56 protein-coding genes and 1 pseudogene (2 of these 57 running past the window's edge) are annotated in these 57,671 nt (G+C 52.5%); 33 read left to right on the top strand and 24 right to left on the bottom strand.

Annotated elements, in window-relative coordinates:
- From K6K13_RS15885 to K6K13_RS15840, 10 genes are all read left to right on the top strand, one after another.
- Window positions 1-1,061 carry the 3' portion of a CpaE/TadZ family protein gene (locus tag K6K13_RS15885; RefSeq protein ID WP_222157859.1) on the top strand. The gene continues 88 nt to the left of window position 1, outside the view, so 1,061 of the gene's 1,149 nt are visible here — the last part of the coding sequence; its start codon lies off the left edge, out of view; the stop codon is at window positions 1,059-1,061.
- A 60-nt stretch (window positions 1,062-1,121) separates the two neighbouring features.
- Window positions 1,122-2,417: a TadA family conjugal transfer-associated ATPase gene (locus K6K13_RS15880; RefSeq protein ID WP_252120319.1), complete on the top strand. Its 1,296-nt coding sequence runs from the start codon at window positions 1,122-1,124 to the stop codon at window positions 2,415-2,417.
- On the top strand, window positions 2,414-3,316 hold the full coding sequence (locus tag K6K13_RS15875) for a type II secretion system F family protein (RefSeq protein ID WP_222157858.1): 903 nt from the start codon (window positions 2,414-2,416) through the stop codon (window positions 3,314-3,316). The genes K6K13_RS15880 and K6K13_RS15875 overlap by 4 nt, the downstream gene beginning before the upstream one ends.
- A gap of 7 nt (window positions 3,317-3,323) precedes the next feature.
- On the top strand, window positions 3,324-4,172 hold the full coding sequence (locus K6K13_RS15870; RefSeq protein WP_222157857.1) for a type II secretion system F family protein: 849 nt from the start codon (window positions 3,324-3,326) through the stop codon (window positions 4,170-4,172).
- Window positions 4,160-5,335: a tetratricopeptide repeat protein gene (locus tag K6K13_RS15865; RefSeq protein WP_222157856.1), complete on the top strand. Its 1,176-nt coding sequence runs from the start codon at window positions 4,160-4,162 to the stop codon at window positions 5,333-5,335. Before K6K13_RS15870 ends, K6K13_RS15865 begins: the two co-directional genes overlap by 13 nt.
- Window positions 5,336-5,479: 144 nt before the next feature.
- Window positions 5,480-5,905 (top strand): A24 family peptidase, encoded by a 426-nt coding sequence (locus tag K6K13_RS15860; RefSeq protein WP_222157855.1) that lies wholly within the window; start codon window positions 5,480-5,482, stop codon window positions 5,903-5,905.
- Window positions 5,906-5,922: 17 nt separating this feature from the next.
- A complete protein-coding gene (locus K6K13_RS15855; RefSeq protein WP_222157854.1) occupies window positions 5,923-6,405 on the top strand; it encodes a TadE/TadG family type IV pilus assembly protein in 483 nt (160 codons plus the stop codon).
- Between the two features lies 1 nt (window position 6,406).
- Complete coding sequence (gene tadF, locus K6K13_RS15850) at window positions 6,407-7,033, top strand: tight adherence pilus pseudopilin TadF (protein ID WP_222157853.1); 627 nt, start codon at window positions 6,407-6,409, stop codon at window positions 7,031-7,033.
- A gap of 35 nt (window positions 7,034-7,068) precedes the next feature.
- Entirely contained in the window at window positions 7,069-8,859 is a 1,791-nt protein-coding gene (locus K6K13_RS15845) for a VWA domain-containing protein (RefSeq protein WP_222157852.1), read from the top strand.
- A gap of 31 nt (window positions 8,860-8,890) precedes the next feature.
- Window positions 8,891-9,580, top strand: coding sequence for a hypothetical protein (locus tag K6K13_RS15840; protein WP_222157851.1), 690 nt, complete (start codon window positions 8,891-8,893; stop codon window positions 9,578-9,580).
- Window positions 9,581-9,646: 66 nt separating this feature from the next.
- Here the strand turns inward: K6K13_RS15840 and nrdF are convergent, their stop codons facing one another.
- The 7 genes from nrdF to K6K13_RS15805 all read right to left on the bottom strand — a co-directional run bounded on the left by nrdF (window position 9,647) and on the right by K6K13_RS15805 (window position 15,845).
- Window positions 9,647-10,609: a class 1b ribonucleoside-diphosphate reductase subunit beta gene (gene nrdF, locus K6K13_RS15835; protein WP_222157850.1), complete on the bottom strand. Its 963-nt coding sequence runs from the start codon at window positions 10,607-10,609 to the stop codon at window positions 9,647-9,649.
- 24 nt (window positions 10,610-10,633) lie between these two features.
- Window positions 10,634-12,763, bottom strand: a complete 2,130-nt coding sequence (gene nrdE / locus K6K13_RS15830) for a class 1b ribonucleoside-diphosphate reductase subunit alpha (protein ID WP_222161131.1) — start codon at window positions 12,761-12,763, stop codon at window positions 10,634-10,636.
- Window positions 12,764-12,774: 11 nt separating this feature from the next.
- Window positions 12,775-13,179 (bottom strand): class Ib ribonucleoside-diphosphate reductase assembly flavoprotein NrdI, encoded by a 405-nt coding sequence (nrdI, locus tag K6K13_RS15825; protein ID WP_222157849.1) that lies wholly within the window; start codon window positions 13,177-13,179, stop codon window positions 12,775-12,777.
- A gap of 9 nt (window positions 13,180-13,188) precedes the next feature.
- Complete coding sequence (nrdH, locus tag K6K13_RS15820) at window positions 13,189-13,425, bottom strand: glutaredoxin-like protein NrdH (RefSeq protein ID WP_196905655.1); 237 nt, start codon at window positions 13,423-13,425, stop codon at window positions 13,189-13,191.
- A 281-nt stretch (window positions 13,426-13,706) separates the two neighbouring features.
- Window positions 13,707-14,501 (bottom strand): adenosylmethionine decarboxylase, encoded by a 795-nt coding sequence (gene speD / locus K6K13_RS15815; protein ID WP_222157848.1) that lies wholly within the window; start codon window positions 14,499-14,501, stop codon window positions 13,707-13,709.
- 29 nt (window positions 14,502-14,530) lie between these two features.
- On the bottom strand, window positions 14,531-15,385 hold the full coding sequence (speE, locus tag K6K13_RS15810) for a polyamine aminopropyltransferase (RefSeq protein ID WP_222157847.1): 855 nt from the start codon (window positions 15,383-15,385) through the stop codon (window positions 14,531-14,533).
- 112 nt (window positions 15,386-15,497) lie between these two features.
- The gene (locus K6K13_RS15805; RefSeq protein WP_222157846.1) at window positions 15,498-15,845 is read right to left on the bottom strand and encodes a YacC family pilotin-like protein; all 348 of its coding nucleotides are present in this window, start codon (window positions 15,843-15,845) and stop codon (window positions 15,498-15,500) included.
- A 236-nt stretch (window positions 15,846-16,081) separates the two neighbouring features.
- On the opposite strand from K6K13_RS15805, the gene K6K13_RS15800 reads away from it, so the two are divergent.
- Genes K6K13_RS15800 through K6K13_RS15790 form a run of 3 tightly spaced genes read left to right on the top strand, consistent with a single transcriptional unit; the run spans window position 16,082 to window position 19,685 of the window.
- Window positions 16,082-17,692 carry an ABC transporter permease gene (locus tag K6K13_RS15800; RefSeq protein ID WP_252120534.1) on the top strand — a complete coding sequence of 537 codons (1,611 nt, stop codon included), beginning with the start codon at window positions 16,082-16,084 and terminating at the stop codon, window positions 17,690-17,692.
- Entirely contained in the window at window positions 17,689-18,756 is a 1,068-nt protein-coding gene (locus K6K13_RS15795) for an ABC transporter ATP-binding protein (RefSeq protein WP_222157844.1), read from the top strand. Before K6K13_RS15800 ends, K6K13_RS15795 begins: the two co-directional genes overlap by 4 nt.
- A gap of 26 nt (window positions 18,757-18,782) precedes the next feature.
- Window positions 18,783-19,685 (top strand): DMT family transporter, encoded by a 903-nt coding sequence (locus tag K6K13_RS15790; RefSeq protein ID WP_222157843.1) that lies wholly within the window; start codon window positions 18,783-18,785, stop codon window positions 19,683-19,685.
- Between the two features lie 55 nt (window positions 19,686-19,740).
- Here the strand turns inward: K6K13_RS15790 and K6K13_RS15785 are convergent, their stop codons facing one another.
- Window positions 19,741-19,935, bottom strand: coding sequence for a hypothetical protein (locus tag K6K13_RS15785; RefSeq protein ID WP_222157842.1), 195 nt, complete (start codon window positions 19,933-19,935; stop codon window positions 19,741-19,743).
- A gap of 393 nt (window positions 19,936-20,328) precedes the next feature.
- On the opposite strand from K6K13_RS15785, the gene hpt reads away from it, so the two are divergent.
- Window positions 20,329-20,865, top strand: coding sequence for a hypoxanthine phosphoribosyltransferase (hpt, locus tag K6K13_RS15780; protein ID WP_222157841.1), 537 nt, complete (start codon window positions 20,329-20,331; stop codon window positions 20,863-20,865).
- Between the two features lie 190 nt (window positions 20,866-21,055).
- Here hpt and can read toward each other — a convergent pair whose 3' ends face one another.
- Window positions 21,056-21,697, bottom strand: coding sequence for a carbonate dehydratase (can, locus tag K6K13_RS15775; protein WP_195315906.1), 642 nt, complete (start codon window positions 21,695-21,697; stop codon window positions 21,056-21,058).
- Window positions 21,698-21,811: 114 nt separating this feature from the next.
- On the opposite strand from can, the gene K6K13_RS15770 reads away from it, so the two are divergent.
- Window positions 21,812-22,765 carry an ABC transporter ATP-binding protein gene (locus tag K6K13_RS15770; protein WP_222157840.1) on the top strand — a complete coding sequence of 318 codons (954 nt, stop codon included), beginning with the start codon at window positions 21,812-21,814 and terminating at the stop codon, window positions 22,763-22,765.
- Window positions 22,762-23,532 (top strand): ABC transporter permease, encoded by a 771-nt coding sequence (locus K6K13_RS15765; protein WP_222157839.1) that lies wholly within the window; start codon window positions 22,762-22,764, stop codon window positions 23,530-23,532. Before K6K13_RS15770 ends, K6K13_RS15765 begins: the two co-directional genes overlap by 4 nt.
- A 32-nt stretch (window positions 23,533-23,564) precedes the next feature.
- Here K6K13_RS15765 and panD read toward each other — a convergent pair whose 3' ends face one another.
- The 9 genes from panD to thpR all read right to left on the bottom strand — a co-directional run bounded on the left by panD (window position 23,565) and on the right by thpR (window position 31,103).
- Entirely contained in the window at window positions 23,565-23,945 is a 381-nt protein-coding gene (gene panD, locus K6K13_RS15760) for an aspartate 1-decarboxylase (RefSeq protein WP_222157838.1), read from the bottom strand.
- 34 nt (window positions 23,946-23,979) lie between these two features.
- Entirely contained in the window at window positions 23,980-24,834 is an 855-nt protein-coding gene (gene panC, locus K6K13_RS15755) for a pantoate--beta-alanine ligase (protein WP_222157837.1), read from the bottom strand.
- Between the two features lie 328 nt (window positions 24,835-25,162).
- A complete protein-coding gene (panB, locus tag K6K13_RS15750; RefSeq protein WP_222157836.1) occupies window positions 25,163-25,957 on the bottom strand; it encodes a 3-methyl-2-oxobutanoate hydroxymethyltransferase in 795 nt (264 codons plus the stop codon).
- A gap of 98 nt (window positions 25,958-26,055) precedes the next feature.
- Complete coding sequence (gene folK, locus K6K13_RS15745) at window positions 26,056-26,547, bottom strand: 2-amino-4-hydroxy-6-hydroxymethyldihydropteridine diphosphokinase (protein ID WP_222157835.1); 492 nt, start codon at window positions 26,545-26,547, stop codon at window positions 26,056-26,058.
- Window positions 26,544-27,947 (bottom strand): polynucleotide adenylyltransferase PcnB, encoded by a 1,404-nt coding sequence (gene pcnB / locus K6K13_RS15740; protein ID WP_222161130.1) that lies wholly within the window; start codon window positions 27,945-27,947, stop codon window positions 26,544-26,546. Before pcnB ends, folK begins: the two co-directional genes overlap by 4 nt.
- Window positions 27,948-28,229: 282 nt before the next feature.
- Complete coding sequence (gene gluQRS, locus K6K13_RS15735) at window positions 28,230-29,087, bottom strand: tRNA glutamyl-Q(34) synthetase GluQRS (protein ID WP_222161129.1); 858 nt, start codon at window positions 29,085-29,087, stop codon at window positions 28,230-28,232.
- A gap of 101 nt (window positions 29,088-29,188) precedes the next feature.
- Window positions 29,189-29,644: an RNA polymerase-binding protein DksA gene (gene dksA, locus K6K13_RS15730; protein WP_196905643.1), complete on the bottom strand. Its 456-nt coding sequence runs from the start codon at window positions 29,642-29,644 to the stop codon at window positions 29,189-29,191.
- A 180-nt stretch (window positions 29,645-29,824) separates the two neighbouring features.
- The gene (gene sfsA / locus K6K13_RS15725) at window positions 29,825-30,556 is read right to left on the bottom strand and encodes a DNA/RNA nuclease SfsA (protein WP_222157834.1); all 732 of its coding nucleotides are present in this window, start codon (window positions 30,554-30,556) and stop codon (window positions 29,825-29,827) included.
- A gap of 4 nt (window positions 30,557-30,560) precedes the next feature.
- The gene (gene thpR, locus K6K13_RS15720; RefSeq protein WP_222157833.1) at window positions 30,561-31,103 is read right to left on the bottom strand and encodes an RNA 2',3'-cyclic phosphodiesterase; all 543 of its coding nucleotides are present in this window, start codon (window positions 31,101-31,103) and stop codon (window positions 30,561-30,563) included.
- Window positions 31,104-31,281: 178 nt separating this feature from the next.
- Here thpR and hrpB point away from each other — a divergent pair, with 178 nt between their 5' ends.
- From hrpB to K6K13_RS23615, 7 genes are all read left to right on the top strand, one after another.
- Window positions 31,282-33,744, top strand: coding sequence for an ATP-dependent helicase HrpB (hrpB, locus tag K6K13_RS15715; protein ID WP_222157832.1), 2,463 nt, complete (start codon window positions 31,282-31,284; stop codon window positions 33,742-33,744).
- 122 nt (window positions 33,745-33,866) lie between these two features.
- A complete protein-coding gene (mrcB, locus tag K6K13_RS15710) occupies window positions 33,867-36,353 on the top strand; it encodes a bifunctional glycosyl transferase/transpeptidase (protein ID WP_222157831.1) in 2,487 nt (828 codons plus the stop codon).
- A 214-nt stretch (window positions 36,354-36,567) separates the two neighbouring features.
- Window positions 36,568-37,395, top strand: coding sequence for a Fe3+-hydroxamate ABC transporter ATP-binding protein FhuC (gene fhuC / locus K6K13_RS15705; RefSeq protein WP_222157830.1), 828 nt, complete (start codon window positions 36,568-36,570; stop codon window positions 37,393-37,395).
- A gap of 2 nt (window positions 37,396-37,397) precedes the next feature.
- A complete protein-coding gene (gene fhuD / locus K6K13_RS15700) occupies window positions 37,398-38,312 on the top strand; it encodes a Fe(3+)-hydroxamate ABC transporter substrate-binding protein FhuD (RefSeq protein ID WP_222157829.1) in 915 nt (304 codons plus the stop codon).
- Complete coding sequence (fhuB, locus tag K6K13_RS15695; RefSeq protein WP_222157828.1) at window positions 38,296-40,284, top strand: Fe(3+)-hydroxamate ABC transporter permease FhuB; 1,989 nt, start codon at window positions 38,296-38,298, stop codon at window positions 40,282-40,284. Before fhuD ends, fhuB begins: the two co-directional genes overlap by 17 nt.
- 210 nt (window positions 40,285-40,494) lie before the next feature.
- On the top strand, window positions 40,495-42,570 hold the full coding sequence (gene fhuE, locus K6K13_RS15690; RefSeq protein ID WP_350338137.1) for a ferric-rhodotorulic acid/ferric-coprogen receptor FhuE: 2,076 nt from the start codon (window positions 40,495-40,497) through the stop codon (window positions 42,568-42,570).
- On the top strand, window positions 42,458-42,754 hold the full coding sequence (locus K6K13_RS23615; RefSeq protein ID WP_350338136.1) for a TonB-dependent receptor domain-containing protein: 297 nt from the start codon (window positions 42,458-42,460) through the stop codon (window positions 42,752-42,754). The genes fhuE and K6K13_RS23615 overlap by 113 nt, the downstream gene beginning before the upstream one ends.
- A 48-nt stretch (window positions 42,755-42,802) precedes the next feature.
- Here K6K13_RS23615 and hemL read toward each other — a convergent pair whose 3' ends face one another.
- The gene (gene hemL, locus K6K13_RS15685; RefSeq protein ID WP_222157827.1) at window positions 42,803-44,083 is read right to left on the bottom strand and encodes a glutamate-1-semialdehyde 2,1-aminomutase; all 1,281 of its coding nucleotides are present in this window, start codon (window positions 44,081-44,083) and stop codon (window positions 42,803-42,805) included.
- Between the two features lie 160 nt (window positions 44,084-44,243).
- On the opposite strand from hemL, the gene clcA reads away from it, so the two are divergent.
- A complete protein-coding gene (gene clcA / locus K6K13_RS15680; protein WP_222161128.1) occupies window positions 44,244-45,638 on the top strand; it encodes a H(+)/Cl(-) exchange transporter ClcA in 1,395 nt (464 codons plus the stop codon).
- Between the two features lie 92 nt (window positions 45,639-45,730).
- Complete coding sequence (erpA, locus tag K6K13_RS15675; protein WP_222157826.1) at window positions 45,731-46,078, top strand: iron-sulfur cluster insertion protein ErpA; 348 nt, start codon at window positions 45,731-45,733, stop codon at window positions 46,076-46,078.
- 85 nt (window positions 46,079-46,163) lie between these two features.
- Here the strand turns inward: erpA and K6K13_RS15670 are convergent, their stop codons facing one another.
- The 5 genes from K6K13_RS15670 to mtnN form a co-directional block, all read right to left on the bottom strand.
- Window positions 46,164-46,421: a hypothetical protein gene (locus tag K6K13_RS15670; RefSeq protein ID WP_222157825.1), complete on the bottom strand. Its 258-nt coding sequence runs from the start codon at window positions 46,419-46,421 to the stop codon at window positions 46,164-46,166.
- Window positions 46,422-46,743: 322 nt separating this feature from the next.
- Window positions 46,744-47,028, bottom strand: a complete 285-nt coding sequence (locus K6K13_RS15665; protein WP_222157824.1) for a type II toxin-antitoxin system RelE family toxin — start codon at window positions 47,026-47,028, stop codon at window positions 46,744-46,746.
- Window positions 47,018-47,266, bottom strand: a complete 249-nt coding sequence (locus tag K6K13_RS15660) for a type II toxin-antitoxin system Phd/YefM family antitoxin (RefSeq protein WP_222157823.1) — start codon at window positions 47,264-47,266, stop codon at window positions 47,018-47,020. Before K6K13_RS15660 ends, K6K13_RS15665 begins: the two co-directional genes overlap by 11 nt.
- Window positions 47,267-47,475: 209 nt before the next feature.
- Window positions 47,476-48,297 (bottom strand): vitamin B12 ABC transporter substrate-binding protein BtuF, encoded by an 822-nt coding sequence (gene btuF, locus K6K13_RS15655; RefSeq protein ID WP_222157822.1) that lies wholly within the window; start codon window positions 48,295-48,297, stop codon window positions 47,476-47,478.
- The gene (gene mtnN, locus K6K13_RS15650) at window positions 48,297-48,998 is read right to left on the bottom strand and encodes a 5'-methylthioadenosine/S-adenosylhomocysteine nucleosidase (protein ID WP_222157821.1); all 702 of its coding nucleotides are present in this window, start codon (window positions 48,996-48,998) and stop codon (window positions 48,297-48,299) included. The genes btuF and mtnN overlap by 1 nt, the downstream gene beginning before the upstream one ends.
- A gap of 129 nt (window positions 48,999-49,127) precedes the next feature.
- Between mtnN and dgt the strand changes: the two genes are divergently transcribed.
- From dgt to K6K13_RS23765, 8 genes and pseudogenes are all read left to right on the top strand, one after another.
- Window positions 49,128-50,639: a dGTPase gene (gene dgt / locus K6K13_RS15645; RefSeq protein ID WP_222157820.1), complete on the top strand. Its 1,512-nt coding sequence runs from the start codon at window positions 49,128-49,130 to the stop codon at window positions 50,637-50,639.
- A gap of 202 nt (window positions 50,640-50,841) precedes the next feature.
- The gene (gene degP, locus K6K13_RS15640) at window positions 50,842-52,275 is read left to right on the top strand and encodes a serine endoprotease DegP (protein WP_222157819.1); all 1,434 of its coding nucleotides are present in this window, start codon (window positions 50,842-50,844) and stop codon (window positions 52,273-52,275) included.
- A gap of 205 nt (window positions 52,276-52,480) precedes the next feature.
- Window positions 52,481-53,638 carry a CdaR family transcriptional regulator gene (locus tag K6K13_RS15635; RefSeq protein ID WP_222157818.1) on the top strand — a complete coding sequence of 386 codons (1,158 nt, stop codon included), beginning with the start codon at window positions 52,481-52,483 and terminating at the stop codon, window positions 53,636-53,638.
- A 244-nt stretch (window positions 53,639-53,882) separates the two neighbouring features.
- A complete protein-coding gene (locus K6K13_RS15630) occupies window positions 53,883-54,893 on the top strand; it encodes a sulfate ABC transporter substrate-binding protein (protein ID WP_222161127.1) in 1,011 nt (336 codons plus the stop codon).
- A 96-nt stretch (window positions 54,894-54,989) separates the two neighbouring features.
- Window positions 54,990-55,802, top strand: a complete 813-nt coding sequence (gene cysT / locus K6K13_RS15625; protein ID WP_222157817.1) for a sulfate ABC transporter permease subunit CysT — start codon at window positions 54,990-54,992, stop codon at window positions 55,800-55,802.
- Between the two features lie 10 nt (window positions 55,803-55,812).
- Complete coding sequence (cysW, locus tag K6K13_RS15620) at window positions 55,813-56,697, top strand: sulfate ABC transporter permease subunit CysW (protein ID WP_222157816.1); 885 nt, start codon at window positions 55,813-55,815, stop codon at window positions 56,695-56,697.
- Window positions 56,687-57,562, top strand: a pseudogene (locus K6K13_RS15615) (sulfate/molybdate ABC transporter ATP-binding protein); the annotation flags it as partial. The gene cysW and the pseudogene K6K13_RS15615, both read left to right, overlap by 11 nt.
- A protein-coding gene (locus K6K13_RS23765; RefSeq protein WP_434064617.1) for a hypothetical protein crosses the window boundary here: on the top strand, window positions 57,542-57,671 show its 5' portion. It continues 8 nt past the right edge of the window; only the first 130 of its 138 coding nucleotides appear in the window; the start codon lies at window positions 57,542-57,544; its stop codon lies beyond the right edge, outside the window. The pseudogene K6K13_RS15615 and the gene K6K13_RS23765, both read left to right, overlap by 21 nt.

The raw sequence follows: 57,671 nt of genomic DNA, 5'->3' as shown, positions 1-57,671 counted from the left end.
TTTCACCACGACCTGATGTGATGTCTGAAATCGTCAGTCAGTTGTTAATGCATCATTTAGCTGATGTCATACCGCATGAAGCGAATTTTTTTACTATGAATGATAATCCCGCTGCCAGCGATGCCATCGCAGTGATTGTCGATATTGGCGACGTGGATAATGTTGAACTTATTATGCAGATGGTTGCGCTACTCATTCCGGTTTCGGCAAAACCGATTTTGGTGGGCAATAATGACTCAATCCGCTTTGCACATGCATTGATGATGTCAGGAACCAGCTATCTGCATATTGGATCACAGTTAGCGCAATTGCCCGATCTGATTCGTGACCCTATTCCGACTGCGCATAACCGAGTGACAATGAAAATCAGCGTTCTGGGATGCAAGGGAGGGGCAGGGGCATCCACCGTGGCGCATCAGCTTTTTAAAGCCGCGGGAATGCTGACCTCAATACCCATGCTATTGGTGCAGGGGTGCAGCGGCAGTCGGGATTTGGATTTATTGTTAGCTAAAGCGTTACCCAACGACGGCAGCATTGCCGATCTTACCGCTCATCAGTCGGTAAAGATGGAAACGTGCGATGCAGCATGGCTGTACGAGGATACCGCGTTTAATCGCTATAATCTGGCTTTCTTTGATCATGGCATTCATACACACCTCGAACAGCAACTGGAACAGGCATTTATACAATCCCATGTCATTGTGTTGGTAATTTCACGGGCGTTAGCCTCATTGCGTGTGGCGAAAAATATACTGGAAGAGCATAAACGTTTCTTGCTGGCAAACCCGCTGAAAGAAACGCGTATTTTTCTGTGTTTAAACGAGAGTCATCCCAAAAATACGGATGAGCTTGTTAATGCTGATATTGAAGAATATCTCGGGCTCGCTATTTTTAGCGTAAATGCCTACAACGTTCATCATAATCAACTCTCCTCAGAGAGTTCACTTTATCGACTTGCTGCTCACCTGTTAGGCAAGTCGTTGGGCCCTAAGCCTGCTCGTAAAGTTCTGTTTTCCCTGCCGACTTTTCGTCGTACTGCGCGTCAAAATGCGGTCGTGTGATTTTTGGTCTTTTTGATAGCTGAGCGTGGGACACGGAACAAGTGAAAGAGGGAAAAGGTGATGAATATTGAAACTGAAATGACCAGCACACTGCTCTATTTCCGCGAGCAGGTGCTTAAAAATATCGATTTAGAGCGCATTGATGAGTTGAAAAATCAGCGCGAATCGTTGTTGCGAGAAGTTAACGACGCCATTCAACGCGTGATGAATAACACAGGACAATATCTTTCAAGCCGGGTTTGTAACTGCTTAAGTGAGCTTATTGCCGATGAGATTACGGGGTATGGACCGCTGCGTGAGCTGATGGAAGATGAAAGTATCAGTGACATTCTGGTTAATGGGCCTGATCGTATTTTTGTTGAGCGAGCGGGGAAATTGGAATTAGTTGATAAGCGTTTTATTAGCAACGAGCAGTTGATTGATATTGCCCGTCGACTGGTTGCGCGGGTGGGGCGCCGCGTTGATGACTCGCAACCGTTGGTCGATGCGCGCATGCCTGACGGTAGTCGCCTGAACGTGGTCATCGCGCCTGTTGCACTGGATGGTGCCTCGATCTCAATTCGTAAGTTTGGCTCCGGGCAGAGAACGCTGGCCAATCTGATTGAGTACGGCAGCATGAATGAGATGATGGCGAATTTTCTGGTTATCGCGAGTCGCTGTCGCGTCAACATTATTGTCTCTGGCGGGACCGGATCTGGGAAAACAACCCTGCTAAATGCCATGTCCCACTATATCGATGAAGGCGAGCGGGTACTGACGCTGGAAGATGCCGCTGAGTTGCGTTTACAGCAACCGCATGTTGTCAGGTTGGAAACCCGCATGGCCGGTGCCGAGAACCAAGGCCAGGTTACTATGCGCCATCTTGTCGTCAATGCACTGCGTATGAGGCCCGATCGCATCATTATCGGGGAGTGCCGAGGAGAAGAAGCGTTCGAAATGTTGCAGGCAATGAACACCGGCCATGATGGATCCATGTCAACCTTGCATGCCAACTCACCGCGTGATGCTTTAGCGCGTCTGGAAAGTATGGTCATGATGTCAAGCGCGGCACTTCCCCTTGCAGCAATCCGCCGTAATATCGTATCGGCAATCCATATCGTTGTTCAGGTATCGCGCTTGCCTGATGGCTCACGTAAAGTCATTAATATTACAGAAGTAATGGGCATGGAAGGCGATAATATTATCTTGCAAGATATCTTCAGCTATTCCGCGCAGGCCGAACGCTCTGAAACAGGTGCCATTCAGGGAAGTTTTACCTCTTACGGTCTATTACAGCGATCAACCGTATACCAACAGGCAATAGTCCATGACATGCAAGAGCCTTTGAAACAACTGTTCGGAAATAAATTACCATGATCTTCATCTTCATAAGCATGCTCCTGCTTGGCTTGCTCCAACTTGTGCTCGAGCATCGGAAGAAAAAAAATATTCAACGCTTACGCCACGTTGCTACTGTACCGAGAACAAACAAGTTAACCTACCAACTTAAGCAGCATGCATTATGGCAACGTTTGGTGGCACTTTTCAGTGATATTTCTCGGTATTTACTCGGTAAAAAGTATGATCTGGCGTTAAAAAATGGTTTGGTTGTCTTCGCAGTTCAAGGGGTAAGCATTTATAGTAGCCTGGAGTATTTACATATTGATTTACTTATTGTATCGCCGCTTATGGTGTTGTTGACATTGTATATACTTTTCCAACGGAGTAAAAAAGCGGCGCGAGTAGCATTCGAAACCACATTTTCGGAGGCGTTGAATATTATTAACAGCGTTATTAGTGCTGGGAATTCAGTGATGCTCGGCATTGAACAGTGTGGTGAGAAGATTGCAGGTGTTGTTGGAGAAGAGTTTAGAAAAATATCTCAGCGCCTTGAAATTGGTGAGGATATTGAAAGTGTTTTAATGGAGTCGTATCGACGTTTACCCTATAGAGAGTATTATTTTTTTATTGTCACTGTTTTGGTGAACATGAAAGGGGGAGGGCAAATCAAAGATGTCATGACGCGGTTAGCAACCATGATCTCTAATGGAAGAATTATTGATAGAAAAAAATTGGCCATGACATCTGAAATCCGAATGTCTGTGAAAATATTAACAGGAATTCCGATTTTTTTCTTCTTTTTCATAAAGTTCACCTCTCCAAACAGTTTTGCCATATTGCTTTATGATCCAATAGGTAAGTACATACTTTATTATGCGGTAGGTAGCATTTTCTCGGGGATTTTTATCCTTTGGTTAATGATGAATAAGTTATAGGTGAGTTATGTTTTATCTATTTTCACTGCTTATAATGACTCTGGGTCTGGGTGGCATTCTTATCCATTTTCTAAAAGGCAAGAATAAAAACAAATCATTAATGTTGTTGGATGTATATAAAAATTCACGGAATGACACTGAAGCCCAGGATAATGCATCGCATGTTGAAAAGATTTTGATAAAATCAAGCCGTTTAATTTCGATTGCATCATTGTTAGATAAAAATGTAATACTAAAAATGCTAACCGTCGTTACGCTGGGTGGAGTGTTATTTTTTCTGAACATAAGTGGCATCCTCCAAGTGTCAATGAATGTTTTACTCATTTGCTTTTTAATCCTGAGTGTATCAGTCATTGTTTTACCTGATGTGGTCAAAAAGCGTATTATTGTAAAACGGTTAAAAAGCATATCAAATGATTTACCTTTTATTATTGATATGATGGCGGTTTGTATTCAGTCTGGAATGACGGTTGAAAAATCCATGCGATATATTAGTGATAATACCAAGCATGTTAATAAAGATATTGCCAAAATTCTGGAACGTGTCATGTTAAAAACAGAGGTTAGTGGAATCAATGCCGCGTTGGAACAACTTTATCAAGAGATAGCCAGTAATGAAGTGAGGATGTTTTGTACGACATTACAGCAGAGTATAAATTTTGGCTCATCCATTTATAAAATGTTGATCGCTTTAGGTAAAGAAATGAGAGATATACAGTTACTCGATATGGAAGAAAAAGTGGCAAGCTTGTCGGCCAAAATGACCATGCCGATGATTGGCTTTATCATGTTTCCATTGTTGGCAATAATTGTCGGACCAGGTTTGATAGGGATGATGGCATTATGGGGAAATTAGTTCATGTATTACTATTACTTTCAGTTTTTTCTCTCACAGGATGTGTAACCAAGAGTGGAAATCACAATGCTATTGACGAGGAGCAGAAGGAATTTATTCTTACCAAGATGAATGATTATCAAGGGCTAATTAAGTTATATCGTGAAAAACTAAATCGAAAAGAGGATGCAAAGATACGGTATATTTTGGCTAGTCATTATCACTCTGCGATGGATTATGAATCATCACGGCATTATTTAGCACCGTTGCTGGCCGATAATCCCAATGAAGATATTCTGTTACTTGAAGGCAAGAATTTGCTGGAACAAGGACGCATTGCTGAAGCGCTTGAGTGCGTTAGGGCGGCTTTGAATAAAAACCCTGACAATGGGGAAGCGTTAAACACGCAAGGTGTGTTGTTGGCGCAGCTGGGAAATTACCTTGGTGCCAAGGTAGCGTTTGATAGCGCTCGAGCGCATTTTGTTGATGAAGATAAAGTCATTAATAACCTCGCGATGTTGGCCATTATGCAAGAGGATTATTCTACCGCAAGGGGTTATCTGGCCCCCTTGTATGCGCGAGGGTATACGGGTGAAAACTTATTACATAACTTAGTGTTTGTACTGGTGAAACTGCGGGATTTTGAGGGTGCAGAAGCGGTATTGAATCGAGCTAAGAACGTTGATATCCGTGAAGGCTTGCTTGAATCGTTATCAAAAATCAAGCCCCGCTCTCAACGCCAGTTACAGCAACGCGAATTGCTGGCTAAACAAGATGTATCGATAAAAAAAGGCCAGGATGACGAAGATGCTACGCCCACATTATCGTTATCTAAAGAACCGAATAACGAGATTATTGCGGTCCGGGCGGGACAACATGAAAAATATTTCCGCATGGCAATGGAGTCACGGGAAAGAATAGCCGTTAAAGAACTCGGTGATAGAGCGCCGAACCAGATAATCTATGAATTACAAGGCGTGACGGCGAGTGATGACATATTACATATAGGAAATAACTTGATGGCAGAGGGTAATGTAAAATCAATTTCAATTGTTCATAAAGACAAAAATACCATTTTGTTGACGTTCTTATTAAAGAAAAAAATGGATAAATTGAAGGTGTTTCACCTTGACGCGGAGAAATCAGCGCCTGAGAGATTGGTGTTTGATTTCTATCACGGCTAATTTTCATCGAGGGTATTCTCTGAGTGGTATCCTCAAACGGGTTTTTATTGTATTAGGTTGATTACCGGATCGTCTGCTGATTCGTTACACCATACCATTCAGTGAATTATAAACGCCTCTGGCATTTTCAAGGGATGATGTAAAGTGAAAGTAGAAGGGATGCTGACAATTGCTATTAGTATAATGTTGCTGTTCGTCTGTTATACGGATATTCGTTGTCGGAAAATTACCAATGCGACGACATTGCTCATTTTTTTGCTCTCACTTTTATTAGCCTTTCATCATCCTGAGGATCTTTCTTTAACAGTGCTGTTGCTATTGTTTTGTATTGGCTTTGTTTTCTCTATCGTCGGCGTAATAGGTGCAGGCGATGTGAAACTGGTATGTGCATTATCAACAGGGCTCTCAACGACAGAGATAGGTAGTTTTTTATTTTTGATGGGAATGGCGGGGATCCCACTCACGTTACTCACGTGTTTATATTATAGACTGTTCTCAAGAAATAACGCTATCACTATACCCTATGGTATTGCTATTTGCTCTGGCTATTGGCTCTTGTGGGCTGTGTAAGTAAAAGGAATAAAGAATTGAACAACAAAACATCATGGTATCGTTCCAGCAGCGGAAGTGCTGCGCTTGAGTTTTCTTTACTCTTTATCCCCTTTGTTATGGCATTTCTTTTTCTCGCAGAGCTGTGTCGGGTGGTTTATATCTCATCCGCTTTGGATTTGATTCTGGCTGAATCCAGCTATCGAACATCGCTTCGGCAGCCTGGCAGTGATTATCACGCTTATTTTACGAAAGCCATGAATAAGCGTTTAGGGGTATGGCCATTATTTACTGGGAATATAGCGGTTAGTTCCTCTGCACGTTATTGTAATAATATCAATGTATTAATTGATAATGGCAAACATTGCTCATCGACTCATGCAACTGGAAAACCGCTGGCACTGTATCTCGTTAATATTCATTACCAGCCTCTCTTCTTTCTATTTCCGACAATGATGGTTGAACAGCAGTGGAAGAGAAAGGTTACTTTTGTTCAGGAATTTCAGCGAGGAGAATTGTAATATGTCTTCGCTTTACAGAAATAGAAAACTTTTGTCTGAGATAAAAAGTGAAAAAGGAAGCGTAGCAATTGAGTTTTTTTTCTACTTTTTTTCTATTGTACTGCTCTGTTTTTTATTAGTTGATTACAGTCGATATTTTTTAAACAAAGGTTACATGGAACGGGTTAATCATTCTCTTGCCACCGTGTTACGTGAACGTACTGCACTTTATCATGGGAAAGAGATCTTGACGCAGAATGATGTCAACCAGTTAGATTTGCTGGCAAAGATGCTCTTGGCTGAATCTCGTATCGGGGAAAAGTATAATCTCTATGTGGATGTTATCTACTTTGATGAAGATGTAAAGTCAGAAAAAAAGATAAAAGGTAAGCCAATATCGTTCACTGTACTTCATGCGAATAATGGCAATTGTCCAAAGTCAGAGTTTGCGAAGGATTTCACTAAACGTATTCCGCTTTCCCCTTTTTCTCATGCTGATACTGGGGCGACGCGAACTGAGCATTGGTTACCTATATATCAAGTCACTCTCTGTACTCAAAGTCACTATAGTTTGTTAATGAAAATATTACGTTCGATTGGACCATCTCTAGGAGATATCTCTGTGAGTAATGCGGTAATCCCTCGGTGAGTTTTTGGCGTTTAATAATTATTTCAGGGAGCGTTATGAAGATAAAATATGCTGTTGATTTCTTTTTGTTGGTATTCCGCAGGGAGTCTGGGGCAATGGCATTGCCGTTTGCTATTATGTTTCCAATGTTATTGATGTTTTTTTCTTTTGCCCTTGATGGGGCGCATTTCCAGTCAAACCGTGCCCGATTGGCAGATGCGATGAATCAGGGGATTTTAGCCATTGCGATAAACGATCGATGTGATTACGTTGCGGATAAAGAATGCGCTGTTAAGCATGGAAACAAAGATGCCAATGAAAAGGTTCTGAGCCACTATCTGAATTATTATCTGCCCTATGTGACGTTTACTAAGAATGATCTTGACGTTATTGTCAGTTTGAATCGTGATAATTCAGAAAAATTAACCTCAATTGATTATAATGCATCTGGGATTGCGACATTACATCCTATTTTCAAAAAATATAATGAGGTTGGATTTAACGATGATATTCATATACGTGCAGACAGTTCTGCTGGCACGGTAAGAAAATCTATGGAAAATAAAAATATTCCTACGGATTTTGTTTTTGTTGTAGACGTTTCCGCCTCAATGGCTGAGGATATTAATGGGTCAACGTCTGCTGTTAAAGGTGGTAAAAAATATGATATTTTGAAAAATGCGGTAGTGGATTTTTCTCAAGCCATTCTTAATGGTAATGAGAAAAATACCATTGGCATTGTTCCTTTTAGTATTGGTGTTCCTGTTAAATTGAGTAAAAATGACCTTTTTGGTGGAAAAGAAATTGGCTGTTCTTTTGTCGGTAAACTTAAAAAAGAGTATGCGAAGGTCAGTAATAAAAAGATTGATTTTAACTTTTGGTATAACAAAAAATTCAATAAGAATAATGAGAGTTTTGAACAGCAGGATAAGACAATCACCTCTTATTACAAATCAATCGTCTCACCGTTTTTGGGACTCACCATGGATCAAATGGTTAATGATAAAAAGTGGTGCACTGAAATATCTAAGGTAAATGATTCTTACAGCTGTGATGCTGATCCTCGTGCTAATTTGCGGGCGCATCATGACGAATATACTCTTCATTATAACAAGGTTAAGGAATTATCCGCATCAGCAAAAAATAATTTAAACGTTGTAAATCTTGACACTATTGATTTCGATGGAACTTTGACGGATGATTATTTGTTTTCAGATAAGTCAGTGACTACGTATACTTACTTTCCTTATTATGGAATCGATAGCATGTTTTATCACATGTGTCTTGGTTCTGTGCCAGGAGGGGTAAAGTCAATCATTGAATCTCAGGCAATGACGAAAACTGATATTGCTGGGTTGTCGCGAGACAGCGTGTCTCCGTACTCTTATTTAATTGAATTGACCTCTGATGCTAGCATTATCTCTCAATTTAAGAAAATGGCGATTCTTGGAGGAAGCACTGATAGTACCAGTGGTTTGTTACGATCGCTACCTGTTATCGCTAAGGGTAATAACCCTAAAAAGGTCATTATCATGGTTACTGATGGCGAAGATAGCGGTGGACCGAAAGAATTGGCTACAGCGCTTCATCAGGAACACCATATTTGCAAAAAAATAAAAGAGGGTTTATTAAATCACAATAAAATCCATAAGACAGTTGCGGTGGATATATTTTTTATTTCCTTGGATAAGAATGGAGTTGATGGTAAGAATGTTAAGTTTTGGCGGGAATCCTGTGTTGGAGACGATAACGCTTTTGTTGTGAGTGATTATCACAGTATGGTGAATATACTGGCAAAAATATCTAAAAAAGAAAAAATAAACTTTATCGATAAAAGTGGTTTTTAATTGATAGGCTTCGTCTGTATTGGGGAGAGATATGAGAACAATAGTCATTGCGGATACACTCTATTATCGCTATATAGGGTTGAGCGATCTTTTTTATAAAAAATTCGACGGCAATCCTGATGTGGATGTATTCGATCATTACAACGAAAAAAAACTAACGCGTAAGGGGGAATACCGTAATGCGCTGGTGATTGGTAACCAAACCTTTCATGAGATGGAGAGGACCAATCGATTATTGCTCGCCAATAACAGCGACATCATTGTTTATCGAATTTTTTTTTCAGATATGATCAAACTACGGCGGTTGAAGCGACATTTGGTGCTGAGTCCTTATTGTATCGTGGTGTCTTCAGATATCGCTAATCGTGATTTATTTATGCTAAGCCATTCTTGGCTGGGGTGTTTAGACAAAGAGAAATTCGCCTATGTCAGGTTTAATTCACACGAGCGACAACTGTTACAGTATTGGGAAGAGATAACACATGGTCATATTCCTGCTGGCCTTAAGAATATAGCCTACTCCGTTATTAGTCGTTTAAAGCGAAAGATGGATATTCGCAGCGAATACTCTCTTTATTTGCTGTGGCGGATAACGCATCTGGGGATTTTTTCTTTGAACAATTTTTCAATCGGCAGTAACCGAAACCGGGTCAGAGCGCCTGTACCGCGTAAACTGTCGGCTACGCCCTCAATTCCCCACGGCTATTTTTTTCTGCGCTAAGTCTGTTGCGTCGTCTGAAGGGATGGATGTCCGGGGAGCGTCGCTCCCCGGGCCACGTTCTGTCGCTTAGAAATCCCAGTCATCATCTTCGGTATTAACTGCCTTACCGATGACGTAGGAAGAGCCTGAACCGGAGAAGAAATCGTGATTTTCATCCGCGTTGGGTGACAATGCGGAAAGAATTGCCGGGTTGACATCGGTCATGTTGGCAGGGAACAACGCTTCATAACCAAGGTTCATCAATGCTTTATTGGCGTTGTAATGCAGAAACTTTTTCACATCCTCCGTCCAGCCCACACCGTCGTATAGCGCTTCAGTGTAGAGGATTTCGTTGTCATAGAGATCCTGCATTAAATCGAAAGCGTAGTCCTTTATCTGCTGTTGCCTTGCCGTGTCAACGATGGCGAGGCTCTGTTGGAATTTATAGCCAATATAGTACCCGTGCACGGCTTCATCGCGGATAATCAGGCGGATCAGATCGGCGGTGTTGGTCAGCTTGGCACGGCTGGACCAGTACATCGGCAGATAAAAGCCGGAATAGAACAGAAAAGATTCGAGAAATACGCTGGCAACCTTTTTCATTAAGGGATCGCTACTGCGATATTGTTCAAGAATCAGCGTTGCCTTTTTTTGCAGCGTGGCGTTTTCTTCACTCCAGCGATAGGCGTCATCCACTTCGCTGGTCAGACAGAGCGTCGAAAAAATCGAACTGTATGAACGGGCGTGTACCGCTTCCATAAAGCTGATGTTTGACAGTACCGCTTCCTCATGCGGGGTGACGGCGTCGGGCATCAAGGTAGGGGCGCCCACGGTATTTTGTAGCGTGTCGAGCAGCGTAAGGCTAGTAAAAACGCGGATGGTTAGCTGGCGTTCCTGCGGGGTTAACGTGCCCCAGGAGGGAATGTCGTTCGACAGCGGCACTTTCTCCGGCAGCCAGAAGTTACTGGTCAGACGGTTCCACACTTCCAAATCTTTGTCGTCTTCGATTTTGTTCCAGTTGATCGCTTTTACACGTGTGAGCAGAGTCATCGTTAAATTCCTTCGAGAAACCTATCAGAGCGCACAGGAGACACAGCCTTGCACTTCGGTGCCTTCCAGCGCCATCTGGCGTATGCGCACGTAATAAATGGTTTTAATGCCTTTCTTCCAGGCATAAATCTGTGCCTTGTTGATATCCCGGGTGGTGGCGGTATCGCGGAAAAACAGGGTTAACGACAGCCCTTGATCGACGTGCTGGGTGGCGGCGGCATAGGTGTCGATGATTTTTTCCGGGCCTATCTCGTAAGCATCCTGGTAGTAATCCAGGTTGTCATTAGTCATGTAGGGGGCAGGGTAGTAAACGCGCCCAATCTTGCCTTCTTTGCGGATCTCAATGCGCGACACGATGGGGTGAATGCTGGGGGTTGCATGGTTGATGTAAGAGATCGATCCGGTTGGCGGCACCGCTTGTAAGTTTTGGTTATACAGCCCGTGCGCCATCACGGAATCGCGTAGCTCAGTCCATGCTTGCTGTGAAGGAATAACAATCTGCGCGGCTTCGAACAACTCACACACGCGTTCTGTTTCCGGCTGCCAGGAACGTTCGATGTATTTGTCAAAATAGTCGCCGGACGCGTAGGTCGATTGTGCAACCCCTGCAAAGGTGTGCCCACGCTCAATCGCCAGTTGGTTAGAGGCGCGCAGTGCATGATATGCCACGGTGTAGAAGTAGATGTTGGTAAAATCGATGCCTTCCGGTGAGCCATAAAAAATCCGTTCCCGAGCCAGATAACCGTGCAGGTTCATTTGTCCGAGGCCAATGGCATGGGAGTCATCATTGCCTTTGGCAATGGAGGGCACGGAAGCGATGTGGCTCATGTCAGAGACCGCTGTCAATGCGCGAATGGCAGTTTCCACTGTATTGCCGAAATCAGGGGAATCCATGGTGTTGGCGATGTTCAACGATCCCAGATTGCATGAGATATCCTTGCCGATATGGCGATAACCTAAGTCGTCATCGTAAAGGCTGGCTTCATTGACTTGAAGGATCTCCGAGCACAGGTTGCTCATGGTGATTCGGCCATGAATCGGGTTGGCGCGATTCACCGTATCTTCAAACATCATGTAGGGGTAGCCAGACTCAAACTGTATTTCGGCCAGAATCTGGAAAAATTCACGCGCCTTGATCTGTGATTTGCGGATGCGTTTATCGTTTACCATTTCATGGTACTTCTCGCTCACGCTGATTTCCGAGAAGGGCACGCCATATACCTGTTCCACATCGTAGGGAGAGAACAGGTACATCACCTGATTGGTTTTCGCCAATTGGAAGGTGATGTCCGGAATCACGACGCCAAGAGAGAGCGTTTTGATCCGGATTTTCTCATCGGCGTTTTCGCGCTTGGTGTCGAGAAAACGCAAAATGTCGGGATGATGCGCATTGAGGTAGACAGCACCCGCGCCTTGCCGTGCACCCAACTGGTTGGCATAGGAAAAAGCATCTTCCAGCATCTTCATGATGGGGATGATACCGGAAGACTGATTTTCAATACGTTTGATCGGTGCGCCGGTTTCGCGAATGTTGGTCAAGGTAAAGGCAACGCCACCGCCACGCTTGGAGAGTTGCAGCGCGGAATTGATGGCACGCCCGATAGATTCCATGTTGTCTTCAATACGCAACAGAAAACAGGAGACCAACTCACCGCGCTGTTTTTTACCGCAGTTGAGAAAGGTAGGCGTCGCGGGTTGAAAGCGACCGCTGATGATCTCATCGACCAGTGCGCTGGCAAGTTGGGCATTGCCTTTGGCCAGCGCCAAGGCAACCAGACAGACACGGTCCTCATAGCGTTCCAGATAACGTTTGCCATCAAAGGTTTTCAGCGTATAGCTGGTGTAATACTTGAACGCGCCAAGGAAGGTTTGAAAACGGAACTTGTGCGCATAGGCTTGCTGAAACAGACTCTTGATGACGCTGAATGGATACTGTTCCAGTACATCAGCTTCATAGTAGCCTTCTTCCACCAGATAGCGCAGTTTCTCCTCCAGATTGTGGAAGAACACCGTATTCTGGTTGACGTGCTGAAGGAAATAGCGTCGTGCCGCCAGCCGGTCTTTTTCAAACTGAATGTGCCCGTCAGCATCATAGAGATTCAGCATGGCATTGAGCGCATGGTAATCAAGCGCGTTATCGCTTTTTCCCTTCATGGGGGTGTTGATTACGGATGTTGTTGCCAAAATTGGGTTACTCCTTTGCGCACATTGATGACATCTTCCGGTGTGCCGAGCAGTTCAAAACGGTACAAATACGGCACCTGGCATTTCTGCGCGATAATGTCGCCAGCCAGACAAAACGCGGTGCCAAAGTTCATATTGCCAGCGGCAATCACGCCGCGCAGGCCGGCCCGGTTGCTGGCGTCGTTGAGGAAGCGAATGACCTGGTGCGGCACGGCACCTTTGCTGCTTCCTCCGCCGTAGCTGGGCACAACCAGAATGAAAGGTTGTGCCACGTTGAGTACCGGCTGGTCTTCTGCTGTCGGAATGCGCAGGGCGGGCAGACCCACACGAGCGATAAACCGATGCGTGTTTTCCGACTGACTGGAAAAATAGACCAGTGGATTCATTACGCCCCCTTACTGCAACTGCGCTGAGCGTAATGCGCCGAGTTTATCCGGGCGAAAACCGCTCCAGTGGTCGTCCTCTGTCATCACGACCGGCACTTGCTGATAGCCCAATGCCCTTACCCGCTGTAACGCCTGCTCATCTTCCGTCAGGTCGATAAGCTGATAAGCGATACCCTGTTTATCCAAAGCACGGCACGTCGCATTGCACTGAACACAGTGCGGTTTAGTGAAAATAGTAATGCGCATGATTCGTATTTACCTTTTGGGTTAAAGTCAGTATGGTAAAGCGGCCTTGTGACACCCTGCCGCTGCCGCCTTTCTGCGAAACGCGCCTCATTGATAACTGTGGCGTGTTTAAATACTAGATGTAGATGTTTTTAATTTCAACCGTACAATATATGGTGCTTAGTGCGGATTTATTTAGGGGGCTACCGGCGTGGAGGAGGAGGGCTGCGCCACCAAGGGGAAAACGGGGGTGTGGTTGAGAATAAAAAAACGGGCCGCTGTCGGGCCCGCTGGTGCGTCATCTACAAAACCGGAAGATTCCTACCGTAGTAGATCTCGCGCATTTCATGATAGAGCAGATCGGTGATTCTTTTACGTTCAGCCGCTTCCAAGTTTTCCGGCGCGGCGTTGAACAGGTAGTGTCGCAGATCGAAATCTTTGAGCAGCATTTTGGTGTGGAACATATTCTCCTGATATACATTCACGTCCATCAGGTGATACAGCGACTTCATGTCTTCCGACATAAAGTTCTGAATAGAATTGATCTGATGATCGATGAAATGTTTCACCCCATTGATATCACGCGTGAAGCCGCGTACCCGATAGTCAATGGTGACAATATCGGATTCCAACTGGTGAATCAGGTAATTCAGCGCTTTTAGCGGGGAAATCACGCCGCAAGTTGACACCTCAATATCGGCGCGAAAGGTGCACAGGCCGCCCTCCGGATGGCTTTCCGGGTAGGTGTGTACACAAATATGGCTCTTGTCCAGATGCGCCATCACGGAATGGGGCAGCGGTCCGGGATGTTCGGAGTTATCAACATCGCGCGGATCCATCGGCTCCTCACTGACCAGAATGGTCACGCTGGCGCCCTGAGGATCGTAATCCTGCCGTGCGATGTTCAAAATATTGGCACCAATGATGGTGCAGGTTTCCGTCAGGATCTCTGTCAAACGATTGGCGTTATACTGTTCGTCAATATAGGCGATATAGCCGTCGCGATCGTCAGCGGTTTTGGCATAACAGATATCGTAGATACAAAAACTCAGGCTTTTGGTCAGGTTGTTAAAGCCGTGCAGTTTCAGCTTGTGCAATTTTCGTCACCCCCTTATGGCTATAAGCGTCAAGCTAATGCATTCAGTAGATATTGTGGCAGCGCAAAGCTACCAGTGTGGACAGCCGGATTGTAATAACGGCAGGTGATGCCTGAAGCGTGATAACGTGCCGCAAGCGTGTCCTGTGCTACCAGGCGCAATGTCGGATCGTTGCTGGCCCAGGCAAAGGTCATGATGCCACCGTAATAGGTGGGGATCGCCGCCTGATAGAAGGTGACATCCGAAAAACTACGGTTGAGTAAGCGGTGGCTGTTGATGGCTTCATCCTGTTGCAAGAAACAGACGCCATTTTGCGCGACAAACAGGCCGCCAGGATTCAGGCTGCGGGCACAACCATCGTAAAATGCTGAGCTGAAAAGGCTTTCTCCGGGGCCGATGGGATCGGTGCAATCAGAAATGATCACATCAAACCTATCGCGGTTTTGGCTGACAAAATCAACGCCATCGGCGATCACCAGCGTTAAACGCGGATCGTCATAAGCCCCGGCACTGTGGTTGGGAAGATACTGGCGACAGAAACTGACCACCCCCGCATCAATCTCCACCATGGTGATATGTTCTACTTCTGGATGGCGACACACTTCGCGCAGGATACCGCCATCGCCGCCGCCGACGATCAACACGCGCTTGGCAGCACCATGGGCCAGCAGAGGAACATGGGTCAGCATTTCATGGTAGATAAATTCGTCGCGTTCGGTGGTTTGCACCACGCCATCCAGGGCCATTACGCGCCCCAGCGCCGCATTTTCGAAAATAATCAGATCCTGATGGGCGGTTTTTTCATGAAACAGCACCTGGTCAATGGAAAAATATTGGCCGAAGCTGGCATGTAACGTTTCATGCCACATCTCTTTTCGGGACATGTCAGGGCTTCCTCTGCGATAACCGCCGTGAAAATGAGCGCGCCATCATAGCTAACTCGCTGATGGCTTGCACGGCGAAATTTCAGGCAGTGCGGGAAACGTTAGGCGAGCACTATTTTGCGTAAGCGAGCATGCCGAGCGAATTTTGCGCCAGCGATTGACACTTTTTGGGCGTTGGGATGGGGATGTTGCTCAAATCGCGGTAGCTATCCTCACCCAGGCGGGTCATATCAAAATCACTGTAATTGGTGAGATTCCAACGGTTTTGTTGCGCAAAAGCGATCAGCACACGTCGAATATGATCGTTGGGAATGTCTTGATAGCCACAGTTGTTCTTTAAATAGACGAAAATGGCCGTCAAGTCAGCGAGATCTTCCGCCTCAAATTCATTCAGTGCGTTACTGGCTGACGAAAATCCCATCAGACTCATAAGCAGCAGTGCCAGCGCAGAGCGTTTCATGATTAAACCTGTATCAACAATCGTAAAATGACGTTATCACAGATGGGGTAAGTGGGTTCAAGGTTTATTTTACGCGTTCACGTTAGTAAAACCCGTTATTCCCTGATGTGCCAATCGGTACGCTTGAGACCAATGGCCGGATTAAGCCCTATTTATTCACTGTTGATAACATGACGCCGTGCGCAGCCTCTGTTATTAATAGATGATGGTCAATAGGATTTATCGTTGCTGGTGTGATGATATCGGGTCTCTGGCGTATCAGTTACTGGATGATTAACGGAGCATTTTTGCTTCCCGTGGGGATCGTCTTCGCGTTGGCATTTTGGCCCGAGGCTGGCGGCATGCTGGCACTCTGGCAGCAGGGGATGCCACTTTATCTGCTTCACACCACGATTCTTGTCTGCGGGGCGGTGGCGCTGAGTCTGCTGATTGGGCTACCTGCTGCCTGGGTTATGGCCTATTACCGCTTTCCCGGCAAACGTGGCGTCGCTTGGGCCTTGTGCTTACCGTTGGCGATGCCCGCCTTTTTGATGGCTGATTTTTATGCCGATATGCTGGGACAACATGGCATGCTGTGGTCCCTGTTTGATCTTCCTGCGTTCAGCGAGGAAAGTGCGCACAGCCGGACGTTGTCAGGTGCGAGTGTCGTGCTGGCGCTGGCCTTTTACCCCTATGTTTATCTGCCGGTGCGCCATGCGCTGGAATCCCAACCTCCGCACTGGTTACAGGCCGCACAGCTACTTAAACTGACGCCACGCCAGGTCTTCTGGCGTTTATCCTTCCCGCTGGTCCGCCCGGTTATCGGAATGGGGGCCATGCTGGTGGCGGTAGAGGCCTTGAATGATTATGGGACCGCGCGCTTGCTGGCACTGCCTACGCTGACAACGCGTCTGATCGATGCGGGCGTGTTGCAAGGTGATACTCAGGCCGTCGCCCATTGGACGCTCTCTCTGTTGCCTTTTGTTGTGCTGTTAACCTGGCTTGGGCTGCGCTTTGCCCGCCAGCAACGACAAAATACCTTTCCGGGGATCACCGATTACATCGTAAAGCCTGAGCTGACGGCCGGTAAGGCGCGCTTGGTCACGTTGGTATGCTGGGGGCTGGCGCTGTTGGCGTTCGGCTTGCCGCTCGGTCGTTTGCTGTATTGGCAATTAGCGAATATACGCGATGGCTGGAACGCCACGCTGCTCGACGCGTTGTTGAACAGCCTGACCATGGCATCGCTGGCTGCTGTGATTCTGTGCGCGATGATGATGCCTTTTCTGCTGTTTATTCGTCTGGCGGGGTTACGTGCCGGACGCGTTTCTTTTGCTCTGGCACAGTGGGGTTATGTGTTTCCGGCGGCTGCGTTAGCGACGGGCATTGCCATGCCGCTGATTGCGCTGGATAACGGGCTTCGTTCTCTGGCTATGCTGGCGGAAATGCCGTTTGTGCCCCCGCTGTTTTCCAGCGTCTGGTTAATTATGGTGCTGGTTTACTGCGCCAAATTCAGCCGTTTTGTGCTGGAACCGCTCAGCGTAAGTATGGCGAACATTCCGAGCATACTCGATCAGGCCAGTGCGACGGCAGGGCTCACGCTCTGGCAACGCGGTGCGCGCGTCTATTTCCCGTTACTGAAACCTCAGGTGATGATGGGCGTGGTAATTCTGTTTTTCGAAGGTATGAAAGAGTTAAATGCCGCATTTTTATTCCGCACGTTCGGGTGGGAAACGTTGCCGACGTATGTTTTTCGTCTTGCTGCCGATAACCTCTTGCACTGGGGAGCACTGCCAGCGCTGTGTCTAGTGGTGATTGGCGGTGTGCCGATGTTGTGGTTTCAATGGCTTTGGAAAGGAAATAATCGATGACGCCCACCACGGTTTTGGCGGTGCAAAGCGTGTCTTGTCATCTCAGGCAGCAGCTTGTGCTGGACGCAGTAACGTTTTCAGTGCGCGAGCAGGAACTGATTTGCGTCTTGGGTCCGCACGACAGCGGCAAGACCACGCTGTTGCAAGCGATCGCTGGCTTGCTACCGGTGACAACCGGGGAAATAGCGCTGGTCGGTGAGCGTATGAGCACCCCGATGACCTCTGTCCCTGCGCATCAGCGTCCCGTTGGGCTGGTTTTTCAAGACTACGCCCTGTTCCCGCATCTGACCGCGCAGGAAAATCTGGCCTTTGCCTGCCCACGGCCCATGACGCAAGAGCATAAAGAGGCGGTGCAAGAGATGCTGACGCTGTTAGGGCTGACCGAGTGCGCGGTGCGCTATCCTCGCGATCTCTCTGCCGAGCAGCAGTTACGCGTGGCGTTGGGGCGTGCCTTATTGTGTAAGCCGCGCCTGTTGCTGCTGGATGCGCCATTCCCGGCGATGGATAGCCAGCAGCGCGACCGGCTGATTGCGGAAATTCGCGATTTGCTCAAACAGCGCCAGATTGCTGCCATTCTGGCAACCGTCAGTCGCGAAGAAGCGTTTGCCTGGTCAGATCATGTGGTGTTATTGCATGAAGGCAAGGTGATGCAGCAAGGCAATCCTTACGAACTCTATTATCGACCGGTGCAGCGCGCGGTGGCTGATTTTCTGGGCAACACCAACTATCTGCCGATCACGGTGCTGAGTGAACATCAGTGGCAAAGTCCGATGGGGGATTTTCATGCCAATTATCCGCTCGGGTTTCCGACTGGCAGCCAGTGCGACTGGCTGGTGCGACCGCAAGAAATTGCGCTGGCGCTCGATCCGGATGGCGCCGCGCTGATTGAAGATCGCGTGTTTCTGGGAACCTCAAACGTGTACCGGATTCGGCTGGCGGAACGCGTGCTGACGGTACAAACCAGTAACTGGTTTGAGCCGGGGCAGCAGGTCAGAATCAGTATCCGGCCGGATCAGCCGATCCTGTTTCCGGCATTGCCACCCGACGTGAGCGTAACGGAATAACCTAATCCGTGCCTACCAGGATCAGTATGCATTCAATAACACCCAAACGATGGATCGCCGAGCTGTTATTACTCTGTGTGGCTGTCGGGTGGGGGATCGGGTTCCCCGTGATGAAACTGGCCGTCAATTCGCATCCCGTCCTGATGGTCTTAGGGCTGCGATTTGTACTTTCAACCCTGATATTACTGCCACTAAGTGCAAGAAAGCTGAGCGTGATGCCCCTTAATACCCTGGGCGCGGGGATTGGTCTGGGGCTGCTACTGGGTTGTGCCTTCATCTTGCTTATTTCGGGGTTGCAGATAACGACGGCATCGAATACCGGATTTCTTTCCGGGTTAAGTGTTATCTGGGGTCTGTTACTTTCGGGGCCATTGGCGGGGCGATTGCCCACGCTAGATGCGGTTCTGGCGACCTTTTTTGGCCTTGTCGGACTATACCTGATGTCGGATATCAATGGTTGGCAATTGCAATGGGGCGATGTGCTGGTGATTGTTGGCTCTATATTTACCGCCGTTCACATTATGGTGCTTGATAAATTGAGCCACCATCATGACAACATGACGCTGACCTTTTTACAAATTGCGACGATGGCGCTAGTGATGATGCTGCTTGGCTATTTTATCGACGGTGTCGCGTTACCCGCGGTATGGGACCGTGACCTGATCGTTGCCCTGCTGGTCACCGCACTTTTCTCAACCGCCATCGCGTTTTGGGTTCAAACCCGCTACCAGCGTTACGCCACGCCGTTACGCGCCATACTGATCTATAACCTTGAACCTGTATTTGCTGCATGTTTTGCGGTGTGGTTATTGCATGAAACGCTGTCGCGCAATGTGCTCTTTGGCGGAGGGCTCATCGTACTGGGGATGAGTTTGCCCGCGATTATCACTTTGCTGAATCAGCGCGTTAGCAAAAGGCGCACCGCATAGCCGCGCGGGGGTTCCGAAAAAGAGAACCCCTTGCTGGTCAGGTGTGCCGGGGTATTCATTTCGCTGAGAGGGACATGTCAGGTGGTGGCGCTGGCAGCTCGCGAATCATCACTCTCACTTCATAGTTTTTGTTCTCCGCCTGCGGGGCATTGGCAATCAATTTACCCAGCGCTTCGGTAGGCTGGTGAGTTTGCATCGACGCCTCGTAAAGCGGCGGTGCCGGGGCGGCGGCGGAGCTCACCTTTGGCAAAGGGAGGGGCACCCACAGGCAGTGGCCGTGGGCTGTCTGGTGCTGCCTGTGCTATCCAAGAGATGCCTAACAGCAGGGCAAGCAAAAGCGCAGGGTGCGGACGCGTCATGTTCATAAAAGACCTTTCTCGTTGATTGAGTGTAGGCCCTATCAAAGCCGCTCTGGCTGGGGGCGTGCAATGCGTTTTACCCAGTTTTATGCTGCGATAACGCTTCACTTACACTTCTGTCATTTTGCGATCGTCTGGCAATGAGCGGCGCATATGCCTTTCCCTGTATCATTGAGAACCCTGCCCTGTGGCGTTATACTGCGCGCCTCAACGAGACCGTGAGCAGGCTGCCAATAAGCTGCGTAGCGCTGTGGTGTCGCCCTTTATTAAAACGAGTGATGTGTATGATGAAACATACTGTGGACGTCATGATTGCCGAAGCGGACGTTCGCGCGCGCGTAAGCGCATTAGGTCAGGAAATCAGCCAGCACTATCGTGGCAGCGACAGCGATCTGGTGTTAGTCGGGCTGCTGCGCGGTTCATTTATTTTCATGGCCGATTTATGCCGTGCCATCGATGTCTCCCACGAAGTGGACTTTATGACCGCGTCCAGCTACGGCAGCGGTACCAACTCTACGCGAGACGTCAAGATCCTCAAAGATCTGGATGAAGACATCCGTGGTAAACATGTGTTGATCGTGGAAGACATCATCGATTCCGGCAACACCCTGAGCAAAGTACGCGAAATTCTGCGTCTGCGTGAACCTGCGTCGCTGGCGATCTGTACCTTGCTGGACAAGCCGGAGCGTCGGGAAGTGGACGTGAAAGTGGAGTGGGTCGGTTTTTCTATTCCTGACGAATTTGTGGTGGGATACGGCATCGACTACGCGCAGCATTATCGTCATTTGCCCTATATCGGCAAAGTGATTCCGCAGGAATAAGATCCTATCCCATTAGGCTATGTTACTTGCTATTTTAGCCCTGAGCAGTGCTCGAAATCCTCACGTACTCCGTTACGCTCCGGTTTCTGCGCGCTGTCCGTGACCAAACTGGCTGCGCCAATTACGCCTGCTGGGGTAGGCTCTACGTGGTCGCGCCAGATCGAGGGGCACATAAGGTGCCCCTGTAATATCATATTAGGGAAGAGATGGCGCGGCGATAGCGCTGTTCCAGCGTTTCGCGGCTGGTGGCAGTCACCTCCAGATCGCTTAACAAACCGTCCTTGATGCCGTACACCCAACCATGGATCGTGACCTTTTGGCCGCGTTTCCAGGCGGATTGCATGATGGTGGAGTGACCCAGGTTGTAGACTTGTTCTACCACATTGATTTCACACAGTTTGTTAAAGCGTTCTTCGGGCGGCAATTCTCCCAGCAGCGAGCTATGCTTGTACCACAAATCACGGATGTGCAGCAGCCAGTTGTTGATAAGCCCCAATTCAGGGTTTTCTACCGCCGCCTGCACGCCGCCGCAGCCGTAATGCCCACAGATGATGATGTGTTCGACTTCGAGCACTTCAACGGCATACTGCACTACGGAAAGGCAGTTTAAGTCGGTGTGGATAACCAGGTTTGCCACATTGCGGTGAACGAACAGTTCGCCGGGCGCAAGGCTGGTCAAGCTTTCCGCGGGGACGCGACTGTCAGAGCAGCCAATCCACAAAAAACGGGGTTTTTGTGCCAACGCCAGACGTTCAAAGTAACCCGGATCTTCTTCAACCATGGTGTTGGACCAACGCTGGTTGTTGGCGATGAGCGTTTCAATATCTTTCATGAAAGTAAATGGCCTGTGACAAAAAAAGGGCAGTGAAAGGTAATATAAGGCAAGCGTGAATGTTTTAAAATCGAAACTGAGTCACTCATTGATAATAGGGCTAGTTAACTTGTTATGACATATGCACTGGAACTGGAGAAACTGACCAAAACGTACCCTGGGGGCGTCAAGGCAGTGCGCGGTATCGATCTGCGCGTGGAGGCTGGGGATTTTTATGCGCTGCTGGGACCGAACGGCGCAGGGAAATCGACCACGATTGGTATCATCAGCTCACTGGTAAACAAATCTTCCGGTAAGGTGCGCGTTTTCGGCTACGATTTGGAACGCGACATCGTTAACGCCAAGCGCCAACTCGGGTTGGTGCCTCAAGAGTTTAACTTCAACCCGTTTGAAACGGTGCTGCAAATCGTTACCCATCAGGCGGGGTATTATGGCGTGTCGCGCCAGGACGCCCTGCAACGGGCGGAAAAATACCTCAAGCAGCTCGATCTGTGGGAAAAGCGTCAGGAAAAGGCGCGCATGCTCTCCGGAGGGATGAAGCGCCGTTTGATGATTGCACGTGCCCTGATGCATGAACCCAAACTGCTGATCCTCGATGAGCCGACCGCCGGGGTGGATATCGAACTGCGTCGTTCCATGTGGGGGTTCCTCAAGGCGCTGAACGCGCAGGGCACCACCATCATTCTCACTACGCACTACCTGGAAGAAGCGGAAATGCTGTGCCGCAATATCGGCATTATTCAGCATGGTGAATTGGTGGAAAACACCTCGATGAAGGCATTACTCGCCAACGTGCAATCGGAAACCTTTATCCTCGATCTCGCGCCGAAAAGTCCGTTGCCCAAGCTGGAGGGGTATGCCCACCGCCTGACAGATACCTCAACGCTGGAAGTGGACGTGATGCGTGAGCAGGGACTCAATGGCGTTTTCAGCCAATTAAGCACGCAAGGGATTCAAATATTGAGTATGCGTAACAAGGCCAACCGTCTGGAAGAGCTGTTCGTCTCCATGGTGAACGGTGAAAAGATGAAGCATGTGAAGACCAGCGGTGAGGCGAAAAAAGCATGACGCAGTTATATTGGGTCGCCCTGAAAAGTATCTGGACCAAAGAGATCAACCGCTTCAGTCGTATCTGGATACAAACACTGGTACCGCCAGTGATCACCATGACGCTCTATTTCATTATCTTCGGTAGCCTGATAGGCTCCCGTATCGGTGAAATGCACGGTTTCGACTACATGCAGTTTATCGTGCCTGGGCTCATCATGATGTCGGTGATCACCAACGCCTATGCCAACGTCGCAGCGTCTTTCTTCAGTGCCAAATTCCAGCGCAATATTGAAGAACTGCTGGTGGCGCCCGTTCCGACACACATCATTATTGCCGGTTACGTGGGGGGCGGGGTAGCCCGTGGCGTCTATGTCGGCGTGTTGGTCACGGCGGTGTCGCTGTTTTTTGTTCCGCTGCATGTGCATGCCTGGTGGGTGGTGGTGGCTACGCTGCTGCTGACGGCGGTGCTGTTCTCGCTAGCGGGATTGCTGAATGCGGTATTTGCCAAAACCTTTGATGACATCAGCCTTATTCCGACGTTTGTGCTGACGCCGTTAACCTACCTTGGCGGCGTGTTTTATTCGCTGACGCTGTTGCCGCCGTTCTGGCAAGCGGTGTCCAAGCTCAACCCCGTGGTATACATGATAAGCGGCTTCCGCTACGGTTTTCTCGGCATTCAGGATGTGCCGCTGGTCTTCACCATGACGGTGTTGCTGGTGTTTATTCTGGTGTTTTACGTGCTGGCGTGGTGGCTGATCGAACGCGGACGCGGTCTGCGCAGTTGATAAAAAACGGGGCCATGATGGCCCCGTTGCTGTTAGGCGACCTGAACCGGAATCGCCTTCGCCTGACGTGACATCAGGTTATCACCGGAGAAGTAGGCGACTTTCGGGTGATGCGTGCGCGCTTCTTCGTCTGACATCTGTACATAGGAGCAGATGATCAGTTTGTCACCGACGCAGGCGCAGCGTGCTGCCGCCCCGTTGACAGAAATAATGCGTGATCCTCTTTCTGCCGCAATGGCATAGGTAGAGAAACGCGCTCCGTTATCCACGTTGTAGATATCGATGGCTTCGTATTCCAGAATGCCTGCTGCATCCATGAAATCCTGATCGATGGCGCAAGAGCCTTCATAGTGGAGATCTGCCTGGGTGACTTTTACCCGGTGCAGCTTACCTTGTAGCATGGTGCGTATCACTGTCGGTTACCTCGGTTAATGTCTGTCATGCCAGTCAATCGACCAGAACGACCTGCTGATTATCAATCAAGCGGGCCTTGCCCAGCCAGGCTGCCATCAATACCACTGCGCGCGTGCTGGCCACGGTCAGTTCTTGCAGCGTATCCGCATCGCGAATATAGAGCTCGTCGGGCGTGAACCCGGCTTCGCGTAACGCTTCTGCGGCACAGGTGATTATCTCCTCAAGCTGGCGATCGCCGTTGCTGAGTTTATCGACCATCTGATCCATGATGCGTTTGAGCGCGGGCGCAGACTGGCGCTCTTCCTGGCTAAGATAACCGTTGCGCGAGCTCAGTGCCAGCCCGTCCGGTGCGCGAACAATCGGCACACCGACGATATCAATGTCGTAGCCCATATCGCGCACCATTTGGCGAATCAGCGCTAACTGTTGGTAATCCTTTTCACCAAAGCAGGCGATATCGGGTTGTACCATGTTAAACAGCTTGCTGACAATGGTTGCCACACCGCGAAAATGGCCCGGACGGCTGGCGCCTTCCAGCATGGCAGACAGCCCCGGCACCTCGACAAACGTTTGCTGGCCCAATCCATGCGGATAGACCGCCTCGGGAGAAGGGGCAAACACCAGATCCACGTTACGGCGGGTTAACTTTTCGCAATCCTCTTGCAAGGTGCGTGGATAACGTTGCAGATCGTCGGGTTTATCGAACTGCATCGGGTTGACGAAAATGGAGACGATAACAATATCAGCGCGTGCCCGCGCCTCGTCTACCAGCGTCATGTGTCCGTCATGCAGATTGCCCATGGTGGGCACCAATGCAATGCGTTTCCCCTCTTGACGCCAGCGGCGAATCTCACGGCGTAATAGCAAAGGGGTTTCAAGAATCAACACGGTCTTGCTCCTTTGTACCCGTCATACTTCAAGTTGCAGATGCGTTGGCTGCGTTCACTCACCCGAATCACTTACCTGAGTAAGCTCATCGGGATGAATGAACCTCATCCCTGTGGTTCACCCTACGGGTCAGCGCAAGCGCTGTTCAAATTTGTTCCAGACAAATTTGTCTCTCACTTGCCGCGTTACGAGACGCATAAATGCGTCTCGCCCTAAAGGGCCAGCGCAAGCGCTGTTCAAAACGTTAACGTTTTGTCCTGCAACTCGAATTATTTAGGGTAATGTTCATTGTATGTTCAATATCTGCTGTGGCAGCGAAAACGCTAATTTAACGGAACGCGTGTTCCTCGGCAGGGTAAAGTCCCTGCTCAACTTCCTGCACATAAAGACGCGCGGCGGCGGGGATGTCGGCGCTTTGTGTCAAAAAGTTTTTGGCAAATTTGGGCGTGTGCTCGCCGGTGATGCCGAACGCATCGTGCATCACCAGAATTTGACCATCGGTGACGTTACCTGCACCAATGCCGATAACCGGGATCGACAATGCCTCGGTGACACGCTGGGCCAGCGGCACGGGCACGCATTCCAGCACCAGAAGTTGCGCTCCCGCCGCCTCCAGCGCTAACGCGTCATCCAGCAATTGCGTCGCCGCAGCCTCATCGCGTCCCTGAACTTTGTAGCCGCCGAAAATATTCACCGATTGCGGTGTTAATCCCAGATGGCCGCATACCGGTACCGCGCGCTCGGTCAGCATCTTCACCGTGGGAGCAAGCCATTGGCCGCCTTCCAGTTTTACCATGTTGGCACCGGCGCGCATCACTTCCGCCGCGTTAGTAAACGTTTGCTCTGGCGTGGTATAAGCCATAAACGGCAGGTCGGCAAGCAGTAGACATAGCGGTGCACCGCGCCGTACGCAGCGGGTGTGATAGGCAATGTCACTGACGGTGACTGGCAGCGTGGAATCATGGCCTTGTAACGTCATGCCCAGCGAATCCCCTACCAGCATCACGCGAATGCCATTGTCGTAGAATAAGCGGGCAAAACTGGCGTCATAGGCGGTAATGGTCGCGAATTTACGCTTCTCCTGCTTACACTTGCGTAGGTAGGTCAGGGTTGTCGGTTTCATTGGCAGCCTCCCAGAATCAAAAAAGTCAGGAGAGCATCTTAAAGGAAGCCTGCCTTAAGGCATAGTCGTTGAAGGGGGGAAATGCGACGTAGGGGATATCAGTTTTGCGCATCCCACAGCGTCATGCCGTTGCGCGGCACGGCAGACAGGCGCAACGCCAGCGCTTCACCGTCAGGAAAGTGCAAGTCCGGGGCGATATCGGCCAGCGGATACAACATGAATTCTCGGTTTTTCATGTCGTAGTGAGGCACGGTTAAACGTGCGGTGTGCAGGGTTTCATTGCCATAGAGCAGAATATCCAGATCCAGCGTGCGCGGCCCCCAGCGGTGCGCTTTGCGTTCGCGACCATGCTGCTGCTCAATGGCTTGGGTGTGGTCGAGCAGAATTTCCGGCGCGAGCGTGGTGTCCAACGCCACTACGGCATTAAGATAGTCGGGCTGATCTTGCGGACCCAACGGACGGCTGCGATAAAACGGTGAGCAGCACAGCACGCGGGTGTGTGGCACCGTATCCAGCGCCGCCAGCGCGGAGTTAACCTGCTGTAGCGGATGCGCCAGGTTGCTACCCAGCGCCAGATAAACGCGTGTCACGAGGTTCTTTCTCTGCGCGGCGCACTCGGCTTACGGCGTCGGGAATGGCGATGTGGCGTAGGGCCATCATCCAGCGTGCTGAGCATGGCTTGCTGGCGCGGCAACGTGGCGACCTGGAATTCTCCCCACCATTGAGAGAGACGTTGCAGCTCTGGCTGACGCTCAATTTCGGCACGCAGGCTCAACAAATCGTAGGCAGCACGGAATTTCGGGTGCTCCATCAGCTTGTAGGCGCGTTTGCCCTGACGGCGCGACAGGCGCAACTGCAACTGCCAGATATCACGCACTAACGAGGTGATGCGTTTAGGAATGGCAAGAGAGCGGCACTGTTCGTCCAGAATATCGTTCATGGCTAGTGCGAAGGAGTCGAAGTAGGTTAATCCACTTTCTTGCGCCAGTTTCTGCGCATGCTCGATCAACGGATACCACAGCATGGCGGCAAACAGAAATGCCGGGTTAACGCGCATGTCATTTTGCAGCCGCTGGTCGGTGTTCTTTAACACCAGCGCCACCATTTTTTCCAGATGGCTATCGCTGTTAGGCGTAAAATGGCGGCTGATCAGCGGGAACAGCGGCTGAAACAGTTGGTATTCGCACAGCAAACGGTACGTCGGGTAACCGTAACCCGCTTGCAACAGCTTCAGCGATTCCTCAAACAGGCGTGCGGCGGGGATATCGTGCAGCAATGTCGCCAGACGCGGAATCGGCTCGGCAGTTTCCGGGCTGATGGTCATGTTCAGTTTGGCGGCGAAACGCACGGCGCGCAGCATGCGTACCGGATCTTCCCGATAGCGGGTTTCCGGATCGCCAATCAACCGGATCACCCCTTGGCGCAGATCGTTCAACCCGCCGGTGTAATCACGCACGCTGAAATCGGCGACGCTGTAATAGAGGCTGTTAATGGAGAAATCGCGGCGCTGCGCATCTTCTTCAATGCTGCCGAAAATATTATCACGTAACAGCATGCCGCTCTGTGCCTGCTGCGAGGTGGTTTTAAGCTGCTGCTCCTGATGCTGCTCGTGATGACCGCGAAAGGTCGCGACTTCAATCACTTCAGGACCAAACATCACGTGAGCGAGACGGAAGCGGCGGCCAACCAAGCGGCAATTGCGAAATAATTTACGCACCTGCTCCGGCGTCGCATTGGTGGTGATATCGAAATCTTTTGGCTTTTTCCCCAGCAGCAGATCTCTGACGCCGCCGCCAACCAGATAGGCTTCATAGCCTGATTTGTTCAGGCGATAGAGTACCTTCAGCGCATTTTCGCTGATATCACTGCGCGAAAGGGTATGCTGGTCGCGCGGAATCACGGTCATGGCCTGACGCACGGGCTCCGCGGTGGCCACGTCATTGTCGCGGCTGAGTACCTTGCGACAGAAATTAGCGACTCGGGTAAAGATGGTACACCTCGATAGTGATGAAAAAATAACGGTACAACAAAAAATAGCGGCTAATCATAGCTCACCGCGCCACCTTTGAGAATGCCGATGTTGCCTCAGCCACATCGGATGCTCCGATTAACGGGATATCTCCGTCATACTTCACGCCGCAGGTGCGTTGGCGACACTCATTATTCGGCCCATCCCAGGACCTCACCTCTTACGAGGCCGCCGCTCGCGGCGTTCAAATCTGCCGAGAGCAGATTTGACACTGGTTTGCCGCCTTCCTGCCACTCGAAGTATTTAGGCTATAGACGTAAGTGACCAATGGTTAACGGCCCACTGTAATAGGAGCGGTAACGCCATATCCTGCCAATGCGCCGGCACCGGCTGATTCAGCAAGCGCAGCGCGCTTAACAGTACCGGACGCGGATCGCCATCCGGTAGTGCAGGCGCGTGGTTCTGCTTGGAAAGCTTATTTCCCTGCGCGTTGAGCGCCAGCGGTAAATGGATGTAATCCGGCACCGGATAGCCTAGCTGTTGATAGAGTGCGATCTGCCGGACGGTGGGGGCGATCAGATCTGCGCCGCGCACAATTTCCGTTACCCCTTGATCGTGGTCATCCACCACAACGGCAAGATTATAGGCGAATAATCCATCTCGGCGGTGAATGATAAAATCTTCCTGCGCCAGCGCCGGGTCGGCATACAGCTCTCCGCGCAGCCTGTCGTGAAAGTGCAATACTGGGTTGTATTGCCGCAAACGCAGCGCAGCGTGGGTGGAGCCCAATTGGCGCGTACGGCAATGGCCATCATACTGTCCGCCCAGTGAATGAATGCGTTGGCGTGTGCAATCGCAGTAGTAGCACTGGTGGCGGGCTTTCAGTGCGGCCAGCACTTCCAGATAACGCGCATGCCGTTGGGACTGATAAAGCACTGAGCCATCCCATTGCAAACCGTAGTGTTCCAACTGTGAAAGAATGCGGCTTGCCGCACCAGCAACTTCGCGCGGCGGATCGATGTCTTCAATGCGCACCAGCCAACGGCCGCCATGGGCGCGTGCCTGTAGATATCTGCCTAATGCAGCGATCAGAGAACCAAAATGAAGATCGCCGGAAGGCGATGGGGCAAAACGGCCGGTATAACGATGGGTATCAGGCATACGGGTGAACAAGGCCTGCACGTCACTCCCGCATTCGGTGCCGGGAGATGACGCTATGGCAAAAACGTAAAGCGGAACAGCTTTTCCGCCCTACTGTGTGATTATCCCGCCATCTGTTTTTCGCGGATTTCCGCCAGTGTTTTGCAGTCAATGCATAAATCGGCGGTTGGACGCGCTTCAAGGCGACGGATACCAATTTCAACACCACAAGAATCACAGTAGCCGAAGTCCTCGTCTTCGATTTTCTGTAGTGTTTTGGAAATCTTTTTGATCAGCTTGCGTTCCCGATCACGGTTACGCAGTTCCAGACTGAACTCTTCTTCCTGTGCGGCGCGATCGACCGGATCCGGGAAGTTGGCTGCTTCATCGCGCATATGGGAAACGGTGCGATCCACTTCATCCCTGAGTTGATTGCGCCATGCTTCAAGAATACGCTTGAAATGAGCCAATTGGGCGTCGTTCATGTACTCTTCGCCCGGCTTTTCCTGGTACGGCTCCACTCCGGCAATTGCGAGAATGCTCAGAGAAGATGTCTTACGGTTTTGCTCTTCTTGCATGTTGCTTCTCCTACATAACACGACACGCACTATCGATCCCTAAGGGGGGAGAAAAACAGGCCGCTATAAATAGCAGATGGAACTGGGGTTGGCAATAATTCCTGTCACAGGCCTGATAAGGTGCCAGGAACCTCGTCGTCACATCCGATAATAAACAACAGGTAAAGGCACCTACCGTCTTTATCGCGTTACGGTTAACGGCAACGGGTACGTGAGCGTAATACCGTCAGGGCATAATGTGGTGCCATAGCAAAAAATTTCAACCCCCTTTTGCCGCGCTTCGCAAAATAATTCTGCATAGCGGGCATCGATGTGGTGTGCAGGCGCAACCTCAGCGATACCAGAGTGCAGAACTGCGAAAAACAGCACTGCACGTTCGCCGTTTTCGGCTACCTGCATCAATTCGCGCAGGTGCTTTTGTCCGCGCTGCGTCACGGCGTCGGGAAAAAATCCCTGGTGAGGCGACATATGCAACGGCGTTTGTTGCAATAATGTAACTGACTTCACCTCAATATAGCACTTAATCTGCCCCGGTGCCTGTAACAGCAGGTCAATACGGCTGTTCTCCGTGCCGTATTTCACTTCAGGCGTGATCTGGTGGTAGCCAGCCAACTCAGGAATGCGTTGTGCCAGCAGCGCTTCATGCACCAGATGATTGGCGCGCAGCGTATTGACACAAATCCAATGCCCTTGTGCGGTTTCTGTCAGTTCCCAACTGTGCGCGTATTTACGCTTGGGATTATCCGAGGTGGAGTACCACACTGTATCACCCGGCGTGGCGCACCCTGTCATTGCACCGGTGTTGGCACAGTGCAGCGTAAAGGTTTCTCCTTCGGGCGTCACCACATCGGCAAGGAAGCGTTTGTAACGCTTAATCAACCGTGCCGGTTTGAGCGGGGGGGTAAAGTTCATCGGGTTATCCTGCGTTAGGGGGGGTTAACGGCCATTCTGCGACCTGTTGATAGCGGGTTTTTCCCTGTACCCAACGAGATTCATACAGGGCAAAACGCTCGGCAGATAACGTCCAGTCAAAATGGGCAGGGGGAAGCGCCACGGGGCGCGTGGCGCCGCGCAACAGCGTGATATGCGGATGAAAGGGTTGTGGGCTTTGGTAGCAACCGCTGCGTGCTGCTTGCGATCGCAGCAGCGCAGCTAATTGCAGCAAACCGCGCGGTGCCTGACGACAGCCCAGCCATACCACACCGGGGCGCGGCCATTGGCCTGCGTCGTTAAGCTGTAACTGAAAGGCGGGCTGGCGGATCCTGTCGGCCAGCAGCCGAAGGGCACGCGCTTTTTGCTCGCTCACGTCGCCCAAAAAGGCCAGCGTCATATGCATATTGGCGGCAGCGACCGGTAGTCCCGCCTCCGGGGCAAAATGCTGGGCACGCCACTGAACCAGCGTTTGCGCCAGTGAATCGGGTAAGGACAAGGCAAAAAACAGGCGGCGTGTGCTCAACATGGCTCTCTCTCTACGCGGATAACCGAGGATGCTACAATGCCGGTTCGAAGGCGACAACCACCGCTTTCGCGCAAAGCGCTATTTTGTGCGAACATGGTGGTGTGCCAGGATCTCATTATAAATAGATAGTTTTGTCAGAGAGATAAGCGGCCATCACTGTGCTGTAGAGGAGAATACTGTGAGTTTACCGCCGGTCAGCGCCGTGCTGAATGAGGTGATTGACGCGTTAGGCCGTGCGCCTCAGGTTTTATTGCACGCACCCACTGGGGCGGGGAAATCCACCTGGCTACCGCTAAAATTGCTGGAACTGGGCGGGTTCTCTGGCCGGATCATCTTGCTTGAGCCGCGGCGGCTAGCGGCCAAAAACGTGGCGTGGCGCCTGGCGGAACAGCTGGGTGAAACGCCGGGCGGCACCATCGGGTACCGCATGCGCGCAGAAACGCGCGTCGGCCCTCAGACGCGCATCGAAGTCGTCACCGAAGGGGTGCTGACACGCATGCTGCAACGGGATGCCGAGCTGACGGGTGTGTCGCTGGTGATTTTGGATGAATTTCATGAGCGCAGCTTGCAGGCAGATTTGGCATTGGCGCTGCTGCTTGATGTTCAGCAGGGGCTGCGCGAGGATCTGGCATTGCTCATTATGTCCGCCACGCTGGATAACGCGCGTCTGGCGGCGTTATTACCGACGGCGGAGACGGTCGTGTCACAGGGGCGGGCATTTCCGGTGGATCGCCACTATCAGCCGTTGGGCAACCAGGAACGGTTGGAAGAGGGCATCGCCCGGCAGATTCGCCGTTTACTGACGGAACAGCCCGGATCGGTGTTGGTGTTTTTACCTGACGTTGCTGAGATCAAACGGGTTGAAGCTATGCTGCAAGAGACGCTTACCAACGATGTGGACCTCTGCCCACTGTACGGTGCGCTGACGCTGGCCGACCAGCAGAAAGCGATTCTCCCTGCTGCGCTGGGGCGGCGTAAAGTGGTGTTGTCCACCAATATTGCAGAAACCAGCCTGACAATTGAAGGTATTCGGCTGGTGGTCGATAGTGGACTGGAGCGCGTTGCCCGTTTTGATGTGAAAAGCGGGCTGACGCGCTTGGTGACGCAGCGCATCAGTCAGGCATCAATGACGCAACGGGCGGGGCGCGCCGGACGACTGGAAGCGGGTCTCTGTTTGCATCTGTGTGCTAAAGATCAGGCGGAGCGTGCCGCCGCACAAAGCAGCCCGGAAATGTTAAACAGCGATTTGAGCAGCGTCTGGCTTGAACTGCTGCAATGGGGTTGCACCTCCGTTGATTCACTCATCTGGCTGGATACCCCGCCGATGCCTGCTCTTGATGCTGCGCGTCGTTTGCTGACGCAATTGCAGGTAACCGACAATGCTGGGAAACTGACCACCCGCGGACGCCATATCGCCCGACTGGGCATCGAGCCTCGTTTGGCGGCGATGCTGCACAGCACCGTACAGCAGGATGCGCCGACGCAGGCTACCGCCTGTCTGCTGGCGGCGCTGTTGGAAGAACCGCCGCGTATGGGGCCGCTGGATATTGAGCGTTTGCTTGCACGACCGTCGCCCTCTTGGCGGCAGCGTGCCACGCAGTTGATGACGCGTCTGGTGGGAAAATCGGCGAGCTGGCGCGAGCCACAGTACGTTGCCGCATTGCCTGCGCTGTTGGCGTTTGCTTATCCCGATCGCATTGCCCAACGGCGCAGTGCCGATGGGCGTTATCAGTTGGCGAGCGGGTTGGGCGCACGCTTGCCATTGGATGAGCCGCTGGCGGCGCAGGAGTGGCTGATTGCACCGATACTGATGTTGTCGGAAGGAACCCAGAGCGCTGATGCGCGTATTACGCTGGCATTGCCCATTGATATTGATGCGCTTATCGCGCAGCGCCCTGACCTGGTATCAGAACAGAACATCGTGCACTGGGATGAAGAAAAAGGTACCCTGCGCGCCAGTCGACGTGAGTGCATTGGCAGCCTGACGCTGCGTCACCAACCGCTGAATAAACCCTCTGATGAGGCGATGCAGCAGGCGCTGCTCAACTGGGTACAAGAGCAGGGGCTGGCCGCACTCAACTGGCAAAACGACGCGGAACAGCTGCGAATACGCGTGGCGTGCGCGCAGCGTTGGCTCGCCGAGGGCGGCTGGCCCGCCATGGACGATGACGCTTTGCTGGCAACGCTGGATACCTGGTTGCTGCCCTCGCTGCACGGTGTGCGAGATGTGCGTACACTGCGGCAGATTGACCTTTACGAGGCGTTGCTGCGCCTGCTGGATTGGCCGTTGCGACAGCGGCTGGAAAGCGCGCTGCCGCGCCATTATACCGCACCGGGCGGCAGCCATCTGTCGTTGCGCTATCATCACGATCAGCCGCCAGCGCTGGCGGTACGTATGCAGGAGATGTTTGGTGAGCGGCAGAACCCCACGGTGGCAGAAGGGCGCGTTGCCGTGGTGTTGGAACTGCTCTCTCCGGCGCACCGACCTTTGCAGATCACGCGCGATCTGGCCGCGTTCTGGCAAGGCGCGTACCGCGAGGTGCAAAAAGAGATGAAAGGGCGCTATCCCAAACACGTATGGCCGGACGATCCTGCCAATACTGCGCCGACGCGGCGCACGAAGAAATACCAGACGCCCTGATACGTTATTGCAACGTATTTTTTTCTGAAACCGGGCGGAACAACAGAGTAAGCGACGACAGTCAGCGCCTACGTCTATCGTGGAGCTGTTATTGTCATTAACCTGACGGAGAAGTAACCGCAATGTCACAGGACGATCGTGAACCTATCGGACGCAAAGGAAGAGCGTCAGGACGAAAACCGCCGCGCCCTCAGGCGACCCGGCGTCGTAGTCGAAGGGATGACTATGAAGAAGAGGATGACGTCTATCAGGATGACATTGATGAAGAAGACGACGAGTACGATGAGTACGACGATGAGGACGAGATGAGCAAAAAACCGCGTAAAAAAAGACGCTGGCTTGGGTTGTTCATTAAGCTGTCGCTGGTCTTCGCCGTGGTGCTTGCGCTGTATGGCGTCTATCTTGACAGCCAGATCCGCAGCCGAATCGAAGGCAAAGTGTGGCAACTGCCTGCGGCCGTTTATGGCCGAATGGTGAACCTCGAGCCGGGCATGTCCTACAGCCAGAAAGAGATGATAAGCCTGCTGGAAGGGATGCAATACCGTCAGGTATCGCGTATCACCCGGCCGGGTGAATTCAGCGTGCGTGGCAATACCATTGATATACTTCGCCGCCCGTTCGATTTTCCCGATGGCAAGGAAGGGCAGATCAACGCCCGACTGATCTTTACCAACGATCGTCTGGCGCAGATCCAAAACCTTGAGAAACAACGTAATTTTGGTTTCTTCCGCCTCGATCCGCGTCTGATCACCATGATGCAATCCCCCAACGGGGAGCAGCGGCTGTTTGTGCAGCGTTCCGGTTTCCCTGATTTACTGGTTGACACGCTGGTTGCGACCGAAGACCGCCATTTTTATCAGCATGACGGCATCAGTTTCCTGTCTATTGGCCGTGCTTTTCTGGCGAACATCACGGCAGGCCGTGCGGTGCAAGGCGGGAGTACCCTGACGCAGCAGTTGGTGAAAAACCTGTTTCTCACCAATGAACGATCCTTGTGGCGTAAAGCGAACGAAGCCTATATGGCGCTGATCATGGATTACCGCTACAGCAAGGATCGTATTCTTGAGCTGTACCTGAACGAAGTGTATCTCGGTCAGAGTGGCAACGATCAGATTCGTGGTTTCCCGCTTGCCAGCCTCTATTACTTCGGTCGTCCGGTTAATGAACTGAGTCTGGATCAGCAGGCGCTGTTGGTCGGCATGGTAAAAGGCGCTTCGCTGTATAACCCGTGGCGTAACCCGCAACTGACACTCGAACGCCGTAATCTGGTGCTGCGTTTGCTGCAAAATCAGCAGATTATTGACGAAGATCTCTACAACATGCTGAGCGCTCGCCCGTTAGGGGTGCAGCCGAAAGGGGGCGTGATCACGCCGCAACCTGCCTTTATGCAGTTGGTGCGCCAGGAGTTGCAGCAACGCCTGGGGGATAAGGTAAAAGATCTTTCCGGCGTGAAGATTTTCACCACGCTGGACCCGGTGTCGCAGGATGCGGCTGAAAAAGCGGTGGAAGAGGGTGTTCCGGCGCTGCGCGCGGCGCGCAACGTTAGCGATCTGGAATCGGCCATGGTGGTTGTCGATCGCTTTAGCGGTGAAATTCGCGCTATGGTAGGCGGTGCTCAAACCCAATACGCCGGTTTTAACCGTGCGATGCAGGCGCGTCGTCCTGTGGGGTCACTGGCAAAACCGCCGACTTACCTGACCGCGTTGAGCCAGCCCGATACTTTCCGTCTCAATACCTGGTTGGCGGATGAGCCGCTCTCGCTCAAGCAGCCGAACGGGCAGGTGTGGCAACCGAACAACTACGATCGCCAGTTCCGTGGACGCGTGATGTTGGTGGATGCATTAGCCAACTCGCTGAACGTGCCGACGGTCAATCTGGGGATGACGGTTGGGCTGGAGCAGATTAGCAATACGCTGCAACGTTTGGGCATCCCGAAAGAGGTGATTCAACCGGTGCCCGCCATTCTGTTGGGGGCCATCAGCCTGACACCGATGGAAGTGGCGCAGGAGTACCAAACCATCGCCAGCGGCGGCAATCGCGCGCCGTTGTCGGCGCTGCGTTCAGTGATAGCAGAAGACGGCAGCGTGCTGTATCAAAGCTTCCCGCAGGCCGAACGCGCGGTGCCGGCTCAGGCGGCGTACCTGACGCTGTATGGTATGCAGCAGGTGGTTGAGCGTGGCACTTCACGCTCATTGGCGGTCAAGTTCCCCAATTACCACCTGGCGGCGAAAACCGGGACCACCAACGACCTGCGTGATAGCTGGTTTGCCGGTGTTGATGGTAAAGAAGTGGCGATCACCTGGGTGGGGCGCGATAACAATGGTCCGGCGAAACTGACCGGTGCCAACGGTGCGCTAACGCTGTATCGCCGCTATTTGGAAAACCAGACGCCGCTGGCGCTGATGCTGACGCCGCCGGAAGGTATTGCGACCATGACCGTCGATGGTGGCGGCCAGTTTATCTGTAATGGCAGCGCAGGCCGGGCATTGCCGGTGTGGACGGAAAACCCGCAGGCGCTGTGCCAGAGCGCGCAACAGCAGCAACAAACGCCTGCTCAGCAAAATGACAGCGGTGTCGCTGACTGGATCAAAGAGATGTTTGGTCAGTAGCCACGCCGTTTACGCTGATGAACAACGCCCCGACGCGACCTGCGCCGGGGCGTTGTGCTTTTTGGGATTAAAACGCTTGCGAGAGGGATCCCGTCCGCCTATCATTCCCGCTCTTGATAATAATCATTATCGTTCTCTTTTGCGTCGGTAGCACCACGTTAAAAAGCGCTACTACCTGACAAACGGCGAACAGCAACAACGGGTTACGACGGTTATGCAAAATCCAGACACCTCTTCTTATGAATCGGTGCGGGTTGATAATGAGCCGGATACCACCTTTCGTCTCAACGATGTCAGCTTCGCTGTGCCTGGTCGCACCCTGCTGCATTCGCTTTCTCTGACATTTCCCATAGGTAAAGTGTGTGGGTTGATTGGTCACAACGGTTCAGGTAAATCAACGTTGTTGAAGATGTTGGGGCGCCATCAAACGCCAAGTAGCGGTGTGATATCGGTCAAGGACACGCCGTTGCCCGGCTGGGACAGCAAATCCTTTGCCCGACAGGTTGCCTATCTGCCGCAACAACTCCCCGCTGCGGAAGGCATGACGGTACGTGAGCTGGTGGCGCTTGGGCGTTACCCGTGGCACGGCGCGCTGGGGCGCTTTGGCAGTACCGATCGCGAAAAGGTGGAAAACGCTATCGCTGTCGTGGGGCTGAAGCCGTTCGCGCACCGTTTGGTGGACAGCCTGTCCGGCGGTGAGCGTCAACGCGCCTGGCTGGCAATGACGGTAGCGCAGGACAGCCGCTGCCTGCTGCTGGATGAGCCAACATCGGCGTTAGACATTGCACATCAGGTTGAGGTACTGGCCCTGATCCAACGCATGAGCCGTGAGCAGGGGCTGACGGTGATCGCCGTGCTGCACGATATCAATATGGCGGCACGCTACTGTGATTATCTGGTGGCGCTGCGCGGGGGAGAAATGATTGCGCAGGGGACACCGGATGCCATCATGACGCCGCAGGTACTTGAAGCGGTATACGGCATTCCAATGGGGATCCTGCCGCATCCTGGCGGCGGTGCGCCAGTCAGCTTTGTGTGCTAAACATGGCTTCATTATCTCATCGTATCAATGACGATCGCCGTCGCGTGCTGATGGCGCTGTTACTTTCCCCCCTGTGTTTCTCCGCCTGGGCGAAAACCGAGACACCGCCAGACCTGCGTCGCATCATGGCGCTCGAGTGGTTGCCTGCTGAGCTGCTGCTGGCGCTGGGGGTTATGCCGCTGGGTGTGGCTGAAATCCCGAATTACCGGCTGTGGGTCGCTGAGCCGCAACTGCCCGAGTCGGTGATTGATGTTGGCTTTCGTACCGAACCCAATATGGAACTGCTGGCGCAGTTACGGCCTTCGTTGATGGTCTACTCCGCGGGCTATGGCCCGTCGGTAGAGAAAATGTCGCGCATTGCCCCGACCATGGGGTTCACCTTTAATAACGAAGCCGGACGACCGCTGACCATGGCAAAGGCGTCACTGCGCCAGTTGGCACAGCGGTTAGCCATCCCCGACGCCGCGGAACAGCATCTGCACACCTTCTCAACCTTTATGCAGCAGGCCAGGGCGCAGTTGCAGCCCTACACCCGTCGTCCACTGTTGCTGTTCTCTTTTATCGACAGTACGCACGTCTTGATTATCGCGAAGAACAGCCTGTTTCAGGAAGTGATGGATGAACTCGGCATTGAAAACGCCTGGCGTGAAGAAACCAGCTTCTGGGGCAGCGTGGTGGTGGGCATTGAGCGTCTGGCGGACATTCAGGATGCCAACGCCATCTGTTTTGGCCACGGTGACGAGGCCATGATGGCGCAGGTAGTACGCAGCCCGTTATGGCAGGCGCTGCCGTTTGTGCGCCAGCAACGCTGGCAGCGCGTACCGGCGGTGTGGCTGTATGGCAGCACGTTGTCGGCCATGCGCTTTTGTCAGGTATTGCAGGATGCGCTGGAGGCTCGCCATGGCGTCAACGCCTAAGCGCTCTGGCGCAGTGCTGATCGTGGTCGGCATGCTGGCGGTGTTGCTGTTGATAATGGCCGCCAATCTGCGCCACGCATTGCCGGTGGCGACGTGGTGGCAAGCCGTCGCCAACCCCGAAACGGGTGATTTAAGCCAACTGCTGTTCCATTACAGCCTGTTACCGCGTCTGGCGCTCTCACTGTTGGTCGGCGCGGGGCTGGGGCTGGCGGGGCTGTTGTTTCAGCAGGTGATGCGCAATCCGCTTGCGGAACCGGCAACGCTTGGCATTGCTACCGGCGCGCAACTCGGGGTGACGGTGGCAACCTTATGGATGCTGCCGGGCGGCGAGGTCGCACAGCAGTGGATGGCGATGGTGGGCGCGCTTGGTATTGGCGCACTGGTGTTTGGCCTCTCATGGGGCAAGCAGATGTCGCCGATTACGTTGCTGCTCGCTGGACTGGTGCTGAGTTTTTACTGTGCCGCCGTCAATCAACTGCTGGTGCTGTTTAACCATGAGCAGCTACAAAACCTGTTTTTGTGGAGCAGCGGCATGCTAAACCAGCAGGATTGGAGCCGCGTGGCGTTTCTGTTTCCGCGATTGCTGGTGTGTTTTGCACTGGCGTTGCTGCTGTTGCGTCCACTGACCCTACTGGGATTGGACGATGGCGTGGCGCGTAATCTGGGGTTGGGTCTGGTGCTGGCGCGCTTAACCACACTCGGTGTTGCGATTTTCCTCAGCGCCCAACTGGTCAACGTGGCGGGGATTATCGGCTTTGTTGGCCTGTTTGCCCCGTTGCTGGCCCGCATGCTGGGCGCTCGTCGCTTGTGGCAACGGCTCTGGCTGGCGCCATTGCTGGGGGCATTGCTGTTGGGATTAACCGATCAAACCGTGCTGTGGCTGACCCGCGTCTGGCGTGAAGTGCCGACAGGAGCAGTGACGGCGCTGATTGGTGCCCCATTGCTGCTGTGGCTGCTGCCACGCTTGCGCACCACGCACCAGCCTGCGTTGGTGCCAGCCGGAGGCATTAACGCCGTGGCCCCCCGCTGGGGCCGCTGGCTGTTGGCCGGGATAGTATTGTTACTGGTCGCTTTGGCGATAGCGCTGATGCTGGGTAAAGGTGCACAAGGCTGGCAATGGAGCCGCGGTGAGGATTTGGCGCAGGTGTTGCCCTGGCGTTGGCCGCGCGCGGTGGCAGCACTGACGGCGGGCATGATGTTGGCGATGGCAGGCACGCTGATCCAGAAACTGACGGCTAATCCGATGGGCAGCCCGGAAGTGCTGGGCATCAGTGCGGGTGCCGCTACCGGGGTTATTCTGTTGCTGTTCCTGATGCCGGGAGACACCAGCGCGTGGCAGTTGCCGGCGGGTAGCGCGGGTGCGGCGTTGACACTGCTGGTGATGATCACCATCGCCAGTCGCGGTGGGTTTTCTACGCAGCGCATGCTATTGGCCGGGATTGCTCTCAGTACCGCATTTTCCACCGTGCTTACGCTGCTGTTGGCAAGCGGCGATCCGCGCATGAGCGGCGTTATCACCTGGATTTCTGGCTCGACCTACGGCGTTGAATCTGAACAAGCGATCAACACTGCGGGTGTGGCACTGGTGTTAGTGCTAATGGTGCCCTTGTGCCAGCGTTGGCTGCGCATTTTGCCCTTGGGCAGCGTGACGGCTCAGGCGTTAGGCGTTGCTGTCACCCCCGTGCGCTTGCTGATTTTGCTGTTGGCATCGGTGTTGACCGCGATGGCAACCCTGACGGTGGGGCCACTCAGCTTTGTCGGGCTGATGGCGCCGCATCTGGCGCGCATGATGGGATTCTCCCGCGTGATCCCTCAGCTTTGCTGTTCCGCACTGATTGGCGGCATATTGATGCTGTTGGCCGATTGGGCGGGCCGCATTATCCTGTTTCCTAATCAGGTGCCTGCTGGCCTGTTGGCGACCTTTATCGGCGCACCTTACTTTATTTATCTGCTGCGTAAGCAAGCCCATTAACGACCTGTTGGCAGGGAAAACCGTGCCGACAGGTAAACCCTATTTACATATTAAATGCAAATCATTATCACTATGATTCCCATTATCTAATATTATGTATATTCAATAAATAGATTTGCGCCTCAGGGATACGACCATTTCCGGGTGTTACCGGATGATAGCCGGGTAAAACGGTGTCGTGTCAGCATGATGCACGCTTAAGGGATCGTTATGAAAGGAAAGCTGTTTGGCTGCGCGCAGCCGGTTCAGGCAAGGGAATCGGTAAGCGATTTTTCTGTTTTGGCGCTGTGCATGGGGGCGGCGCTGTGGCCCGCTTTAGCGGGGGCGGCACAGACCAGCACTGCGGTGGGTGACAACACCCATCAGAGCGCTGCACAATCTGCCTCATCACCGGGTAAAAAGAGTGGCGACACACTGGTGGTCACCGCCACCGGAGGCGCAGCGGGGCAGGATGTGCCCGGCGACTACAGCACCAAACTCACCACGGCGGGGACGCGCTTGCTGTTAAGCCCGCGTGATATTCCGCAATCTATTACCATCGTAAATAAACAGCGCATGCAGGATCAGAACCTGCAAACGGTGGGCGACGTGTTGGATAACGTGGTGGGTGTTACCGGCAACTATACCGACAGTGAACGTATCGGCTACTATGCGCGCGGTTTCTACATCAACAATTTCGTCATTGATGATATTCCCACTTCGGTATCCGAAGCCTGGAATTTTGGTGACGCGCTGGGAGATACCGCGATCTACGATCGCATTGAAGTGGTGCGCGGTGCCAACGGCCTGCTGACCGGCACCGGTAATCCCTCCGCAACGGTAAATATGGTGCGCAAACACGCCACCAGCAAAGCAGTCACCGGTAACGTTTCTGCCAGCTATGGCTCGTGGAATAACCAGCGCTATGTGACCGATCTTTCCGCACCCTTGACCGAATCCGGCAGCGTGCGCGGGCGGATTATCGCTGGCTATCAGGATCAGGATAGCTGGCTCGAACGCTACCATAAGCGCAAAAAATTTATTTCCGGCATTGTCGATGCGGATCTGGCCAATAATTCCACGCTGTCATTCGGCTACGATTATCAGGAAAGCAAAACCCCCGGTTCAACCTGGGGCGGCTTGCCGACCTGGTTCAGTAATGGCAACCGTACCCGCTTCGATCGCAGCGTCAATCCCGCCCCGAACTGGGCCTATTACAATATCGAGACCAACAAGGTCTTCGCCCAGTTCAGCCATATGTTTGATAACGGCTGGGACTGGCATATCAACACCACGCATGCGGAAACCAAGTTTGATGACAAGCTGATGTACGCTTCGCCTTATGCTTTCAATGGTGGCAGTTTCCCAGATCAAGACACCGGATTAGGCTTGGCGGGCGGTGCCGGCTGGTTTACCGACACGCGCAAACTGGACGCACTGGAAACCTACGTGCGCGGTCCGTTTGAACTGCTGGGGCGCCAGCATGAGTTGGTTACCGGGGTGGGGTTCAGTCGCCAACGCAACTACTACTACGCCTCGAACGATGCCGTGACGGTTGCGGATATGGGCAATTACTACAACTGGAACGGCAGTGCGCCGGAACCGAACTGGCAGGCGCAGACCAAAAGTTCGGATGATACCGTGCACCAGAGATCGGTCTACAGTGCGGCCCGTTTCTCGCTGGCCGATCCACTGGCGCTGGTGGCCGGTGCGCGCTATACCGAATGGAGCACGGGCGGTATGGCCTCCAGCTTCAGCAAAGACAAGGTGTCGCCGTATGCCGGGTTGATTTACGACATCAACGATACCCTCTCTGCCTATGTCAGCTACACCTCCATCTTCCAGCCGCAAGATAACCGAAGTGTTAACGGCAACTACCTGGCACCGATTGAAGGCAAAAACTATGAAACCGGTCTGAAATCTGACTGGTTTGATGGCCGCCTGACGGCATCCATGGCGTTGTTCCGCATTGAGCAGGATAATCTGGCGCAGACCGATGGCAGCAACAAGGTCAATGGGTCGAGCGATCAGGCTTACTACGGTGCGCAAGGTGTAACCAGTAAAGGTGTGGAACTGGAACTGAACGGTGCCCTGACGGATAACTGGCAGATGACGTTCGGTGCCGCACGCTATGTTGCCAAAGACGCGGCGGATAATCGGGTGAACAGCCAGCTACCAGCTACCGCAAACCTCGTTGAAGTGGTTTACCCGCTACCAGTTGCCGATGCTGCCGGAGCTGACGCTGGGCGGCGGGGTAAACTGGCAGAACGGCACCTTTGTGGATACCTCGGGGCCGAAGGGGGCTGAGCGTGTGCATCAGGGAAGCTATCCGTTGGTTAACCTGTTTGGTCGCTACCAGATCAACAAACAGCTGGCGGTGCAGGCTAACGTCAACAATCTGCTGGATAAGAACTATTACAGCGCGCTTAGTGACAGCTATGCCTATGGCGCGCCGCGCAGCGTGTCCATGAGTGTGAATTACAACTTCTGATGCGCAAACACCCCGATCGCACGATCGGGGTGTTTCTCTTGGCGGCGATTACAACTGGGCAAAACAGCGTCGTGCTGCCGCGATGGTGTTCTCAATATCCTGCTGGCTGTGCGCCAGTGACATAAAGCCCGCTTCAAACGCTGATGGCGCCAGATAAACGCCTTCGGCCAGCATCAGGTGGAAGAAACGCTTAAAGCGCTCCACGTCGCACTGCGTTACATCCTGATAGCAGGTGACGCTCGGTGCATCGGTGAAAAACAGACCGAACATGCCGCCCACATGATTCACTACCAAAGGAATATGCTGCGCTTTGGCCGCGGCTTCCAGCCCCTGTGCCAACTGCGTGGTCAATGCGGTGAGGGTATCGTGCACTCCGGGTTTAGCCACTTCGTTCATGCAGGCAAAACCCGCTGCCATGGCAATCGGGTTACCGGAAAGCGTTCCCGCCTGATACACCGGGCCGGTTGGGGCCAGCGCTTGCATCACATCGCGCCGTCCGCCAAAAGCGCCCACGGGCATGCCGCCACCAATGATTTTCCCCAGACAGGTCAGGTCGGGCACCACGCCGTAGTGTGCCTGTGCGCCGCCTAATGCCACGCGAAAGCCCGTCATCACCTCATCAATGATCAGCAGTGTGCCAAATTCATCGCACAGTGCACGCAATCCGGGCAGAAACTCAGGCAATGGCGGAATACAGTTCATATTACCTGCCACCGGCTCAACGATAATCGCTGCAATGTCATCCGGGTATTGCTCGAAAGCCTGACGGACGGAATCCACATCGTTATAGATGCAGGTCAATGTGTGGCGGGCGAAATCAGCGGGTACGCCGGGGGAATTTGGTTGGCCTAATGTCAATGCGCCAGACCCTGCTTTGACCAGCAGGCAGTCCGCGTGGCCGTGGTAGCAGCCCTCAAACTTGATGATTTTGTCACGGCCTGTGAAGCCGCGCGCCAGACGAATAGCGCTCATGGTGGCTTCGGTACCGGAATTCACCATGCGCACCATATCCATCGACGGCACCAGTGAGGTCACTAACCGCGCCATATGCACTTCCATTTCGGTTGGCGCACCAAAGCTCAATCCGCGCTCTGCGGCGGCGATCACCGCCTGACGAATGGCGGGATGGTTATGCCCCAGCACCATGGGGCCCCAGGAACCGACATAATCGATATAGGCGTTACCGTCTGCATCGTAGAGGTGTGAGCCGTCCGCCCGCTCGATAAACAACGGCACGCCGCCGACGCCGTTGAACGCGCGCACCGGCGAGTTGACGCCGCCGGGAATAAGCTGCTGTGCCGCAGCGTAGAGACTTTCTGATTTATTCATGGAAAGGGTCCTGAAAAGAGAGCGGAGTTTTGCCTATTGTAAACAACGCTGCCGCGTTATCAAATTCGCGTCGTTGATGTTAGAGGGCGAGAGAGGCGCTATGGGATGGATGGGCGTATACTTTACCTCTTTGGTATTAGCTGCTTTGGTTTATCCTGTGATGACTTCCCGCGATATTTCCCTGATTGACGTACGCCGTGCCGCGATTCGGCAATTCCTGCGCCGTGATAAAACGCCGGTGATGATTCTGGTGCTGGCTGCCCTGGTGGGCACGTTAGTCGGTCTGATTGGGGGGGCTTTTGAGAAAGGGGTGAGTGCACTGCAAGCACTTCGTTTGGAAACGGTGACGCAGTGGGCGCACGCTGAGTGGCGCTGGCCGCTGGCGTTTCTCCTCTCTGGACTGATGGCTGCCGGGGGGTATTATCTGGTGCGCCGTTTTGCGCCAGAAGCGGGTGGCTCGGGGATCCCGGAGATTGAAGGCGCGTTGGAGGATCTTCGCCCGGTACGCTGGTGGCGCGTATTGCCAGTGAAATTCTTCGGTGGCTTGGGAACGCTTGGCGCTGGCATGGTATTGGGTAGGGAAGGGCCAACGGTTCAACTCGGCGGCAACGTGGGGGGAATGATCGCAGACTTGTTGTCGGCCAAACGCGCAGACGTGCGTCATTCACTGCTGGCAACCGGTGCTGCAGCTGGGCTGTCAGCGGCGTTTAACGCCCCGCTGGCAGGGATCTTGTTCATTATTGAAGAGATGCGGCCCCAGTTTCGCTACAACTTGATCTCCATTAAAGCTGTGTTTATTGGCGTCATCATGTCCAGCGTGGTGTTTCGGGTGTTTAACGGTGAGGCGGCGGTTATCCACGTTGGCACACTGCCCGATGCCCCGGTCAACACGCTATGGTGTTATCTGCTGTTAGGCATGGTGTTTGGTGCGGTTGGCGTTGTGTTTAACCGGCTGGTGTTGGGGACGCAGGCGCTGTTTTTGCGTTTTCATGGGCAGAGCCTGACACGCTTTATGCTGGTCGGGATGTTAGCCGGTGGGCTATGTGGTGTGCTTTCGCTGACATTCAGCGACGTTTCCGGCGGGGGTTTTGCTATTATTCCCGACGTAACGGCGGCGCACTGCAGCGTGGGCATGCTGCTGCTGATATTTATGTTGCGAATGGTGCTGACGCTGTTGTGCTTTGGCTCTGGCGCACCCGGCGGGATCTTTGCGCCGATGTTGGCGTTGGGCACCGTGCTAGGTGGTGCCTACGGGCTGATCTTACACAGCGCATTCCCTGACTATGCATTAGGGGCTGGCACCTTTGCCATTGCAGGAATGGGCGCGTTGTTTGCGGCATCAGTACGTGCCCCGCTGACTGGGATTGTGCTGGTGCTGGAAATGACGGACAACTATCAGCTGATTCTGCCCATGATCATTACCTGCCTGGGCGCGACGTTAATGGCGCAGTTTTTAGGCGGACAACCGCTATACTCTGCGATTTTGGCCCGAACGCTGCAACGGCAAAATGCGGTAGAGCAGCGTGCGGAAAATGAACACAAGGCCAAACCTTGAACCTTGTTTCCCGCTGTTGGATAATGAGCGTATGATTGGGATAAGGCAAACGGCGTGCGCCGCCCAATAAAAGACAAGCTGGGAGTACGACAATGAGCGATGAAGTAATGGCTGTGCCGCTGCAATTCACTGATGCGGCGGCAAAAAAGGTGAAAGTCCTGATTGCTGATGAAGAGAACCCGGAGCTGAAGCTTCGCGTCTACATCACCGGGGGGGGCTGTAGCGGCTTCCAATATGGTTTCACGTTCGACGATAAAATTAACGACGGCGACATGACCATTGAGAAACAGGGCGTGGCGCTGGTGGTAGACCCGATGAGTCTGCAATATCTGGTCGGTGGTTCGGTGGATTACACGGAAGGTCTGGAAGGGTCGCGCTTCGTGGTCACTAACCCGAATGCGAAAAGCACCTGCGGCTGCGGTTCTTCTTTCAGTATCTGATTATCCTATCGCTGATGCCGAAAAAAAACCGCGTTCTTCAACGCGGTTTTTTGTTTTAACGGGCTGAATAAACCAACCTGCGTCATCACCACTCAATCGTGATCAGCCGCGGTTCCTGATGGGTTACTGTACGCGCCCCTGCGCGTAGCGAGGTTTGCGTAATCTTAGGCATCAGCGCTTTTGCGTTCGGGCACTCAACGTGGGCGGTGGCTGCGGTTTCTCTGATCTCACAGACAGCAACCACGTTCAGTCCTACATTGATTTGCCCGCTGGTGCTTGCTGCATACGCAGTATTGCAGGCCAGCATCAGCAGGCCCACGTTAAGCAGACTTATTTTTATCACTTTTCTACCTGGTGTTAAAAAGAACCGTTGCCGGTTCAGTGCACAAACGTGCGTTATCAAATCGTTATGTTTTGGTTTGTTTCTTGTCTGAAAATGGTTGCATTTTGACCATTTTCAGCATGATAACCGCTTTTTATCTGGATGAAAAGCGTGCAGTCATATCTGTAATTGCCAAACTGTAATGCCCCTTTGAGCACTTCTAAAGTGCCCTCATATGATTTTAGGAGGGATTTTTTATGATAAAAGAAAGGGTTACTATGGGATGTATGGAATTTGACAGGCTTCAAATTATCCTGGGAGCAATATCGGGTATCCGGGGTGATTAATTTCTGTGCTGGGTTGCCGTGTAGATATCATCATTTTCTCGTTTACCCACGCCAATTACCGTGACGGTCACAATGTCATCGTTGACACTGTAAACCAGTCGGTAGCCTGCGCCACGGAGCTTGATTTTAAACTGGTCTTTCCGTCCATGAAGTTGTGATGCCGGCACCCGTGGGTTCTGTAGACGCTCAATGAGCTTCTTTTTGAATTGGTCCCGAAGGGTATGGCCCAATTTTTTCCATTCTTTCAGCGCTGATTCATTAAAGGCCAGCTTATAGGTCATCAATATTGACCTCGATTACTGCCTCACCGATTCGCTCATCGGCAATTCGCCCCAACTCCTGATCTTCCAAAATTTCCATCAGCTGTGCATACAAGGCCGGTGGTACACAGTAAAAAGCGGGTTCGTTGCGATTTAGAATTGCGACTGGTGCGCCTTCTCCGGCATTGAACGTCCCCATAGGATCTCGTTTAAGCTCTGTAATACTTGCCGCAGTGGTGGTTAAAATCTGAAATGCCATAATGTACCCTCCTGTTCAGAGTGTTAATTATAGGTCACTTAAGAGTGCTTTTAAAGGTGCTAAAAACGTCTGGCGAATCTAGGCGTTTCTTCATCGTTATCACCGCCTTTCGATCGTTCACATCACACCTCTGTTTTGCAGCAGTAGTGCCACTTCTGCTTTGCGTTGACAGGGTCATACCTGCACGAGCGCAGGCATGACCCTGTGATTTACTGGGCGGGGAGGGCGGCGAGTTGCTGACAAATGTACTGGGCTGCCAGCAACATGCGTGGGCTGCTGCGATTAAACCAATCTTCGTCTACCGTAATGATTGGCACGGACAACTGTGGCGACCAGAAATCACGCGTGGCGGCCGCATCGGCTGCGGTGCCAGTGATAATGATCACCTGTGGGTTGCGCCGTAATACCTGTTCACGACTGACCTGCGGCCAAGGCACCTTACTGTCATCGAAAACATTGACGCCGCCACACAGAGCAAGTACCTGGTTCTGCAACGACTGCTTACCTGAGGTGAACAACGGGTGTGTACCAAATTGCAGAAACACCTGATGTTTTGGCGCATGGGCATAGCGTGTTTTCAAATCAGCCAGTTGCTGACGCAAATCCTGCGCATTTTGCCGTGCAACCTCTGGGTGTGCGCTGTATTGCCCAAGCTGTTCCAGTATGGTTGGTATTGCTTCCAACGAGGTGGGGTCCAGATACACCACCGGGATGCCAAAAGCCGAGAGTTGCTCAAGCGGTCGCTGCGGGTTCCCTTCACGCCAGGCCAGAACCAAATCCGGCTTTAAGGCCAGCACCCGCTCCAGATTGATGCCTTGCCAGGAGGCAACCTGTTCCCGCTGTTGCGCTTCAGGCGGGTAGTTTGACCAGGCACTCACGCCAATCACCTGATCGCCCATGCCGGCGGCGAAGGCTAACTCCGTAGCGTGGGGAGCCAGACTGATAATGCGCTGCGCGACGGTTTCTGCGCTGACCCGTCCGGCCATGAGCAGACACAGTATTGCCAGAAGCGTGAGCCCGCGAACGCGCATCAGGCTTTTCCGGCGAGCTCTTGCAACATGGCGCTCACCATGCGTGACGATTGCTGGGCTGCCACGGCTAGAAACTCGTCAAAACTCAGGTGCGAGGCTTTGTCAGCCACATCGGAGATGGCGCGTACCACCACGAAAGGCACACCAAACTGATGGCAAACATGAGCAATTGCGGTGGCTTCCATTTCGACTGCGACAGCCTGTGGGAAGGTACGGCGGATGCGAGCCAGCGGTTCTGCACCGTTGATAAACGCATCACCACTGACAATCAGCCCCTGCACAGCATTCAATTGCAAAGAGACAATGGCACGCTCGGCCAACGCAATAAGGGAGCCATCAGCGGGAAACGCCGCCGGGCAGCCTGCCATCTGGCCTGCTTCATAGCCGAAAGCGGTGACATCAGCATCGTGATAGCGCGCTTCACTGGATACCACGATATCGCCGACGTTCAGGGTCGGTGCCAGACCGCCCGCAGAGCCGGTGTTGATGATCATGTCAGGACGGGCATGTTCCAGCAGCAGCGTGGTGCCCATCGCGGCGGAAACCTTACCAATGCCGGATTTTAACAGTGCCACTTCGACGCCGTTCAGCCACCCGCTGTAGATTTCGCATCCAGCGCGTGTGAAGGTACTGAGGTTTTCGATGCGATCGCGCAGGATCGTCACTTCTTGTTCCATGGCTCCGATGATGCCGACTTTCATAAGATTCCCCACAAAATTTCGAATAGTATTTCGAATAGTTAGCCGTAGTCTGTGTTGTGTAGTCTATCATGGCTAACGGGGTGAAATGGAACCCAGGCGTGATTTTGGCGGCGGTTAAGGGGGAAGGGGATGTCCGATATCGATTTTTCAAAGAAATTCAGCGTTCAGCGGCCTCTGAGCAAACCGATCGCCGCGGAGAGTGAATATGACATCGTTCGCCTGTTCGAAAGCGACAGGGGACGTATCATCAACTCTGCCGCGATCCGCCGTTTACAGCAGAAGACGCAGGTATTTCCTCTGGAGCGTAACGCCGCTGTGCGTTCACGGCTGACACACTCTATGGAAGTGCAGCAGGTCGGTCGCTACATCGCCAAAGATATTCTGGTGCGGATCAAAGGCGAAAATCGACTGGACGCCCTGGGTCTGTCTCTATGGCAGACGCCTTTTGAAAGCATGGTAGAAATGGCCTGCCTGATGCACGACATCGGCAACCCGCCCTTTGGCCATTTTGGTGAGTCTGCCATCAACAACTGGTTTAGGAAACGGCTGGATGCCGCTTATATTCAGCATGACGCATTGTCGCGTGAGGATGCGTGTCAGGTTGAAGCCCTGCGGCTGAAAGGCGATACGCATGACGCATTGCGGCGTCAGGTACGACAGGATCTCAGCCATTTTGAAGGCAATGCACAGGCGATTCGTTTGGTGCATACGCTGCTTAAATTGAATCTTACCTACAGCCAGGTGGGCTGTATTCTCAAATATACCCGGCCAGCGTATTGGGTCGGCGAGGTGCCCGACAACTATCGCTATTTGATGAAAAAGCCGGGGTATTACCTTTCTGAGCAGGATTTTGTTGCCGATCTGCGCCGGGAATTGTCGCTGGACGAATACCATCGCTTTCCGCTCACCTACATCATGGAAGCCGCGGACGATATCTCCTACTGCGTTGCCGATCTGGAGGATGCGGTAGAAAAAGAGATCCTTACCACCGAGCAGCTTTATCTGTACCTGCGCCAAACCTGGGGGACGGTCGATCCCTCCGATCTGTTCGCCAAAACCGTGGAGCAGGCTTATGAAAGTCGAAAACGGCACCGCTGGCGCAGCACCGACGATCAATTTTTTATGCAGTTGCGCGTCAATACGGTAGCGAGGCTGGTGCCTTACGCGGCGCATCGTTTTATCAAAAATTTGCCTGCGATTTACGCGGGTGCTTTTGATGAGGCGCTGCTGGAAGATAAAGGCGCGCAGGCAAAACTGTTGCGGGTGTTCAAAGAGGTAGCTCGTAAGTATGTCTTTAATAACGCAGAAGTCGAAAAACTGGAACTGCAAGGCTATCGCGTGATCGGGGGGCTATTGGACATCTACCACCCGCTGCTGGAAATGTCTTATGACGCGTTCAGTCAGATGGTGAATGACGATACGCATCCGCACTACCCCATCGAAACCCGACTCTACCACAAGCTTTCCAGCAAACATTGCCTGGCCTATCGTGAAGCCCTGCTCCAACGTTCTGCGCTGTCTCGCGAGGAACAGGAGATTTGGGAATACTATTATCGGGCCCGATTGATTCAAGATTATATCAGTGGAATGACAGATCTTTACGCTTACGACGAATACCGGCGGTTGATGGCGGCGGAATAACAATTTATGTAAAGCGGCTCCATACTTGCTTACGTTTGGGCCAGCGCGCGGCGATGAACTTTGTGCTTTCTTGTTTATCTGATATAGCGCGAACGCCAATTGAGCCTGTTTACGACCCCGCCAGCGCGATAGAGAGAGGGCGGGATGGTAAACAGGTTCGGCGACGTGGGATTCACCTGTTGATACGACGAGATAAGAGATCATGAAAAGAAAATCATTGGTTCTGAGTGCATTGGCGCTGAGCCTGGCAATGAGCATGGGGCAGGCTTTTGCGGCGACTGAGGCGGTAGTATCGACATCCAGCCAGATGCCAAGTTTGGCTCCGATGCTCGATAAAGTGATGCCTTCCGTCGTCAGCATCTCCATTGAAGGGCATACCGACGTCAAGCGCAGCAATATTCCGCAGCAGATGCAGCCTTTCTTCGGTGAGAATTCGCCGTTCTGTCAGGAGGGTTCACCCTTCCAAAACTCCCCGATTTGTCAGGGGGCTGAGGACGAAGGGGAAGAGGGCGCGCCCGCAAAACGTGAGAACTTCCAGGCATTGGGTTCTGGCGTAGTGATCAACGCGGAGAAAGGCTATGTGGTCACCAATAACCACGTGGTCGACAACGCCGACAAGATTCAGGTGCGTCTCTACGACGGGCGTAAGTATGATGCCAAAGTGATTGGCAAAGATCCGCGTACCGACGTCGCATTGATTCAACTGATTGATTTTAAAAATCTGACTGCCATCAAGATCGCCGATTCCGACCAACTACGCGTGGGTGACTATACCGTGGCAATCGGTAACCCCTATGGTTTAGGCCAAACGGCGACGTCCGGTATTGTTTCTGCGCTGGGGCGCAGCGGTTTAAACATCGAGAATTATGAAAACTTCATCCAGACCGATGCGGCGATCAACCGAGGCAACTCCGGCGGGGCGCTGGTTAATCTTAACGGTGAGCTTATCGGCCTGAACACCGCGATTCTGGCTCCGGATGGCGGAAACATCGGTATCGGTTTTGCCATTCCAAGCAACATGGTGAAAAACCTGACCGCGCAATTGGTTGAGTTTGGCGACGTGAAACGCGGTGAACTGGGCATTACCGGCACCGAGCTCAATTCCGATCTGGCACAAGCGATGAAAGTGGACGCGCAGCGCGGGGCATTTGTCAGCCAGGTCAGGCCGAAGTCCGCCGCAGACGAAGCAGGCATCAAAGCCGGTGACGTCATTTTGACGCTGAACGATAAACCGATCAGCAGCTTTGCAGCCCTGCGTGCACAGGTGGGTTCCTTACCCGTCGGTAGCAAGGTCAAGCTGGGGCTGCTGCGTGAAGGCAAACCGCTAACGGTAGAAGTGACCTTGCAGCAGACCAACCAGACACAGATCGCGTCCGGTAATCTCTACACGGGGATCAGTGGCGCCTCGCTTAGCAACACCGAAATCGACGGTCAGAAAGGCGTCAAGGTAGACGAGGTGAAAGCCGATTCGGCGGCCGCGAAAATCGGCTTGAAGAAGGATGACGTGATCCTTGGTGTGAACCAGCAGCCGGTGCAGAATTTGGGCGAACTGCGTAAAATTCTGGACAGCAAGCCTCCAGTATTAGCACTGAATGTGCTGCGCGGTAATACAACGCTTTATCTGTTGGCACAATAAACAGTAGCGATTTCAGACTGAAAGGAGCGTATTTGATACGCTCCTTTTTTACTTCCACGTTAGTCATCCGCCTCCTCGCTATTATTTTGTGATACCTCCCGCAATTCTAATGAATTGGGTCAATGTTTGTGAAATCGCACAATGTCCAGCTTTCAGGGCAACGTTATGATAGTGCAATTGTCACTTTCTCATACCAGGGGCGGGAATGGCGTCATATCATCTCAACGCAAAGCTGGCGCAGGATATTGTTGCGCGTACCATGCAAATTATTGATAGCAATATCAACGTGATGGATGCCCGTGGGCGCATTATAGGCAGCGGCGATCGAGAACGCGTGGGCGAATTGCACGAAGGGGCGCTGTTGGCGTTGTCACAGGGGCGCGTCGTCGATATCGATGATGCAGTTGCCCGCCATCTGCACGGCGTGCGGCCTGGTATCAACTTGCCACTACGTATTGACGGTGAAATTGTCGGCGTAATCGGCCTGACCGGTAATCCCGCCCATTTGCGTCAATTTGGTGAACTGGTGTGCATGACCGCAGAGATGATGCTGGAGCAGGCTCGACTGCTGCACATGCTGGCGCAGGATAGCCGTTTGCGTGAAGAACTGGTGCTAAACCTGATTCGTACCGACGAGCTGTCACCCGCACTGATGGAGTGGGCACAACGTCTGGGGATCGATCTCAACACGCCGCGTGTGGTGGCCGTTGTCGAGGTCGATAGTGGTCAATTGGGTGTGGACAGTGCGATGGCAGAATTGCAGCAGTTACAAACGCTGTTGACCACACCCGAGCGCAATAACCTGATCGCTATCGTGTCTCTGACCGAAATGGTGGTGCTGAAACCCGCGCTGAACAGCCATGGTCGCTGGGATGCCGAAGAACATCGACGTCGCGTGGATAACCTGTTCTCTCGCATGACGGAGAGCGGACGCCTGCGGGTACGGATGGCGTTGGGCAACTATTTTACCGGACCGGGCAGCATTGCGCGTTCTTATCGTACTGCGCGCACGACCATGGGCGTTGGGAAACAGCGGATGCCCAGCCAGCGCTGCTACTATTATCAGGATTTAATGCTGCCGGTGTTGCTCGATAGTCTGCGCGGTGGCTGGCAGGCCAATGAACTGGTTCGTCCGCTGGCAAAACTGAAAGCGATGGATGGCAATGGGTTGCTGCGCCGCACGCTTAACGCCTGGTTTCGCAATAACGTTCAGCCGGGTGCTACGGCTAAGGCGCTGTTCATCCATCGTAATACGCTTGAATATCGCCTGAACCGGATTTCCGAACTGACTGGGCTGGATTTGGGAAACTTTGACGATCGTTTGCTGCTCTATGTTGCCCTGCAACTCGATGAAGAAGAATAATCTGCTATCTGATTGATCCAAGGGGCCTATGGCCCCTTTTCGCTGCCTACCAACCGCTAATCTGCTTAGATTTAAAAAACTCAATAGGCTCAAAGAATATAACGCGAGAGCATAAATTATCGCGAAACAATATTTTTGCCCCCACCCCCTATCCTCTATTGTCACTCCATGTTGTGAGCCTATTGCCCGCACTATGCCAAACACACTACACAAATTACGAAAAAATGTTGAGGGAGTGATAATGATGTCAATACGTCGTCTGGGAGTATCTCTTGCAGCAGCAACGGTATTATTTGCGGGCGCTGCGTCTGCGGCAACGGAATTGTTGAACGTGTCTTATGACCCAACGCGTGAGCTGTATCAGGAATATAACGCTGCCTTTATTAAACACTGGAAAGAAACCACCGGCGAAACGCTTTCCATTAAAAACTCCCACGGTGGCTCCGGCAAACAGGCTCGCTCGGTCATTGATGGTCTGCAGGCGGACGTGGTGACGCTGGCGCTGGCGGGCGATATTGATGCCCTGAATCTGAACCAGCCGCTGATCGATCCCAAATGGCAGGCACGCCTGCCGGATAACAGCACGCCTTATACCTCCACCATTGTGTTCCTGGTACGTAAAGGCAACCCGAAGAATATTAAGGACTGGGGCGATCTGGTGAAGCCGGGCGTAGAAGTGATCACGCCTAACCCGAAAACCTCCGGCGGTGCGCGTTGGAACTTCCTGGCGGCCTGGGCCTACGCCAAACACCTGCCGGGTGGCAGTGATGAGAGCGCGCTGAAATTCGTGACTGAACTTTATCGTCATGCGCCGGTATTAGACACCGGTGCGCGCGGTGCCACCATCAGCTTCGTACAGCGCCAACTGGGCGATGTGTTGCTGGCGTGGGAAAACGAAGCCTATCTGTCACTGAAAGAGCAGGGCGGCGATCAGTTAGAAATCGTCACGCCGTCGCTGTCTATTCTGGCTGAGCCGCCGGTTGCCGTTGTGGACAAAGTGGTTGAGCGCAAAGGTACACAAAAGCAGGCTGAAGCCTACCTGAAATACCTCTACAGCGACGATGCGCAGCGCATTATCGGTAAGAATTTCTACCGTCCGCGCAATGCCAAGATTGCTGAAGAATTCAAAGGCCAATTCGCACCAGTGAAACTGGTGACCATCGATGAGGAGTTTGGTGGCTGGACAAAAGTGCAGGACCAATACTTTAATGACGGTGGCGTTTTTGACAAGATTTTCAATGAAATCAATAAATAACTTTTAAAATGCCTACTGGCTGGCCGCTACCTCGATAGCGGCTTTGCCATGTGGATGAGCGGGTTCACTGAACGATTGCATTAAGAAAGGCTTGGTATGTCACGACGCATTTCTCCCGTCATTCCTGGTTTTGGCCTGACCTTAGGGTTTAGCCTCAGCTACTTGAGTTTGATTGTGCTGATCCCGCTGGCAGGCATGTTTGTCTACGCCAGCCAGCTTACACTCGCACAATTCTGGACGTTGATCACCAGCCGTCAGGTGCTGTTTTCACTGCAACTCTCTTTTGGCACGGCGCTGGCGGCGGCTTTTGTCAATGGCATCCAGGGAACCTTGCTAGCCTGGGTGTTGGTGCGCTATCAGTTTCCGGGGCGCAAAGTGATCTATGCCATGATCGATATGCCTTTTGCGCTGCCCACGGCGGTGGCGGGTATTGCACTTACCGCACTGTATGCGCCGAATGGGCTGATCGGCGGACTGTTTCCATTCAAGATTGACTACACCAGCCTGGGTATCACGCTGGCGTTGATCTTTGTCACCTTACCCTTTGTGGTGAGGACGCTGCAACCGGTGCTGGCTGATATTCCTCGCGAAGTGGAGGAAGCGGCCGCCTGTCTGGGGGCAAAACCGGCTCAGGTATTTTGGCATGTGCTGCTACCCGCTCTGCTGCCTGCCTGGTTGACGGGCTTCGCATTGGCGTTTGCGCGCGGGGTAGGGGAATACGGCTCGGTGGTGTTTATTGCCGGCAATATTCCGTTTAAAACCGAAATACTGCCGCTGCTGATTGTCTCCAAACTCGATCAGTATGACTACAAAGGTGCTACCGGTATCGGCGTATTTATGCTGTTGGTCTCATTCATTATGCTGCTGCTGATTAACCTGTTGCAGCGTCGTATTCAGCCCAAACTGTAAGGCGGTGACAATGGAACAGGTAATTGCTACCGCGGCGCGTACTCCCAAGGGAAAAAAACGCGCAACGACCTATTACGTGCTGGTGACGCTGGCCTGGCTGGTGTTTTTTCTGGTTCTGGTATTGCCGTTATTGATGGTGCTGACGCAGGGATTGGCGAAAGGCGTGGGGGCGTTCTGGCAGGCGATTTCGGAACCGGATGCGATTTCTGCGCTGAAACTGACGTTATTGGCGACGGCAATATCCGTACCGCTTAATGTGGTGTTCGGATTGGCGACCGCCTGGAGCGTGACCAAATTTGAATTTCGCGGTAAAAGCTTGCTGCTAGCACTCATTGACTTGCCCTTCTCGGTATCGCCGGTAGTAGTGGGGTTGGTGTACGTGCTGCTGTTTGGTGCACAAAGCTATTTTTACCCTTTCCTGACCGCGCACCATCTTGAAATTGTCTATGCCGTGCCGGGAATTGTGCTGGCAACCATTTTTGTCACTTTGCCCTATGTGGCGCGCGAGCTGATTCCATTGATGGAGCAGCAGGGTACTCAGGAGGAGGAGGCCGCCCGTTTACTGGGTGCCAACGGCTGGCAGATGTTTTGGTATATCACGTTGCCCAATGTGAAATGGGCGCTGATTTACGGCGTGGTGCTCTGTACGGCGCGTGCCATGGGTGAGTTTGGTGCGGTGTCGGTGGTTTCTGGCCATATTCGTGGTTTGACCAACACCTTACCGTTGCACATTGAGATCCTTTACAACGAATACAACATTGTAGCCGCTTTTAGCGTGGCGATTTTATTGTTGCTGATGTCGTTAGTGGTATTGCTGCTGCGCCAATGGAGTGAAGGGCGTCTGGCAAAACAGGTTGAGAAACACCAACAGGAGCTGGCTCCAAATGAGCATTGATATTCGTAATATAAACAAACAGTTTGGCCAGTTCCGGGCCTTGAATGAAATTAATCTGGCCATCAACAGCGGCGAGCTAGTGGCACTGCTGGGGCCATCGGGCTGTGGAAAAACCACCTTGTTGCGTATCATTGCCGGCCTGGAAAAGCCGGACAGCGGACAGATTGTTTTTCACGGCGAAGATGTGTCGGTACACGATGTGCGCGATCGCAATGTCGGCTTTGTGTTCCAGCACTATGCGCTGTTTCGCCATATGACCGTGTTTGACAACGTGGCGTTTGGGTTACGCATGAAGCCGCGCAGCATCCGCCCTTCCAAGCGCGACATTGAAGCGAAAGTGCATGAATTGCTGAATATGGTGCAGTTAGACTGGTTGGCGGATCGTTATCCAGAACAGCTCTCTGGCGGTCAGCGTCAACGTATTGCGCTGGCCCGTGCGCTGATTGTTGAGCCGCGTATTTTGCTGTTGGATGAGCCTTTTGGCGCGCTGGATGCCAAAGTGCGTAAATCACTGCGCCGCTGGCTGTCGCGTTTACATGAGAACATCAATCTGACATCGGTGTTTGTGACGCACGATCAGGAGGAAGCGATGGAAGTCGCTGACCGCATCGTGCTAATGAACAAGGGGGTTATCGAACAGATTGGCTCACCTGCTGAGGTGTATAATCACCCGGCCAGCGAGTTTGTCTATCACTTCCTCGGTGATAGCAACCGCTTGAAAGTGGCGCACAGTGAGAAACCTATCCTGTTCCGCCCTCATGAAGTGGCGATCTCTTCCGAGACGCGAGAAGGGTTTCAGCCAGTGGTGGTGCGAGATATTCGTCCCTTGGGCGCATTGACCCGTTTGTCCCTGAAAGTTGAGGGAGAACCCGAACTGATTGAAGCCGAAGTGGCGCAGGATGATATCAATCTCAACGGGTTGAAACGTGGCGATGTTATCCAGTTCAAATCCAAAGTGTATAACCACGATTGGG

This window comes from Symbiopectobacterium purcellii (assembly GCF_019797845.1).
GTDB classification, from domain to species: Bacteria; Pseudomonadota; Gammaproteobacteria; order Enterobacterales; family Enterobacteriaceae; genus Symbiopectobacterium; species Symbiopectobacterium purcellii.
The sequence above is the reverse complement of the archived record's forward strand: the minus strand, read 5'-3'. Positions and strand labels throughout refer to the sequence as shown.

Excerpts from the sequence above, each read along its gene's own strand:
- K6K13_RS15865 (WP_222157856.1), top strand. The coding sequence starts at position 4,160 with ATGGGGAAATTAGTTCATGTATTACTATTACTTTCAGTTTTTTCTCTC.
- K6K13_RS15665 (WP_222157824.1), bottom strand. The coding sequence starts at position 47,028 with ATGACCTATAAGCTGGCCTTTAATGAATCAGCGCTGAAAGAATGGAAA.
- speE (WP_222157847.1), bottom strand. The coding sequence starts at position 15,385 with ATGTCCCGAAAAGAGATGTGGCATGAAACGTTACATGCCAGCTTCGGC.
- K6K13_RS15870 (WP_222157857.1), top strand. The coding sequence starts at position 3,324 with ATGTTTTATCTATTTTCACTGCTTATAATGACTCTGGGTCTGGGTGGC.
- K6K13_RS15805 (WP_222157846.1), bottom strand. The coding sequence starts at position 15,845 with ATGAAACGCTCTGCGCTGGCACTGCTGCTTATGAGTCTGATGGGATTT.
- mrcB (WP_222157831.1), top strand. The coding sequence starts at position 33,867 with ATGTCACAGGACGATCGTGAACCTATCGGACGCAAAGGAAGAGCGTCA.
- nrdH (WP_196905655.1), bottom strand. The coding sequence starts at position 13,425 with ATGCGCATTACTATTTTCACTAAACCGCACTGTGTTCAGTGCAATGCG.
- K6K13_RS15845 (WP_222157852.1), top strand. The coding sequence starts at position 7,069 with ATGAAGATAAAATATGCTGTTGATTTCTTTTTGTTGGTATTCCGCAGG.
- fhuD (WP_222157829.1), top strand. The coding sequence starts at position 37,398 with ATGGCTTCATTATCTCATCGTATCAATGACGATCGCCGTCGCGTGCTG.
- K6K13_RS15880 (WP_252120319.1), top strand. The coding sequence starts at position 1,122 with ATGAATATTGAAACTGAAATGACCAGCACACTGCTCTATTTCCGCGAG.
- gluQRS (WP_222161129.1), bottom strand. The coding sequence starts at position 29,087 with ATGCCTGATACCCATCGTTATACCGGCCGTTTTGCCCCATCGCCTTCC.
- degP (WP_222157819.1), top strand. The coding sequence starts at position 50,842 with ATGAAAAGAAAATCATTGGTTCTGAGTGCATTGGCGCTGAGCCTGGCA.
- K6K13_RS15875 (WP_222157858.1), top strand. The coding sequence starts at position 2,414 with ATGATCTTCATCTTCATAAGCATGCTCCTGCTTGGCTTGCTCCAACTT.
- dksA (WP_196905643.1), bottom strand. The coding sequence starts at position 29,644 with ATGCAAGAAGAGCAAAACCGTAAGACATCTTCTCTGAGCATTCTCGCA.
- K6K13_RS15630 (WP_222161127.1), top strand. The coding sequence starts at position 53,883 with ATGTCAATACGTCGTCTGGGAGTATCTCTTGCAGCAGCAACGGTATTA.
- cysT (WP_222157817.1), top strand. The coding sequence starts at position 54,990 with ATGTCACGACGCATTTCTCCCGTCATTCCTGGTTTTGGCCTGACCTTA.
- hemL (WP_222157827.1), bottom strand. The coding sequence starts at position 44,083 with ATGAATAAATCAGAAAGTCTCTACGCTGCGGCACAGCAGCTTATTCCC.
- nrdI (WP_222157849.1), bottom strand. The coding sequence starts at position 13,179 with ATGAATCCACTGGTCTATTTTTCCAGTCAGTCGGAAAACACGCATCGG.
- btuF (WP_222157822.1), bottom strand. The coding sequence starts at position 48,297 with ATGCGCGTTCGCGGGCTCACGCTTCTGGCAATACTGTGTCTGCTCATG.
- nrdE (WP_222161131.1), bottom strand. The coding sequence starts at position 12,763 with ATGAAGGGAAAAAGCGATAACGCGCTTGATTACCATGCGCTCAATGCC.
- clcA (WP_222161128.1), top strand. The coding sequence starts at position 44,244 with ATGACTTCCCGCGATATTTCCCTGATTGACGTACGCCGTGCCGCGATT.
- K6K13_RS15790 (WP_222157843.1), top strand. The coding sequence starts at position 18,783 with ATGCATTCAATAACACCCAAACGATGGATCGCCGAGCTGTTATTACTC.
- dgt (WP_222157820.1), top strand. The coding sequence starts at position 49,128 with ATGTCCGATATCGATTTTTCAAAGAAATTCAGCGTTCAGCGGCCTCTG.
- hpt (WP_222157841.1), top strand. The coding sequence starts at position 20,329 with ATGATGAAACATACTGTGGACGTCATGATTGCCGAAGCGGACGTTCGC.
- panB (WP_222157836.1), bottom strand. The coding sequence starts at position 25,957 with ATGAAACCGACAACCCTGACCTACCTACGCAAGTGTAAGCAGGAGAAG.
- K6K13_RS15770 (WP_222157840.1), top strand. The coding sequence starts at position 21,812 with ATGACATATGCACTGGAACTGGAGAAACTGACCAAAACGTACCCTGGG.
- fhuE (WP_350338137.1), top strand. The coding sequence starts at position 40,495 with ATGAAAGGAAAGCTGTTTGGCTGCGCGCAGCCGGTTCAGGCAAGGGAA.
- tadF (WP_222157853.1), top strand. The coding sequence starts at position 6,407 with ATGTCTTCGCTTTACAGAAATAGAAAACTTTTGTCTGAGATAAAAAGT.
- thpR (WP_222157833.1), bottom strand. The coding sequence starts at position 31,103 with ATGTTGAGCACACGCCGCCTGTTTTTTGCCTTGTCCTTACCCGATTCA.
- fhuB (WP_222157828.1), top strand. The coding sequence starts at position 38,296 with ATGGCGTCAACGCCTAAGCGCTCTGGCGCAGTGCTGATCGTGGTCGGC.
- erpA (WP_222157826.1), top strand. The coding sequence starts at position 45,731 with ATGAGCGATGAAGTAATGGCTGTGCCGCTGCAATTCACTGATGCGGCG.
- K6K13_RS15840 (WP_222157851.1), top strand. The coding sequence starts at position 8,891 with ATGAGAACAATAGTCATTGCGGATACACTCTATTATCGCTATATAGGG.
- sfsA (WP_222157834.1), bottom strand. The coding sequence starts at position 30,556 with ATGAACTTTACCCCCCCGCTCAAACCGGCACGGTTGATTAAGCGTTAC.
- K6K13_RS15795 (WP_222157844.1), top strand. The coding sequence starts at position 17,689 with ATGACGCCCACCACGGTTTTGGCGGTGCAAAGCGTGTCTTGTCATCTC.
- nrdF (WP_222157850.1), bottom strand. The coding sequence starts at position 10,609 with ATGACTCTGCTCACACGTGTAAAAGCGATCAACTGGAACAAAATCGAA.
- K6K13_RS15800 (WP_252120534.1), top strand. The coding sequence starts at position 16,082 with ATGATATCGGGTCTCTGGCGTATCAGTTACTGGATGATTAACGGAGCA.
- K6K13_RS15635 (WP_222157818.1), top strand. The coding sequence starts at position 52,481 with ATGGCGTCATATCATCTCAACGCAAAGCTGGCGCAGGATATTGTTGCG.
- fhuC (WP_222157830.1), top strand. The coding sequence starts at position 36,568 with ATGCAAAATCCAGACACCTCTTCTTATGAATCGGTGCGGGTTGATAAT.
- K6K13_RS15660 (WP_222157823.1), bottom strand. The coding sequence starts at position 47,266 with ATGGCATTTCAGATTTTAACCACCACTGCGGCAAGTATTACAGAGCTT.
- mtnN (WP_222157821.1), bottom strand. The coding sequence starts at position 48,998 with ATGAAAGTCGGCATCATCGGAGCCATGGAACAAGAAGTGACGATCCTG.
- can (WP_195315906.1), bottom strand. The coding sequence starts at position 21,697 with ATGAAAGATATTGAAACGCTCATCGCCAACAACCAGCGTTGGTCCAAC.
- K6K13_RS15765 (WP_222157839.1), top strand. The coding sequence starts at position 22,762 with ATGACGCAGTTATATTGGGTCGCCCTGAAAAGTATCTGGACCAAAGAG.
- cysW (WP_222157816.1), top strand. The coding sequence starts at position 55,813 with ATGGAACAGGTAATTGCTACCGCGGCGCGTACTCCCAAGGGAAAAAAA.